Raw genomic sequence first — 57,671 nt, 5'->3', positions numbered from 1 at the left:
TGTGTAAAAAGGGAGGTGAGTGGCACTCGATGGGGCCATTCGAGGTTTACTGACAATTTGTCACAAAAAAATACGCTCAAGTGTGCCTTTTGGCTTGCTTGAGCGTTTTTGTTTCGTTAGTGTGGCAAACTTATCTTCATAAAAGGCGATTGATGATTGTCTTTACCCTTCATTCGGTACAACTACCGAATGTGTTTAACAAAAGATGGATATAACAATGAAAATAGCTCCTCTCCTATTGGCGCTTGGCGCTGCAGGTTTGGCCTGTTCAGCCCACGCGGCCGATCCTAAGCCTTTTACTGTGCAACAGCTGGTTAAACTCAACAAATTGCATTCGGCAACTGTGTCCCACGACGGCACAAAATTGGTCTACGGTCTTAAAACCGTTAATGGCAAGGGAGAGGCGAGCTCGGATTTATTTATATTAGATCTGACGCAAGCAGACGCTAAGCCAATGCAGCTTACATCGGCAACTGGCACTGAGCATGATGTTAGCTTTGCCAGCGACGATAAATCGATTTACTTCCTTGCCAGTCGTAGTGGTTCAAGCCAACTGTTCCAATTGCCATTAACCGGTGGTGAAGCGATTCAAGCTTCTGATTTACCTTTGGATATCGATGGTTACAAACTCTCAAACGATGGTAAGCAAATCGTACTCAGCATGCGCGTCTTCCCAGAGTGTAAAGACTTAGCCTGTTCAAAAGACAAGTTTAAGGCTGAAGAAGAGCGTAAATCTACGGGTCGTGAGTATAAACAGCTGATGGTTCGCCACTGGGATACCTGGGAAGACCATGCCCGTAATCACTTATTCGTAGGCGCCCTCAACGAGGAGAAGCTGACCAAAGTGATGGATATCACCCAAGGTTTAGACACAGAAACCCCGCCAAAACCTTTCTCTGGCATGGAAGAAGTCACCTTCACCCCAGACGGTAAGTTCGTGGTTTATAGCGCAAAGGCGCCAAGCAAAGATCAAGCCTGGACCACCAACTATGATTTGTGGCAAGTGCCAGTAACGGGCGGCTCGGCGACTAATTTAACCGCCGATAACATTGCTTGGGATGCACAGCCAACCTTCTCGAGTGATGGTCGTTACATGGCCTATTTGGCGATGACTAAACCCGGCTTTGAAGCTGACCGTTACCGCATCATGCTGCGCGATACCACTACGGGCCAGTCAAAAGAAGTGGCGCCGCTGTGGGACAGAAGCCCAAGCTCGCTGATGTTTGCGCCGGATAACCGTACCCTATTCGTGACGGCGCAGGACATCGGCCAAGTATCTATTTTCAAAGTGAATACCCAATTTGGCGACGTGCAATCGGTTTACAGCGACGGCAGCAATAGCCTGATTGCCATCGCCGACGAGCAGTTGATCTTCGATAATAAAACCTTAGTTGAGCCGGGCGATCTGTATCGCATTAACACCGACGGTCAAGGCCTGAAGCGTCTGACCGAAGTCAACAAAGACAAGCTGGCCGAGATCAAATTCGGTGAATTCCAACAATTTAGCTTTAAGGGTTGGAACAACGAAGATGTTTACGGTTACTGGATCAAACCTGCTAACTACCAAGAAGGCAAACAGTATCCGATTGCCTACTTAGTCCACGGTGGACCGCAGGGGTCATTTGGTAACGCCTTCAGTGGTCGTTGGAACGCCCAGTTATGGGCAGGCGCGGGTTATGGCGTGGTGATGGTGGACTTCCATGGTTCTACCGGTTACGGCCAAGCCTTTACCGATTCTATCAGCCAAGATTGGGGCGGTAAGCCATTAGAAGATCTGCAAAAAGGTTTGGCGGCGGTAAGCCAACAGCAAAAATGGCTCGATCCACAGAAAGCCTGTGCCTTGGGTGGCTCTTACGGCGGCTACATGATGAACTGGATCCAAGGTAACTGGAACGATGGCTTTAAGTGCCTCGTTAACCACGCGGGTCTGTTCGATATGCGCTCCATGTACTATGTGACCGAAGAAGTCTGGTTCCCAGAGCATGAGTTTGGCGGCACTTACTCAGATAACAAAGCCTTATATGAGAAGTTCAACCCAGTAAACTATGTGGAAAACTGGAAGACGCCAATGCTGGTAATCCATGGCGAGAAGGATTTCCGTGTACCTTATGGCCAAGGTTTAGCTTCATTCAGCTATATGCAGCGCAAGGGGATCCCCTCTGAGCTGCTGATTTTCCCCGATGAAAACCACTGGATCCTAAAGCCAGAAAACCTAGAACAATGGTATGCCAATGTGTTCCGTTGGATGGATAGCTGGACTAAGAAGTAATCGAGAATGATGGACTGAATGGACTCAGGTATTCAGTCTGTTCTCTTATTGCGAAAGCCAGAACTCTGTTCTGGCTTTTTAATAATAGGATTGTTAACTGTACAAGTTGAATGCTTACAGTTAAACACACTCAGTCAAGGAATGAAGATGCATATCAGAGCGGCGAGTACAGCAGATATTGAGGCGATAAGCGCGTTAATCACACACCTTACACAAGTTTATATCGCTCCCACGTGCACAGCCGTTGGCACAGAAACCTTAGTCAAAGCCATGTCGGTTGAGTCGGTGGCTCATTATTTTGCCTTAGGTTATCAATATCATGTCGCATTGAACGAGGCTGGCGAGCTTGCGGGTGTGGTGGGGATAAAGGATAACAGTCATCTTTATCATCTGTTTGTGGCAGATTCTGCTAAGGGGCAAGGCTTATCGCGTCAGCTTTGGGAGCTCGCCAAAGCCGAGTGTCTAGCCAAGGGTAATCCCGGTACTTTTACCGTCAATTCGGCAATCAATGCGTTACCTGTATATCAGCGTTTTGGCTTTATCGCCCTCGGGGACATTCGTGAGCGCGGCGGGATCCGCGATATTCCGATGCAGTTGGTGCTTTAATGTATAACAATCTTTAACCATAGAACGAAAAGAAGAGGAAATATGGCAAATTTAACGTTTTACCCAATCGGTACCACTGGTGAAAAGTGGGGCGATGCCGAAAAGGCCGCATGGCTTGCCAGCACACAAATTAAACGTTCTTACCAAGAGAACGTGGTTACACCACTTAAGGCAATGGAACCCGCATTAGCGGCATTAGGACTTAGTATTGTGCAATATGGAGCATTATCCATTAATACACAGCGTTATCCGTTACTGGCGGTAAAAACTGCCCAGTTTGATCCGAAAAAGTTGACGGTGTTAGTCACTGGTGGTGTACATGGCTATGAGACCAGTGGTGTGCATGGCGCCTTGGCTTTTTTAACCAATAAAGCGGCTCAGTATGTTGAACACGTTAACCTAGTGGTCGCGGTGTGCGTCAGTCCTTGGGGCTATGAGACCATCAATCGTTGGAACCCAAAGGCTATCGACCCAAATCGTTCTTTTTATGCCAATAGCCCGGCGGAAGAATCTGCTTCATTAATGGCATTAGTGGCGAGTGCTCCACAACGCTTTGATGTGCACGTGGATTTGCACGAAACAACCGATTCAGATGAATTAGAATTTCGCCCCGCATTGGCCGCTCGTGATGGCCAGGAGTATATAAAAGGGACGGTTCCCGATGGTTTTTATGCCGTAGGGGATACCGAGGATCCACAGGATGCGTTCCAAAAGGCGATTATCGAGGGGGTAAGCAAAGTGACTCACATTGCTCCTGCCGATGAAAAAGGGGAGATCATTGGCTCGACAGTGGTGCAACACGGGGTGATCAATTATCCGCTTAAGTCATTAGGGCTTTGCAGCAGTGTTACCGGCTGTATCTATAACACCACGACAGAAGTGTACCCTGATAGCCCGTCGACCACGCCAGCGGAATGTAACTTAGCGCAAGTTGCGGCAATCACCAGTGCCATAGATTATGTGCTCGCACTGCATTAGTCGCTGCTTTTATTGATAATAAGTTGAGTGAGGATAAATTGCGTTAACGGTTAGCGGAGTGATTTTACCTTAGATCCATTAACGCATCGACTAATCTACCGCGTACGCTACTAGTCAATTGCAGTTCATTAGCGAATAAAAAGCCCTCGAATGAGGGCTTTTCCATTTAAGTCGTGTGACTCAGTTGCTTAGATGACAGACAGCCTAGTTGTTGTCACTATAAGCTTTGCCATAGTAGCTATCGAGCAGCAGTTGTTTTAGCTCGTTAATCAGTGGGTAACGTGGGTTTGCCCCAGTGCATTGATCATCAAAGGCATCCTCTGCTAATTCATCTAACTTGGCGAGGAAGTCGGCTTCGTTGACACCGGCTTCTTGGATAGAAGCAGGAATGCCAAGCGTCTTCTTGAGCAACTCGATTTTCTCAAGCAATTTTTCGACTTTTTCCTCATCGGATGTCCCGCCTAACTGTAAATGATCTGCGATGGCAGCGTAGCGGCACAGGGCTTTTGGCCTGTCATATTGGCTAAAGGCCGCTTGTTTTGTGGGTAAATCCGTTGCATTAAAACGGATCACGTTACTGATCAGTAGCGCATTCGCTAATCCATGGGCAAGGTGGAACTCGGCACCTAGTTTATGGGCCATAGAATGGCAGATCCCGAGGAAGGCGTTGGCAAAGGCGATACCCGCAATAGTGGCGCCATTGTGGACCTTCTCGCGGGCGATGGGGCAATTCGCACCGAGATTGTAGGCATCGGGTAGGTACTTGCAAAGCAAATCTAGGGCCTGCAGTGCTTGACCATCGCTGTATTCATTCGCCATCACGCTAACATAGGCCTCCAGTGCATGGGTCACTGCATCTATGCCACCAAAGGCGGTGAGGGATTTAGGCATATCCATCACTAAATTAGGATCAACAATCGCCATATTTGGGGTGAGTTGATAATCGGCAATCGGGTATTTTTTACCCGTTTGTTCATCGGTCACCACGGCAAAAGGAGTCACTTCAGAGCCTGTGCCTGAGGTGGTTGGGATGGCCACCATCATGGCTTTAGTGCCCATTTTCGGGAATTTATAGATACGTTTGCGGATATCCATAAAGCGCAGTGCCAAGTCGGCAAAATCGACATCGGGATGTTCGTACATCACCCAAATAATCTTAGCCGCATCCATGGGCGAGCCGCCGCCGAGCGCGATAATCACATCGGGTTTAAAGCTTTGGGCGACCTTAGCTCCTTGGCGAACAATAGCTAAGGTGGGATCGGCTTCAACATCATAGAAAATTTCGGTTTCAAGACCCTGAGCTTTTAAAATACGAATGGTTTCATCACAGTAGCCTTGGTTGAATAAAAATCTATCTGTGACGATAAGTGCTCGTTTTTTATCGCTTAATTCCTCTAGTGCTATGGGGAGACTGCCGCGGCGGAAGTAAATGGATGATGGAAGTTTATGCCACAGCATATTTTCGGCCCTCTTAGCGACGGTTTTTTTGTTGATCAAATGACTCGGCCCCACGTTTTCTGAAATCGAGTTACCGCCCCAAGAACCGCAGCCGAGGGTTAGCGAAGGTGCCAATTTAAAGTTATAGAGATCGCCAATACCACCTTGAGAAGCGGGGGTGTTGATTAAGATCCGCGCAGTTTTCATTCTAAAACCGAAGGTTTTCACCCGCTCGGTTTGGGTATCCTGATCGGTGTAAAGTCCAGAGGTATGGCCAATGCCGCCAAGCGCCACTAGGGCTTCGGCTTTATCGACAGCCTCATTAAAATCTGCGGCTCGGTACATGCCGAGTAACGGCGAGAGTTTCTCGTGGGCAAAGGCTTCAGCTTCGGTAATCTCTGTGACTTCACCAATCAACACTTTGGTCCAATGGGGGACGTCAAAACCCGCCATTTGGGCGATCGTTGCTGCGCTTTGACCGACGATATCGGCATTTAAGCCACCATTTTTAAGGATGACTTGTTGCATTGCTGCGGTTTGCGAAGCACTCAAGATATAACCGCCATGGGTCGCGAAGCGCTCTTTGACTTGTTCATAGATACTTTCGACCACAATCACAGCTTGCTCCGAGGCACACACCACCCCGTTATCAAAGGTCTTAGACATCAGAATGGAGCTAACGGCGCGTTTAATATCGGCGGTCTCATCGATAACGATCGGCGTATTTCCCGCGCCCACACCAATGGCGGGTTTACCCGAAGAATAAGCGGCTTTCACCATCCCAGGGCCACCGGTTGCAAGGATAAGATTCACTTTGGGGTGAGTCATTAACTGATTCGAGAGTGCAACGCTGGGCTCATCAATCCAGCCGATAATATCCTTTGGGGCACCCGCAGCAACGGCGGCGTCGAGCACTAATTTGGCTGCCGTTGTGGTGGCGGTTTTTGCCCTTGGATGGGGAGAGAAAATAATCGCATTGCGGGTTTTAAGGCTGATTAGTGCCTTAAAAATGGCCGTCGATGTGGGATTTGTGGTGGGGACTATGCCACAAATAATGCCCACAGGTTCGGCGATAGTGATAGTGCCGAAGGTGAGATCCTCCGATAAAATACCGCAGGTTTTCTCATCTTTGTATTTGTTATAAATATATTCGGAGGCAAAGTGGTTTTTGATGACCTTGTCTTCGATAATTCCCATACGGGTTTCGCTGGCAGCCATTTTGGCTAGTGAGATCCGGGCATCGGCGGCGGCGAGGGCTGCCGCACGGAATATGGCATCGACTTGTGTCTGGCTGAAGGTGGCATATTCGGCCTGTGCTTTGGCTACACGCTCGACCATCAGGTCCAGTTCTTGTGCATTGGTCACTAACATGATTAACACTCCTAAAAAGATTTAGGGAATGATTCGATTCGCTAAAGCTTCTTTATGGTAGAAAATTACACTTAAAGCGGGGATTAAAGTGTGACAATCCCGTCAAATTTCGGCTTTTATGTAATAAAACTACAGTGAAAAGGATCTATTTTTATCGCCGAGATTCGAGATAGGCACTAGATGTGTGGAAGAAATATTATTTAAACTTGTGATTAAACCTTAAAAATCTCATTTTTCAGTCATCTGTGCTTGAGATACTATACTTGCCCTTAAGTTTACTTTGATGAAATTGGCGTGACACGCACATAAGGATCCCAACTTGGAGTTAACACTTTACGTTAAATTTTTTCTCGGCCTCGTTGCCATTATCAATCCTATAGGATTACTGCCCGTTTTTGTAAGCTTAACGAGTCATCAAACTGAGGCTGAACGGAATCATACCGGGAAAGTGGCTAACTTTGCTGTGGTCATTATCTTGTTGGTGACCATAGTGGCGGGGCAGCATATTTTGAATATGTTTAGCATTTCGCTGTCCGCTTTTAGGATCGCCGGTGGCAGCTTGATTGCGATTATTGCTATGTCGATGTTGCAGGGTAAACTGGGCGAAGTGAAACGCAACCAAGAGGAAGATCGCGAGTCATCGGCGATGGAATCCGTTGCCGTGGTGCCACTCGCACTGCCTTTAATGGCGGGCCCTGGTGCCATCAGTTCGGTGATAGTGTTTGCCGCAGAACATAATACCTTGTCTAACATCATCGCGATGTTTATCACTGTGATCGTGTTTGGTTTAGTGAGTTTTGGCCTCTTTAGAATGGCTTCCATCATCTATAAAATACTCGGTAAAACGGGGATTAACGTCATTACCCGTCTGATGGGATTACTGATGTTATCCATAGGTATTGAAGTGATTGCCGCAGGTGTAAAGGGCCTATTCCCGCAACTGTTTAGCTAACCGAACACAGTTTAAGAAGCGCATTGGATTGACTCTGATGCGTTTTTTTTCATTTTATTTGTAGATAAATTGATGAGAAACAATATCTGTGCTGCTTTTTACCCCCCGATTACCTCCTATGGATAATTAATGGCAGAACTCTCGCCTCAGAAAAAGATTAAAATGCTGTTTTTAAAATAAATTTAAATTTTATATCCCTTAACGTCCTTAGGTGGATCTTATGCTATACATAGAGCATCTTTAATTCTGTTTAGAAGGATATCTCTATGAAATGGCAATGGATTGGCAATCTTAGCTTGAAGCAGAAGTTACTTATGGTTGTGTTGCCTCCGCTATTCGCGTGTTTTTTATATGGGGCACTCTTCCTTATTGAAAAATATGAATATCGTCAGGATTTACAACTGGTGGTTCAGTTAAGTGAACTGGCAGTCACAAACAGTAACTTAGTCCATGAGTTGCAAAAAGAACGCGGTATGAGTGCCGGTTTTATTGGCTCAGCGGGCAAAGCCTTTGCGGGTAAAATACCTAGCCAAAGACAATTGACGGACACTCAGCTAAAACTTTACCTATCCTTCATTGATAACAGCAGCTTACCCGAAACGTTTGCGCCTAAACTGCGGGAAATTAGCACTCAACTTGGGCAACTCCAACAGATCCGTACTAAGGTCGATAGTCTATCCATCAGCGTAGCCGATGAAGTGGCCTACTATACGGTGCTTAACAAGTTGCTATTAGCCGTAGTGGATGAAACCGCCAAAGCGGGTGCCAATCAAGAAATTGCGATTAAAGCCGCGGCCTTTAGTGCCTACTTACAGATGAAGGAACGGGCGGGTATTGAGCGGGCTGTACTCAGTTCAACCTTTGGCCAAGCGGGATTCAAACCAAAAATTTACGCCAAATTTATCACCTTAGTCTCTGAGCAAAACAGCTACTTAGAGCGCTTTCAAGCCTTAGCAACCCCAACATTAGTCGAGGCGACCAAACGCATTCAAAATTCTAACGAAGTGAGGGATGTAGAAGCACTTCGCCAAATAGCCCTCGATCAGGACATTCAAAAAATTCTGCAACAGAACCCCGAGGATTGGTTTGCTAAGTCAACAGCCCGAATTGACCGTTTAAGGGATTTTGAGCAACAGATATCGACGGATTTACTGAACGTGACTCACGAACGGTTAATCTTAGCCAATGAACATATGTTCTTTGTCCTAGTGACATTATGCGTTGTACTCGCCGTGGTATTGATGCTTAGTTTATCGGTGATCCGCTATTTACACGACAGTGTGCATCATCTCTATTCGACTGTGACTCAGGCTCGAAAGCACTATGATCTGAGTGTTCGCTTAAGCCAAACCAGTTCCGACGAATTTGGTGAGCTTGCCATTGCTTTTAATAGCATGATGACTGATTTTGAAAACGTTATCCTACAAGTTCGGGCCAGTGGCGCTAAATTACAACAGGCGGTCGAGCAAATGGACCTCTGTACCCATGCCATGGAGCAGGACGTGATGGAAGGACACAGCGAAGCGGAGCAAGTTGCATCGGCGATGACCGAAATGAGCGCAACAGTCGCTGAAATCGCCGCGAACGCGGTCCAGGCTTCTGAAGCTTCAAATTCTGCAAACAGCGAGGCTAAGGCGGGTAATCTGGAGGTTGGCCGCACCAGCAAAGCGATTAAGGAATTGGCCGATGATATTAACGGCGCATCTCAGGCGATAAATGAACTGGATAAAGAAATTCACGGCATTGTTGTGGTGCTCGAAGTGATCAGCAGTATTGCCGAACAAACCAATCTGCTTGCACTCAATGCCGCCATTGAAGCGGCCCGCGCTGGGGAAATGGGACGGGGATTCGCCGTTGTTGCTGATGAAGTCAGAAGCCTAGCCCAGCGTTCGCAGACCTCAACTGCCGACATTAAAAACATGACCGACAGGTTAAAATTGGGGGCGAGTATAGCCGTAAAGGCAATGGAGCGTGGGCTGGCACAAGCCCAGATTAGTGTGCATGAATCGGAACAGGCAGGAGTGGAGCTGAAGCGCATTGTCGAACAAGTCGACATTATTGACCGTATGAACGAACAAATTGCTACGGCAACCCATGAGCAATCCGCCGTCTCCGAAGATGTTAACCGTAATGCTTTGAAGATCAGTGAAATTTATTTGAATACACAAAGGATTTCCGATGAATTACGCGAGCTAACTAAAGCGTTAACATTCGATGCTGAGCTCATGTCTAAAGAAGTGCATAAATTTACGGTGAATTAAGGGGAAGGTGATACACCTTGTCTATTTAATCCACGGATAAGGCCGATTGATAGGGCGGTTTGATTAGCAATTGCGCAACCGCCTGAAATCAACTCTTTTTTACTTGACCACCCACAGGCTTTTGCGTACAGTACCGCTCCGTTAACGACAAAAGCCTCTCGGCAAGGCGATTAATTGACGTTAATGGTTTAAAGGTAAAATTCCCGTGAAAGATTAACCACGTAAACATAAATCAACAATCTGGTGAGATGTCCGAGTGGCCGAAGGAGCACGCCTGGAAAGTGTGTATACGGAAACGTATCGAGGGTTCGACTCCCTCTCTCACCGCCAAATTCTAAGAACCCGATCACATGGTCGGGTTTTTTCTTTTCTAACAATAACCTATTGAATTATAGTTGCTTCATCCAATGGCTTACCAACCTTTGGCACCTTAAGGTGGTACAAAAGGGTGGTACAAAACGATGGCATTTATGATTCAACCATACAGTGATCCAAAGTCTGGAATCTGGAAAATCCGCAAGGTTATTCCTAAGCATTTACGCCCTTTTCTTGATGGTAAAGTTGAGCTTAAGCGAAGCCTAGAAACTAAAGATGCCCATGTTGCCAAAACAAGGGCTGCTGGTGTGATTGCGGAGTTCGAGTCTGCGATTGCTCGTGCTCAGTCTCGTTTCGACAATCAAGAGAACGAGCAGAAAATATCTTCCGCTCAATTAGATGCTATTGTCAGTTATTGGGTGGCTCATGAACATGGACGGCTAACGCAAGCAGACATTCAAGCAAGATATTTGCTCGAGACTCCCGAAGGACTTTCAGGCATGACTGAGTGGTTCAGCGAGCCGCTAGAAGTGCTCCATGAAGCTAATGGAACAAGCCGCCAACAAACAGAAGAACAACGCTTTGTGCGGCATATGAGTGCATTCGTTGATGAAGCCCTTGAGCTTTCTCAATACTCACTCTATGACCATTCATTAAGACTATATCTCGCAATACAATTAGCAAAAGCTTGTATCAAGCTCTGTAATTCCGCTATCGATCATGAGCAACTCGATAGGCGTAAACAAGAACTCATTCGGCGGGAGCTAAATCGAGGTTTTGAGCCAACCTTACCAGATACGAATATCGAACCTACAGATCCGAGCAGTGATGCGTTACAGCAGCTTAAGGATTTAGGTTTAATAGTTACGGCTATGACCACCAGCAGTACAGCTCCAAGCAAACAAAAGGAAGCTGAATTATCCGTATCTTCTAGCGTTTCGCAGTTGATTGACTGGGTGAATAATCAGAAGAAGGCTCTGAGCTCAGAAGTTGCCTTCAGATCATGGCAAGGTGACCGCAATCGCCCTTGTGAGCGACTGATAGAGTTTTTTGCCGATAAGCCTATTGGTGAAATCCAAAAGCTAGATATGCGTAAATTCTTCAATTGGATTATTCGCTGTCCGAGTAAACCAAGCCAAGAGATACGAGCATTACCCTTCAACAAGCAAATCGATATCGCGGATAAACGAGGCTTGGCTCGTGTGAGCATCAATACTGCTGATAAGGAACTTAAGCTGGTTTCGGGGTATTTCCAACAGGCTGTCAAGTTAGACATTTTGCCGAAGAATCCTTGCCATCAAGTGTCGCCCGGTAAAGAAACGGTGAGGGTGATTAGAGATCCGGGCTACTCAAATGCCGAACTGACAAAGATTTTCTCCCTGCCACTCTTTAGGCGACGTACCAATGCTCAAAAGGCAAGATACGGTGAAGCTCCTTACTGGTTGCCTGTTATTCTGGCCTATACAGGAGCAAGGGCAGAGGAGATTGCTCAGCTTTACGTGAAAGATATCAAGCAAGATAGCGATAATAGTGAGCGATGGTATTTCCATATTCAGGAGCTACGCGATGACCAATCCGTTAAAACGGGGGAGTCTAGAAGAGTGCCAATTTGTCAGGCTCTCATTCAGTTAGGGTTACTGGATTACTTGAATACCTTGCCAGCAGATGGACGATTATTCCCAATACTCAAGGCCAACAAAAAGGCTAAGTATCACCTCGCGGTAGCACGTTATCTGAAAGACGCCTTTATGACACTCAATATTGAGCATTTTGACGCCCTAAAACCGCTACATGCATTCCGCCATCGCTTTATCACTGAAGCCAGAAAGGTCATGCGAGAGGATGTCCAAAATGCGATAACAGGGCACTCAAATGCGGGGAATACGGGGCGTAACTATGGTATCTACTCAGAACTCCATCAGGCGATTGATAGGATGCCTTCGATAGAGATTCCTAAGTGGCATGGCTAAGATTGTGGTTGCCTATATTTAACTGAGAACGGGACTATTCAAAGTTAGATTATTTATCCTAATAATTAGATCTCGAATTAAAATTTCAATTGAGTAACGTCCCGAACAGTAGGAGCAGTTTGGTTGAAATCTGCGGAGTACGAGAGTAGCCAATCAAACATATTGTGAACCGTATTGTAGTGCTCTATTGCAGTGCATTGTTATACGGTACTTTAAACTTCTTCTAACCATAAATATACGGCCAAAAGCAGACGCTCACTAGAGCCTACTTGCAAGCAATACAGCAGACTCTCTAATTTCATTATTGGTATCTTTCGTTGCAACTTCCAGCCACTTTCTTAACATGTCATTTGAAACGTAATTCGTGTGTAAAATATTAAAAGCTGTATACCTTACCTTTGAATTATCATGGTTAATCATTTCACATATAGAGTCGATCTGCTGGGGGCTAAAAAAAGTGCCATTTTTGATAGCTTTAGATAGATAATTTGGATCTATAATTTCCTCACTGGTAGCACTAATAAGTTTTTCGCGCAATATCGTATCATCGCCTATACGAGATACTAAATACTTTTCAGCAACATCCCTTACGTCTCTTCTAGGGTCTGATAAATAAACCATAAGATCATTATCAGAAGGTTTTCTCATCTTAAGAAGATTCGTGAGCAGTTCTTCTCGAGGACTGTCAGGCACTACTCCCCCTTTAGTTGGGTAAGGTTCCTCATTCTCAATCCAAAATGTGTAAGCTTCTTCTAATGTTTTGTACAAGTGATCGTAGTCGGGAGTAGCAAATTTCCTAGCTAACTTTGCTGCTTCTGTTGCAGTTATTGGTTCGGACGTAAAAAGTCCTTTAGATAATGCGACTATTATATCTTGGTCGAGAGTGATAATAGCTTTTGCTAATGGAGCATACAAAAACTCACACCCATGGATCAAATTGCCCTTCAGACGGTTCAAGATAATTGATCTAACTTCATTATTATCTAAATATGAGATCATATAAGAAGTAATTAAGAGAGTGGTTTTTTTTCCATTTGTAAGCAGCCTTTCAATAAGGCGACTTAAACCTTCACTATTATGGAGATTCACAAGCAGACTGCCTGCAAGTAGTACTATCCATTCACTACCGCAGTACATGGATTTTTCTAATTTTTCCTTATCCAAATTTAAGTGTTTTATTAAGTAAAAATCTGGTTCGATATCTATGCGAACAGTTCTATTTAGCATTGCCAGTTGAGAGTCATAACTATCACTTGATGATATTGTTTCTAACAATGAAATAGCGTCAAGGTGTAGCCCTATTTGTGAGATGCCGCTAGCTAACGATACACCTTTAAATACTTCCTGTATGGAGTCATTGAACAATTTCTCTGGCCAGTTCATAACATCAGACAGTGCAGCATCCCAATAATTTGATGCTGATAAAAATGCACTAATATTTAATAATAACTCATTATTATTCGAATTTGATTCATCAGAAAATGATGGAATTATTAACGCATTACATACTCCTTTAGCTGCTTCAATCTCTCTTGCTCTGAATTCTGGACTATTAAATCCATCTAGCAACGCCTTGTGATTAAACCTGTAAAGTTCCTCGGAAATATCGGCATGACCAGCACTCCTAAAAAAGAGGTCAAGATCCATAATAAGGCTCATACTCTGATGGTCATTATTTAATATGGTAGACGAGAAAATTTCTTTCGCCTTTAATAGGTTACAGTTATTAAATATATGCTTAACTGCACTCTTAACAAACTCATTGTTAACCATAGTTGAGTTGCTACTACCTAATACTAATGAACCTGACAGTGATGATGAAAGACTGCTTCCACGAGTTCGGTTGTAGAAGTCGATAAAGAACTCTATCAGGACTTCCGTCTCTGTATAGGTTTCTGCAATAAGGGAGAACGTGATGCATGATAACTTTGTCCAATACTGATTACTGTTAATGTACTGATTAGTATACTTTGTTACTTCCAGAGGGAAGTTATCACAAGCAATAACTAGCTTAGATGCATATTCATAGGCTTCCTTTTTATCTAATGAGACAACTCTATTTGCTGCCTCTTGGAAGACCGCGTCTCTTATGTCCTTATTGGGTGGAGACTCTGCTGACACAGTGATTTCAAGAAGCATATCGAGAGACTTCTTTTTATTCTTGTAGTGCTTACTGAGAAGGATATTGGCTATAGAATCTGTTATCCCTAGTGATCCTGCAAAAATCAAAACTTCCTCGACAGAAGGCTCATACTCCAAACTGGAAATTTCTTCAGTTAATACATCTTCTGAGAGGCTTGCAAGGTATCGACCAGCAGCATACTCCATAAAAGTTTTATGTATGAAGGTATATAAGGAACCTCTTGAATGGTGTATTTTTTCAATCATCCCTCTTTCTTCCCAATAGTTTGCACATGTTTCACATATGGAGAGTGCTCTAAGCTGAGGGCAATCGAGTTCTTTTTTAATCTTGATTGATGCATTATTAATTATCATTGCTAAACTAACTGTCGGATGCTTGACTAGCTGCCAACCAAGATAACTAAGGAAATAGTCTTGTACTGAGGGAGAGATATCTGCATCAATATTTCTGTTAGATGGAGATCCTTCAATGAGCTTAAACAAGTTCTTATAAAGCTCTGTTTTAGTTTTTCCTAAGGACACTTTTTGTGTAGCTAAACTAACCGTTAGCCCCATAAGTAAAGGGCTTCGAATAATTGCCTTGCTATATTTACTCTTCTCTAATTCAGACTTAAGGAATTTTCGCGTACTATCAAGCTTTTCTTGTTTAAATTTATATAGGTTGAATATAAGCAACTCAATATTATTTTGTGCTTCCCTCTCTTGCAACGGAAGCATTTCATAATGACGCCACTGTTTAAGAAGTGTTGTTTGATATCCAACAGGTCTAGTAGTGATTATTACTCTGATTGAAGGAAAATTAGATGTATAATTTACGATATATTGACAAAGAGATTCCTGATGGTGACCACATTCATCTAATCCATCAAACAATAGAACCCAGTCTTTAAAATTTGAATCTATAGCTTCTTTGGCTGTAATTCCAGCAGTGTCCAAGCCAAGACTAAATACACTCTCCTCGAAACCAGCTCCGGTTTGGCTCATTCTTGCTACTATCAGCGGAAGCCGAACAATAATTGAAGGGCGATTTTGACTATTGTAAGTTCGAAATAGTTTTTTAAGTAATGTTGTTTTACCCATGCCGGGACCTGCAACAATTACACAGCGACGGAAATACAAACCTATAGTTGTAGGGTTTACATCAACAGCATCACGTGATGACGATTTTTTCTCCCAGTCATGATAACTATTTAATGCACCTTCTATATCTTCGACTTCTGCGGGGTTATTCTCTTGAACAATTGTTTTAATTGGAATCCATGACTCGTCAATTAACAATGGTTGATCAATGCCAAATATCGAGAATTGGCTGTATGCAGATTTAGACCAAGTCATAACTTTGTTGATAAATGGAATCGGCGAACGATTGGAGATGTTATTCGATAGAGTTATGCTATTACTTGTTAGTATTTGGAGGAGGTCTGAGCAATCTCTCCTTCCTCTAAGTTCAATAATTCTAGTCGCATCTTCGTAAAGGCTGGACCAAGCATTTTCTGTTCCTTCACTACTTGAACATATTGTCGCTAACTTGGCTTTAGCTAGTTCAATAGAGGATCTTTCAGATATCAATGCATTTGACACCACTATCCGTATTTTTTTGCAGACATTTGCATGGGGTAGTTGATATTCATCTAATTTTGATAAAAAGTCGACAGTAATAGCTTTTAGGTTATCAGAGCGACCTTGACCAATCCTGATAATGTCTTTAGAAAGATCTGATTTAATGCTATTACTGCTCTCAGGGCAGACAACTAAAATTCCATAATCTAACTTATTTTCATTTATGGCTGTAGCGAGTTCTATCAGGGGATCCCATAGTCGTTTAGATTTGTTCAAGCCTTTTTTTACTTGAGCCTCGGCCTTCACGCCATCAGCGAATTCCAGAGCAATGTCATCTCCAGCCAGACCTGTCTCAGCTGCTAAGGCTATAGGAATATCATTAATAAGCCCATCAAGCCAATTTAGGGCTGAACCATCAAGTATATGAGAATAAACAATTGCTGATGTTGCAGCCTGAAAATTTATGCCTCCAGCTGTTGCACTTCCACCAGATACGTTTTTCTTTGCTTGTTCTGACAATGATCTTCCTTAAGATTATTTATTTTTACATTAATTACAATATGAATCGCCACCGATTCCGTTGATAGTCTGGATAATACTAAAAATTGTTCGATAAACTAAAGCAATTGTTAACTCTATTTCACTTCTGTAGCACTGGTTGGGTATTTTTGTTTTAAGGTATGAAGTGGTGCAATCAATCATTCAGTTCAGTTCAGATCAAATCTTGAATTGTAAAGTGACAAATAGCGTCCTGAGTCATGCACGATAATAAAGAGAGGCAGTAAGCCTCTCATTTCGTTTGCAATGCTCGGGCACCTAAACAATATAACCTTTAGAAGGGTCTGGCCCTAGCCCTATAGGCTCAGATATATCATCAAATACTGATTTCAAGTTAATCCCCTTAATCATGGCTTTACTATTGTGTCGGCCTTTTTCGAAACCTTTCTCCACCAGCCGTTTGGTCATGATATTGCGAGTCATTTTCCAGTCGCCATCCCGTTCTGCCCACTTCCTAAAGGTATCGTAAAGCTCATCGGTATACACAAAATCACCTTTGCTCGTACATTCCTCCAAGAACATCGCAAGTAAGTCTGACTCATGGCGATATTCCGCAATACCAGACTTAATTGAGTTAGGGATAGATGCCTTAATGCCATCCTTTAGCCACATCTGAACGCCTTCAAGTGCCCAATTGAGGATACCTGATAGCTCCGCATACAGCTTATCCATTAATTGCGGGTCCATTTGCTGCTGGCTGAAACTAGCGTTAAAGGGCAGTAAAATCATCCGTCGCCACATGCCGGTGCTGGTATCGCGAATGACGGGCTTATGGTTGCCGACCATGATGAGCTTAAACATGGGTATATATTCAAGCTCTACCTTGGCATACAACTGACGGGCAACAATCACATCATTACCTGTCATCGACTTTACTAAGTTCTCGTCCATTCGAGAACCCTCTGGCAACTCATTGGCAACCACTAGACGGCTACCATTTAGCTTGGCTAGGGATGGGTTAGGGCCTTTACCACTGTTATTCGATTGCAGTAAGACATCGCTGCTTATCTGATGGTAATAACCTCCCATTAACCGCTGAATGATATTCATAAAGGTACTCTTACCATTACAGCCATGACCGTAGAGGAAGAATAAAACTTGCTCATCAGTCCGTCCGGTTAGGATATAGCCTACCATTCGCTGCAAAAACTTAGCGTATTCGACATCGCCACAGGTGATCTCATCGATAAACTGAAGCCAACGTGGACAAGTTGCATCAGGGTAATAATTAACTCCCCCATAACGGCTGATATATATATCCTTATTTGCAGCATGGAGTGTTCTTGTAGCAAGATCGATTACACCATTGCTTACCCCCATTAGCATTTTGTCAGCATCGAACTTAGCTGCCGAAATTTGGTGACTAGATTTATAAATCTCCATCATATCGACAAGCTTTTTGCGGTTTAGCGACTGTCGACCAAATGCCAGTAACTTATCAGCTTGCTGCCGCTTCGTTTTGTCCTTAAGAGTCGCGGGATCTTCTAGCATACGATTCGCTTGGGCAATAATCATCTCACCAATACATCGAGCATATGCGAGTTCCTGCTCACCTATAGTCCCCCAACGTCGCCCATTAAACGCGAACATACTGCTGTGTTCTGGCACATAAACTAACGCACCATCTGCATATGCTGCCAGCCTATCTGCGTTACCAACGTCATTTAGCGTATCTTCATCAAATACATCATAATAGGATGAATTGAGCTGCTCTGACTCGTCAGTTTGCTGGTGGCTAGCAAGGCTTTCATCTTGCATCGGTTCTGAAGTTGTCTCTATCGACGCTTGTGCGGCTACAACACCGTATTGTTCTACCAATACCTCAATAGAAAGGGCGTTGTCTTGCCGCAAATAATCATCAATATCCTTACCTTGACCTTCTGGTAAGGTGACTTGGACAAGTGCAGGTAAACCCAGTTGAACGAGCTTCTCCCGATACTTATCACCCGCAGGGTCACTGTCGAAGAAGGTCACTACATTTCTGTCATGTAGATTTTCCTTAATCCACGCCAATTGTGCTTGGCTAATTTGTCCGTTTGTTGCGATTACCGGACCTTGCCATCCATGATCCATAAGAGCAAGTAAGTCAAATTCACCCTCAACAACAGCAACTGTACCTTGGCGGTTCATCGTATGTTGTCCATAAAACTGGATATTGTTCAGCCAAAATAGCTTCGAGAGCTGGTATGCTAATTTTTCTCAGGGTCTTTAAAGGTGAAGCGGCAAATCGCTCCCGTTTCATCATAATGAGGGAAGATATAGACGTCTTTAGGAAAGAAATCACGCGGAGTTTGTGGACTTTCCTTAACGAGCCCTGATGCGTACATTTCCTCAAGCGTGAATTCATGCTCAATTAAATAACGCCAAAGAGCCCCGCGAGAGTAACCTACATCATATTCAATCAGTATGTTTTGGCTTAGTTTCCGCTTATCCATAAGTGACTGGAGTGGTGTACTCCTATCTTCAAACATTGGCTCAACGTAATACTCCCAAGCGGCAAGGTACAGTGCTTGACGACGAGCAAATTGCTCAGACGTTAACTCTAGTGTTTCTGGCATTATCATTTTGGGTTTTGGTGAGGTGATAACAGTTACTCCTTCAAGTTCTCCCCGAAGTAACTTGTTTGCTGCATCATAAGGATTTTTTGCTAATTTCATTTTCACAATGAAATCAAATATATCTCCCCGCTGATCACAAGAAAAGCAGCAATATGTCTGTCTATCTGGATCACCATGATAAATTTTGAAGCAACCTTTATGCCCACAGAGTGGACATATATCATCCTCAAGCTGGCAATAATTGCTTTGAGTTGGCTTAATTGAATTTTCAAGCAGTAATGCGACAATTTCGGGCAAATCATACATTGATCTAACGCCCTCAAGGCCGATTTCGTCTAAGGTCGAATGATCAAAAGTGCTGTTAGTAGAAACATAAGAGGTTGTCATGTGACATTTCCTTATTAGAATGGCCACAGACTAAAATAGATATGTAATTGATTTAGTCTATTGCTTGGCCGTCGAGCCTACATTTTTGCTCTTCCCCGATAGCTCAATGTTTCCAGCAATGAGCTATCGGAGCATTTATCTCTTAGTCGAATAATCGACGATAGAGTTTAGTACCCTTCATCCCATCTAGGTTTAGTCGTGGGGTGCTGATAATCAGCCCAGATTGTTCCAAGCGGCGAATATGTCTTCTTGCTGTTCTCAATGAGTAACCGCAACGTCTTACCAAAGCACTCGCAAGACTCACTTCTCCCCCTAACAAGTAGCCATCGATAATCGGCATTCTGCTGATCTCATAAACGGTCTGCCTAAACTGATCATTGAACAGCTCAAAGGGCAGTCGATATTGAACCTGATGACTGCTAGTGGAATGGATAATGTTGTCTTCGCTGATGTCTTGGTTTCGCACTTGGCTCTCCTCTGGATGACATAATGTGTCACACCCGTATCTATAATTTAGTGTTTCTTTTGGTGAGCTAATCACCTAGATTTCCTAAGAAAATGACAAATTCGAGATAGTGGCGAATTATTGCGGATTACATTAGATATGGTATTTATTCATGAGTGGTCTGCATGTTATTCCTTTTGGGAATATCTTTGGTATCTGCATGAAACTCAGATATTTTTTCTCGTTACCACCATCGGCTTCACCATCAATTCCACTAAGCTCTATCCACTGCCAATAAATCAGCAGACTGACTAAAGTATTTCTACTTACTTTTCCTTTAGTATTTTTTATGAAATCAAATAGAAATCAGCATAATAATTCTATAAATCAATCATATGGGGCAAGATTGCTTTGTTTCGTGGGAATGGGTGTTGAGGAAAATCGGCAGAGAAATCAGTAGGGAGATTATTGAACATGGACAAAAGGTTAGGGGAGAGATGTTACTACATCTGACCTGTTCACTCCGACTCAGGATTGGTACACTTACAACAGGACTATCTAGCAGCCAACCTCATGACGATCGAACAGAGCCAGCATTTGCATCAACTAAAAGCTTTAGCAGCAAGCCATCCTGAGGTGGCGGTATTGTGGCTGTATGGTTCGCAGGCTAAAGGTAATGCTAGCGAGCATAGTGATTGGGATTTGGCTGTCGCATTTGATCCCGTAAAGGCTGAGAGTGTGCTTGATACACGTATTAGAGCTGAGCTACTTGCTATGGATTGGCAAAGGGCATTGGGGTTACCCGAAGGAAAATTGTCCGTTGTCGATATCAATCTTGCACCTATCCCTCTGGCCTTTGGTATCATTAACGCCAACAAACTTATCTTTAGTCGAGATGAAGGTCGAAGAATGCAAGAAGAGTCTCGCATTATGTCGCAAATGGAACTCGATTACTTTGCTCAGAGCCTATAAGGGAACTGCTGTCCTATGTCTGATAATGCTTATATCACATCATTGCGTGTAAGCCTTAGCCGGTATCAAGCCGAGCTTGGTGAATTGCGTCAATTAATCAGTCTGCGTCCTTTATCGAATCTTGAATATCGTGCAGCAGAGCGGACGCTACAAGTATCTATTGAAGCCTGTATTGGCATTGCGAAACATTGGGCTAAGGCTCTTGCAGGGCATAGTCCGCAGGATGCTTACCAAGCATTTGAGATCCTGTGTCAACGAGGAACACAACCAGCAGATGAGTTGGGTGGCTGGCGTAAAGTGATCGGTCTTCGTAATGCATTAGTACATGATTACCTGAATATTGACCCTGAAATAATCCGCAGTGTGATCTCTCAAGGTTATAGTGACAGATTATTTGTCTTTGCGGAGCAGGGACTTGAATGGTTATCTTTGAAAAATAGCTAATGGTCTGATTGAGTTTGACAGACTCACCTAAAGGTTAAATAGGTGAGTCTACTGGGTGATGTCTGCTTATTTGTCAGGGTAATCGCCATACCAGTACTTAACCGCAAGCCACTCCCCAAAAGTCTGAAAATGGACTAACAGCCTGACAATCCAGTGCATGAAAGGTAAATGCTCTCGCGGGTGTGTAGCGTATAGAGTACCATCCTTATTTACGAAAATGGATTCAGGGATAAAGCCTTTATCGATAAGAAATGCTTTAATCACTTCTGGATCTCTAAAGACACCGTTCCCCATTGCCACTTCCCCTTGAAGCTTCATCTCCTTTTGATTAGTGCCGCGTTTGTCAGGGACAATCTCGACCGTAAAGAAAAGGCCTTGGCACTCTTTGGCTTCTTGAACCTGATGATTTCTGGTTTCGGGGGTAAAACGGCCTTCTACAAGTAATACTGGATAAGATAGAGCTTGTTCGTTTTGCATGATTTTCTCCTGCGGTAGTTGAGTGGGGCATAATATGTCACCCCCATATTTCTATTTTAATCGGTGGGGAACCGTTTCAACTGACTTATACCGTCATTTTTCACCATGAACTAAGGCATAAGAAACCTGATGTAAATCAAATACACAGGAGAGAATATGTCTATTTATACATTCAAGAATCAACAGCACGATAACGCTCAAGACTCAGTTATTCGGGAGGCAATAGCTATCTTGGAAACTCGCTATATCCCCGGTGTTAATCATGAGGTATTTACTTCGCCACAAATTGTTAAGGACTACCTTAGGCTAAGGATGGCTGCCTATGAACGGGAGGTCTTTGCAGTACTATTGCTTGATAGTCAGCACCGTTTGATAGCCTATGAAGAACTGTTCTTTGGCACAATTGATGCCGCCTCAGTTTATCCACGAGAGGTGGTAAAATTGGTCCTTCATAGAAACGCCGCTGCCGCGATATTTGCCCATAACCATCCCTCTGGCATACCTGAACCATCACAGGCCGATAAACGCATTACAGAGCGTTTAAAAACAGCATTAGCAACTATTGATGTAGCAGCCTTAGATCATTTTGTGATTGGTCACCATGAAGTTGTGTCTTTTGCTGAGAGGGGCTGGATATGACCCCAACAATTCAGATTGACCTCAAAGCCGCGAGAAGCTTATTGCCGATGACGCTAAGCCTAACGCAAATCATTCGGCGGTTGCTGCTCAAGAATCTGCCGCCCATTGTGAGCAATGGTGTGACGATTAACTTTCGTGACCCAAGCTACTCTGCCGATGCTGGTGGCTTTCACCCAGTCGAAATCCGCTTGGAATACTCACTGGCCACCAGCATGTGGCAAGTTTGCTATATCACCGACTTTGCTTACCAAGGACGCTACTTCCCTGAACTCGAAAAGGATATCGACTTCAACTTTTCAGAGGGTTCAGGGTATCAGGCTTATGTTGGATTTCACCCGCTAAGCCATTTCAGTGGTCTTTATCGGTTATGGGAAGCCAACTTCAGAAGTTATGTGGTTGATGATCTCTATCAGATAACCATCAGTTGGGACTAATCCACCAACACCATTCCATTCAGCACTAACCAGAAAATCACTACATGGGTTCATGTGGTGGGCTTTCGGCTGCCTGAATGCCAGCCATACAGGAGAAACATCATTAGCGAGTTACTCAAGAAGGTCGCTAAAGCTGCACTACTGACCATAGTGCCGATCCTCATCCAAGCCTTTGTCGAGCGGTATTTAGCAGACGAAGAACGATGGGAAAACGAGGGAAGTGACTCAGATCAAGAAGCTGAGTAACTCCTTGTATTAATAACCAATAAACCAAGCCCATGTGACACGTTGAGGATTGACTCATAAACCATGTCACATGGGTTGTTTTCGACCTTTTGAAGGGCTTGGTCAGTATACCTTGCTCTATTGAACAGGAGTCATACATGGCAGAAATCGGATATGCCCGAGTCTCGACCACGGGACAAAGCCTTGATGCCCAGCTAAAGGCATTGATGAGCTGCGACAAAGTGTTCCAAGAAAAGGTAAGTGGTGCAAAGGATGACCGTCCACAACTGCAACTCATGCTCGAGTTTGTCAGAGAGGGTGACATTGTGATTGTCACTAAGCTAGACAGGCTTGCTCGTAACACTCGTCACTTGTTGGAGATAGCTGAGTTCTTGGCCAAGAAACAGGTTTCACTACAAATCCAGAATCTAGGCATAGATACAGCAACCCCAACAGGCAAGCTCATGCTGACGATGGTTGGTGCCATCGCGACATTTGAGCGAGAGCTGATGCTAGAGCGGCAAGCGGAAGGGATAGCTCTCGCAAAACAGCGGGGAAAATATAAAGGACGTAAACCCACGGCAATCACTAAGGCGAAAGAAGCTGCCCCATTGCTTGCGGAAGGTTTGCCTAAGCCAGAAGTGGCTAAGAGGTTGAATATCAGCTTGTCCAGCGTTCAACGAATAGCAAAACAATTAACATCTAAGGATTAGTTATGAATAAGAAACAGAAAAACCGCTTAGAGATGTACTTTGTAATATTGATAGCCCTAACAATCTTGAGTGCCTTATCACTGGTTGCTCTTGAGGATTCGATTGGCGGCTCTTTGGACTATTTCATCCTCAAGATGTCACTAACACTCCAAGGGACTATCTCCGTTGTGGTGATGGGTGTGGGCTATATCGGGATGTGGTATCTCTCGGAGAGATTGGATTGGTTGAAGGAGGATGCCCAACAAGCACCATCAGATACAGAGACTAACTATCGAGAGAAAAAACTGTTCATCAAAACGGGGATTGGTGGTGCCGCATATCTGTTGATTTATGGTGTCATTTTAATGTTGTCGATTCTGAGTTATCACGATGGAAATATCTTCAAAATTGCTACTTCAGGAGCGGGGTTGGCGGGGTTCTTACTCTGCCTTCTTTCAGGAATAGCAATTTGGCAGCTTCAGCTAAGGTTAGAGTGGATGGCAGAAGAGCAGGGGAAAACCGAACAATCAGATAGCAACACTCTAAGTAACTAATCGACAAGGCCATCAGATTCTATTGATGGCTTTTTTTTGGGAGAAAATATGCGTAACCCAAGGGATGTTGTTATCTTTATACTCCTTATTGGAACAGCGTTTTCATTTCCTGTAAGGGCAGGAATTGAAGATATGGCAAGCAATCTGCAAACACTCTATATGTGGGAAAAAATTGCTTCTGTATGTAAAACCAAGGCACCAACGGAACTCAAGCAAGAATGGGCTTTAATTGAAATGACTGTCTATGTTGAGACTTCATTATGGGAGAGTAATATAGGTGCAGTATTACGCTCAGTTGGTCGAACTGAACCACAGATTAGTCCTGTTTTTGACTCTCTAAAGTCAAACGGTGAGGTACTGGCAAGAGGTGCATTGGGCAGCATGTCTTGTAATGCCGTTGATAAAGACCGAGCGGTTAGGGTAATGGTATCAGACCCTGCATTTAATGATGCGAGGGAATTCGTCTTGAGCAAACATCAATCACGTTGAGATGAAAATGTTAGAGTGCCACAAGCTCATTCTAGTTAAGTGATCAAGAGCAAATAACTATAAGAATAGATTGTGTTTTATTTACTCACATCACAAAATGTGAACAAATTTCATTTATAGGAATATTGGATGGATAGAGCTTATAACAAAGTAACTAATGAAATCTTGTATGCACATCAGGTGAAGAATCAGGGAGATGAATACGTTGCTAAGCATAAAAACAATTTTGAATGCCCTAATCTACGTTGTAATGGTACAGCGGAACCGATAGCTTGTTTCTCAAAGCGTCAAATTAGTCCATCCCAATTCCAGCCCTATAAACAGCTTGCACATTTTAGAATCAAGAACCATATCCCTAATTGTATTTTTAGTGAAGAATATGGAGGAAAAGGGGGAACAGATGCAAATGGTAACTATTCGTGGGTTTTACCATATGTTACAGAAATTAATTTGCCTAGTAGCAATGAACAAAAGCTTGATAAGTTAGTTGAAAAAACACCTAACTTAGCTACAGCGGCTAAAGCGAGTAAGGTAACTCGTCATACTAATGGTGCAGCTAATGAACGGAAGGTACAAAGATCCTCTAGTATCTCCGCCGCGGTTTTTTATTATATCCAATCTCCTGAGCAAGCCAAGAATAAAAACTTAAAAATTCTCGGATATACAAGAACATACCAGCACTATTTTCAAGAGATTGGAGGATTCAAAAATTCTAGGTATATAGATAATCATATTTTCTATAAACCGCTTAAATTTACCCATAAACCAGTAGTTATTGATGACATAATTGTTGTGACACTTTACCAAATAGATCCTCGTTCAGGAAAACTGTTTGAATTACACTTGAATACTGCTAATTGGACTTCAAGGGATAAAGAAGCATGTTTATTTGAGCTGGAAATGGCTATTAATGCAGCAAAAAATAAGTCAGAGTTTACTACTGTATTTTTTGTTGGCCACCAGGACCGAACTCAAAATCACGTTTTTCACTGTAATTATTCTGAGTTTTTCTGCGTCTATGTTGGTGAAAAATTTTCACTTCCAAACAATCACAGAGGAATGATGAAAATTCAACAACAAGTGGATTTTAAGAGTGAATTTATTGTCGAACAAACAGTGGAAGAGCCTTCACTTCAGTCTAAAAATTTTCAGACGACATTTATCAATTCAGCGGTTTCCGACCCTAAACTGTATGTTGAAACTACTGTGCGAGCAACAAATACTCATTCTACAGCTGATACAGATAAAAACTTAAATACTTCCGCTGCTGATAAACCAACATCAAAAATACTCAAGGAAAATCAAGAGAAACCTGCTTTTACCAGTAGAGTGGGAGACCAAACAATGCAGAGAAAGGTGTATAGAGTGGATCAACAAACTCAGAGCCAAAAACCAATCAAACATGGTGTTCTATCAACGATCAAAACTAAGCTGAAATATATTTTGGGCTTATGATTTATAGGGTATGTTAGAAGGTGATGTGATTCGAGGGTTCACTTTTTTCCGTCTCCAATCAATTCAAGCCACACACAGTTCTTTGATTCTTTAAGATGGCGTGAAATAATCAATTACTATTTTATGCTTCTAGAATTAACTATCTGTAATGAATGAAGTTGTTACTCTTGAACCGAGTCTAGAAAATCAGTGGCGATTCAGTATGTTGTGATGATTAAAATTTTATGTACGATACGGTTTGTTGCAGTTTTTAGAAGGGATGCTTAATGGAAGGTAGAGAATATAGAAATCTGAACTTAAATCGTTCATCAATTGAACAGTTATCTCGTGACTTTATCGAGGCCAACAATTTTGGGCTTGCCAATATTAGTCCAATGCCCGGCGCTCAGAATGGAATTAGAGTGGTTTTCACACAAGCAGGGCAACAACCTGCGACTGTGGATATTTATTATAATCAAGATGGTACTTCATCCATTAGATGGCAAACTGGGAAAAATCATCCCCTTAGTGAGCTTCTAGCTGATCATCTATTTGATACACTTAATCCCTCTGAGTTTGAAAACGTTAACATGGTTATACAGGGTATAGTGAAAGATCAACTTGATGCCGTCTTGGAGCTAACTAGTGAACAAGCTAATCTGGAGATAAAGGTTCATTCTAAAACTCCTAGTACAATTGTATGGAAAATCGTCTCTACGGAGTTTCAAGATGAACTCACAATAAGTTTTCATGTCAATACATTCAATTTACAAATTCAAGGAAGACCACTTTCATGCTATCGAGTATTTATCTTTAATCTTACTTCATTACTTGACCTAAATGGATTGGAGAAAGTGTTGCTTCGACAAGATGACAGCAGAGCTGAAATTGTTCAGCAAGATGTCGCTAGGGAGTGGTTAAAAGGAACTTTTGGCGAATCTTACAATCAATTACCTATGCTTGTTGAAAAATTGCTCACATCCGGGCTATGTGTTAAACTCGCGGCCCCAAAATTACCTGACTACAGCATGCTAATTTATCCTGAGCTGAGGGCTCTTGAGGGCATCCTCAAAGAGCAACTCAGTACATTAGGGATTGTTGTAGATAGAGATTTCGGTGGTATTTTCACCAAAAATAAAGGCCGCTATGGGTTTGATCTAGTGCATGCTGGAAAGTATCCACCAGAAGTAGAAGATATTGTTTGCGAAGCCTATGATTTTTATAGGAAGGAACGTCATGGCTTATTCCATATGGAAACTGCTGTTAACACCAGCAGAGCTCTCGGTACACTCCCTATTTTGATGGAAAAATCGAAAATTGCATGGGAACACATGAAAAAGTTATATAGTTTTAAAAAATGATAGATATTAGAAAGTTAGATAAAAATTCAAATTCGATGGCTATCGTAACTGCGATAAGCCACGAGAGCCCTTTATCCTCTATTTCTAGCATAGAGCATGAGTTGGTGTCTGCTTTCGGTGATTATTTTTCAGGAGAGGTTTTGTTTGATTTGGCTTGCTCAAATGGTCTGGAGTGGAATCGATTTGTAGCTGTCAAAATCATGGATGGGTCTTTAAAACTTAATTCTGCTCGAGTTGTTGAGACAAACGAGTTATCTAAAGAGCTGCTGAGTCAGCAAGCTGTATTCTTCAAGGCAAATGCAGAATCGATGAATGATTCGGTACTTACCGAGGAACAAATTCTAAGTGTTCAGCAAGACTGAGTCATTCTCCTAAGGAATTCATGAGGAGTATCATCGTATTGGAACACGATGTTTTTCTAAGTTATTTAAGTGAACCTGTCGAAAACCCCAAGTTGATTTTTCATATCCGAGACATAGAGATTAGTAAATAACTTATAGTCTTTATTGTATGGCAATAGACAAATTGCCAGTTAGGTAATACCTTTAAATTTGTAAACAAAATTGAAGGAGCCGATATGATAGGTGGTCTCCTCAGTTATTTTAAATGGTACAAAAAGCTGGTACAATCTAAAAAAATCAAGGTGCATAACACTATGATTTTATAGGGTTTGTTATAAAATGGTGTGATTCGAGGGTTCGACTCCCTCTCTCACCGCCACATTTTAAGAAGCCGCAATTACTTATATATCAAGTAATTGCGGCTTTTTGCTTTTGCTGAGTAACGCTGATGTACCAATGAGGTGTACTGTAGTGGCCAACAAGTGTTAGCCACAATTGTCGACTCTTGAAATGAGTTTAAAGATAAGGTCTGTTTTCCAGAATTAAGGTGTTGTTAAAAAGCGACATCGCAGATGTTTATAATTTTAAGCCCTTATTTGAATAGGCATTTGGTCTCAGCATTTTCTCTGCGATAATTAATAAACGCCTGCGTGTTACAAATCTTTGCAGCTGTCCTAATAGCCAGTTATTGCAGCCGGTGATGATGTAATTGCGATTTTTATCTAGGGCATTGAGTGCAATAATGGCCACGGCATCAGCCGACATTCTTTTACCAACAGACGCCTCTTTAGCATTAACCACGTCGAAAAATGCCGTTTCCGTTGATCCGGGACAGAGTGCCAATACACGCACTCCGCGCTGTCTATTTTCAGCCCATAGTGCTTCGGAGAAGGCGAGGAGAAAGGCTTTAGTCGCACCATATATTGCCATATATGGATCTGGTTGCATCCCAGCTGTTGAAGCTACATTTATCACTGCACCGTTGCCGCGCTTGAGCATCGCAGGGAGTAGCGCATGCGTGAGTTCTATCGGCGCTAGACAGTTTATGTAAACCTCTTCTTTTTGTCGCATGAGTGGAATCTCATCGAAGACACCATAGGTGGCAAACCCAGCGTTGTTAATTAATAAATCAGGTGAAAGTGTCGCTTCATTAAGCTTTGCTACAATCTTTTTGCACGCGTCAGGTTCTCCTAAATCCTGAATGATGATCATTGTCATGATACTGTGTTTTTTTGTTAGCCTGTCAGCTAATGCTTCAAGTTTGGCCTGCGAGCGTGCGACTAAAATAAGTGATACGCCGCGAGCAGCAAGGTGCTCGGCAAAGGTGAGTCCTATTCCCGATGAAGCTCCCGTGATCAGGGCTATTTTTCCAGTATAGTCAAAAGGTTTCATGCTTGTTTATCCTCTTTGGTATTATGCTTACAACAGGATAAACTGATGACTTAGGTCCACAGTCAAGAGGTTTTGATTCTACTTTTGAGAGGTTGAGATGCAAATTGGTGAATTATGTGCAAAAGCCGGATTACCTAAGGACACTGTGCGTTACTACGAACGTCAAGGTTTGCTTGATAAGATTCCGCAGCCTAATCTTAGCAATAACTATAAAGTTTATTCCGCAGTCGATTTGCAGCGATTGAAGATGATCAAGCATGCCAAAATGCTTGGTTTTACGCTTAGTGAAATCGCAGATGTCTTAACTGTGTGGATTGAGGACGAATTCAGTGTTGAACAAAAACGTGCATGTCTTGAGCGAAAATTAATACAAATTGAAGAAAAAGAGTTGGCGTTGAAGGAGCTGCGGGCTGGCATTAACAATGCACTCTTTAAAGTTGGTCTCCCGTGTGACGATGCTTTTTAAATGTGTGGCACATTACTCGCTGGTCCTCTACACGTTTGGATTAATGAATATCTTTGGCGATGCAGTTTGTGTAACCAAATTGCACCAGATAAAACCTGAATCAGCAACAACTGCGAAAGAATGTGGCTTCAAAGCCTTCGAAATGATCATAAGCCAATCAATTGTTTATGTAAGATCGTTAATTGAGCCTATATGTATTGCAAGGACTATTGCAGGGAAATATAGGCTTAGATAATAATCAGGCAAAATTAGTGTGAAGTGTTGATTAACCTCCTGGTTTTAAATTAAATTTAATATTGGTGGATTTTATTTTACAAGTTATAGAGGTAGATTATTAGTGCTTACTCATCGCTAACTCTTTTTTATTGAAGTTCAGTGGGAAACTTGTTTTTAATCCAAATAACCAACGCAGTAATGAAAATTGTCGCAAAGCTTCATAGCAAATTAGGCAGCCGATAGTTGTTAGGGTTATTAATAATAGCGCTTCAATCACGGGATGGATATGTAAAGTTTGTAATTGCATGGCAATGATGATAATCAGTGTTTGATGTAAAATATACCAAGGTAAGATAGCTTTATTCGCATATTTTAGAAAGTCGTTAGAAAAGTTAAGGTAACGGCCTGCATAGCCAACTAATGCAAAAATCCATGCCCAATGATTAGTGTTCAATAAAATGCCATGAGTCAATTTAATCACAAATAGACTATTAAGTTCATCACCAATATTCAGAAAATCATGGCGGTCGAATAACAACCAGACATATCCTATTGCGGCTAAAAATAATAAACTGCGGCGGCGCGCAATGAGTTGTTGCCAGATATTGGTTAAAAAGGGAAAGAGTACGCCTACACTGAATACAAAAAATACTTAGCATGATTGTACCAGTCATCAACCAATGCATTGGTAATCGGAAATGACTCACGCAGATGCGCCCAGATGAATGCCATCGACAGGATTATTAACCCCATGAACCACCATAATGAGAGACCGCGAGTTTGAAGACCTTTACCGACGAAAGAGTACAGTGGGAATAATATTAACACTAGCAAGCTGTAAATAAATAAGTAAGGCAGAAACCATAAGTGGTTCCATGTAAGTAAACCGATAGCTGATTGTTTAAAGGGAGCAAGGGTCGTATTAACATTCCAGTATTCCTGTAAAAATGCCCAATAGTTCATTGTTAGGCCATGTTGCTGCAGTTCATAAAATAGCTGTGGCGGCACAATGAAGCACATTGAAAAAATAAGTGGTACTATCAAGCGATTTAAGCGTAATCCAGCTAAATGTTTGCGACTTAACCTACTCTGCAACACTACAAGCGATAATGCTATCCCCGAGATAAAAAATAACAATGACATTCGCCATTGGTTGGTAAGTATCATAAAATCCTGTAGTAATATACTCTGATTGTTGCTCTTTACGTGCCAACCCCAGTCCGCAACATAGTACATGCCAACATGATATAGAATTAATAAACCAAAAGCTAAGGTACGAAGCCAGTCAATATCATGGCGGCGAATATGATTTACTGGGGTAATTACTTGAGTCATAGCCATCTCTGTTGTTAAATACTTGGATTTAATGATGGGTGTAGTTTGATGCTTTGTTTTCCTTTACTACAGTTGTAAATGCCTAGAGGACTGGCTTCTGGGATAAGAGGCGGATTAACGGGATGGCTAATAGTGACTTTATTTGAAAAATTCGAGAAACATAAGACGACATACATCTATCTGTTGATTGCTGGTTACCTTCTTATCAATAACAGCATAAACGCGACATCTAACTGGATGGAGACAACTCGGGATGGTAGCCCCAGTTTTTCCATGTGGGAGCCATTCTCATGGGAGTATTCCAGCGCGATTAGCACCTTCCTATTGCTACCTGTCTTATTCTTTGTGTGGCCAAAAATACCTTTACGACTTACGTCTGTTACTCAACAATTAGTTAAACACTTTGCTATTTCGCTGGTTTTTTCTGCTGCCCATGTATTTTTAATGGTTTGGTTACGTAAAGGTATATATTGGCTGGCAGGGGACTCTTATCATTTTGGCCCAGTGATGCGAGAATTTTTTTACGAGTATCGTAAAGATTTATGGGGGTATGTATTTTTTTTCGCTCTTTATCACTTGTGTATATTTGTCTATCGAAGACTAAAAGGTGAAGCTAATCTAATTGAAAATGAGCCTGCGGAGCATAAAGCAACACCCATACCTGACTATTTGTTGGTGAAAAAACTGGATCGAGAGTTTCTAGTTAAAGTAGCAGATATTGAATGGATGGAATCATCGGGTAATTATGTTAATTTGTACAGCGGTGGTAGGATATATCCTTTACGTTCGACACTTGTAGATCTTATTGGACGTCTTCGTAGTAAAGGCTTTAGTCGTATTCATCGCAGTTTTGCCGTAAATCACAATGCCATCGAACATATAGCTTATTTACCTAGTGGTGATGGTGAAATTCAATTAAAAAGTGGGCGAAAACTAAATTTATCTAGACGTTATAAAGAAGAGTTTAAATCAAATTTAGTTTAGTAAGATTAAATATAATTAAGGCGGTTCAGTATTACGAAGTCTGTAATGCAAGTAAGCATATTCTTAGGTTTTTAGTTCGGAGGTATGATTTTGCGTTAATGAAAGCTGATCACGAAATGATCGGATTTTTATTGGGGGCTGGTGATATTCTGAAATGGGATATACAGGTGTAGCTCCATTCATTATTGAGCTACACCGATAAAGTCAGTCTATTTTCGAAGGAGTTTATAACACCTTAGCGATTGATTGGGCTAAGTAGTCAACATTGTCTTCACTGATCCCGGCAATGCTAATGCGGCTTGAGCCCACCATGTAGATACTGAATTCCTTTTGCAGACGTGCGACTTGCTCTGGATTAACCCCGAGGAAGGAGAACATGCCTTTTTGGCGGGCGATAAAGCTAAAGTCGCGGTCTACACCATTGGCTTTTAGCTTATTCACTAAAATGGCGCGGTTACCATTGATGCGATCGCGCATGACTTTTAATTCATCAAGCCATTCTTGTTTTAACTCTGCAGAGGCCAAAATAGTCTCAACAATGGCGGCTCCGTGGGCAGGCGGCATAGAGTAGAGGCAGCGAACCACATAAAGCAATACCGATTGGGCGATATTGGCGGTATTGGCATCTTTGGCAATGACGGAGCAGGAACCGATACGCTCACGGTACAAACCGAAATTTTTCGAGCAAGAGCTACAGAGGATCATATTGTCGACTGCAGCCGCCATTTGGCGCACGCCATAGGCATCGATATCAACACCATCACCAAAGCCTTGGTATGCCATGTCAATCAGAGGCGTAAAACCTTGCTCTTTTGTTAAGGCAACGACTTTATCCCATTGTTCTGTGGTGAAATCCATCCCGCTGGGGTTATGGCAACAGGCGTGGAATAACACAACATCATCGGGACTGACTTGCGCTAATGCGGCAAGCATTTCATCAAATTTCAATGACTTACTATCGTAGTCATAATAGGGGTAGGTTTTAACGGTAATACCAGCCGCTTCAAATAATCCAGTGTGATTTGCCCAAGTGGGGTCGCTCACCCATAACACAGCATTCGGATTACAGCGTTTGATAAAGTCACCCGCGACACGCAAAGCTCCCGTACCACCTGGGGTAGAAACCGTACGGATACGATTAGCGATAATGGCACTGTGGCCAGCGCCAAAGGCTAATTCCGTCATTAAGGTATTGAATTGTGGTGAGCCCGTTGGACCGATATACACTTTGGTGGTTTCGGTATCGAGACGGAATTGCTCGGCTTTCTTGACGCACTTAAGGATGGGAGTATGGCCTGCGGGATCTTTATAAACCCCCACACCTAAATCCACTTTTTGTGGATGAGTGTCCTCGCGGTACTGAGTCAGCAAGCCAAGGATAGGATCTGCAGGCATTGCGGTAAGTTTATTAAACATGCTCCATCTACCTTTCTGGTTGTATAGCAATCGTGATTTTCGTTTCAGATCTGCATTATTTATCATTTGAAGCTTAGGATAGCGTGGAAAGGTAAAGCTTTTAAAGTGAAAACTGTGATTAAACGCCAGTTAGCTTGGCAAAAAAGCCTGCCAAAAGTGTGATTAAATCATAAATTAACCCATTAAATTTTGCATTTTTGTTATTTTGGCATCGACTAAAGTAAATAAACCCACCCAAAAGGCATTTTTCTCGAAAAAACGGTTGAATCCTTAGCGACAATCGGTAATTTTATAACAACGAAGCACCAACAAGGCCCCAATCTCCTTTTATTTGTAATTTTAACTTGACGCGCTGTAGCGTGAAGTTGCCATTTTGCCTATTCAGTCTGCGTGATCGTGATGATAACGCCCTTATTGAGAAAGAAGATTTATTCATGAAGCAATTACGTCTTGAACCTGTTGTGCAAGTTCGTGGTGAAATCAACATCCCGGGCTCAAAAAGTATTTCCAATCGTGCCCTTTTACTGGCGACCTTAGCCCAAGGCACGACCACGCTCACCAATCTGCTTGACTCCGATGATATCCGCCACATGCTCGCATCCCTAAAGCAACTCGGTGTGAACTACCGTTTATCTGCGAATAATACTGTGTGTGAGTTAGAAGGTTTAGGCGGCGCGATTTCTGCTGAATCTGCGCAGGAATTATTTTTAGGTAATGCGGGTACGGCAATGCGTCCACTTTGCGCTGCCTTAACCTTAGGTCGAGGCGAGTTTACCCTGACGGGCGAACCGCGTATGGAAGAGCGCCCGATTGGTGATTTGGTTGATGCCCTAAGACAACTCGGTGCCAGTATTGTTTATCTTAAAAATGATGGTTTTCCACCACTGACCATTAATGCCACCGGGCTTAATGGCGGCGATGTTGAGATCGCAGGGGATTTATCGAGTCAGTTTTTAACGGCATTGCTGATGGTAGCGCCCCTAGCGAAGGGCAGTGTAAATATCCATGTAAGGGGGGAACTGGTTTCTAAGCCTTATATCGATATTACGCTGGCCTTGATGGCGCAATTTGGCGTGACTGTTATCAACCATGACTATGCTCGTTTTGAAATCCTTGCCGGCCAGCATTATGTGTCACCGGGTAAAGTGTTAGTAGAAGGTGATGCGTCATCGGCATCGTATTTCCTCGCTGCAGGGGCAATTAAAGGCGGTGAAGTGAAAGTCACGGGAGTGGGCCGTTTGAGTATTCAAGGTGATGTGAAATTTGCCGATGTGCTCGAAAAAATGGGCGCCGATATTGAATGGGGTGATGACTATATTATCGCGCGCGGCTCTCAATTAACCGCCGTTGATTTAGACATGAACCATATTCCCGACGCAGCCATGACCATTGCCACCGCAGCGTTATTTGCTAAAGGCACGACTGTTATTCGCAATATCTACAACTGGCGCATTAAAGAAACCGACCGCTTAGCGGCTATGGCGACCGAACTGCGTAAGGTGGGTGCAGAGGTCGAAGAGGGTAAGGATTACATTCAAATCACACCACCTGCCGTTATACGTACGGCTGAAATTGATACCTATAACGATCACCGCATGGCCATGTGTTTTTCGATGCTAGCCTTCGCCGATTGCGGTATTACCATCAATGATCCTGATTGCACATCTAAGACGTTTCCTGATTATTTTGTGCAATTTGCGAGTCTTCAATCCTAAAGTTGCCAAGTCTTACCAAAGACAAATTTGTCGCCCAAAAGTAGATGAAGCCGTATTCGTGCGGCTTCTAATCTTCATAAAAAATCCACGGATTTTGTTTATCTTTTGTTGTACAATGCGGCGCGCTCATTTTCGGGGCTCACTTGATGAACTCACGGATGATGATTATTTTTTGCGGAGGAATGTATGTCTGAACGGGCTCCTGTAGTCACAATCGATGGCCCAAGCGGTGCTGGTAAAGGTACAATAAGTCAATTATTGGCGCAGCATCTAGGTTGGCAACTACTTGATAGTGGCGCTATTTACCGAGTTCTTGCGCTTGCCGCAATTCATCACAATGTTGAATTGGAAAATGAAGAATCCATCACATTGCTCGCGGCACATCTTGATGTGAAATTTCTAACGGGCAATGAGAAAGATCCAGTTCAAGTGATATTAGAAGGTGAAGATGTCACTAGTGCTATTCGCACCCAAGAGTGCTCTAATGCTGCCTCTATCGTCGCGGCATTCCCTCGGGTCAGGGAAGCATTATTACGCCGCCAACGGGCCTTTAGAACGGCGCCTGGATTAATTGCCGATGGTCGCGATATGGGAACTGTGGTTTTCCCTACCGCACCGGCAAAATTATATTTAACTGCATCGGCAGAGGAGCGTGCTCAAAGACGCTATAATCAGTTGCAGGACAAGGGCTTCGATGTTAATATCGAGCGCCTTTTAAGCGAAATTATCGAACGTGACGAACGTGACATGAATCGTCCGGTGGCACCTTTAGTCCCCGCCGAGGATGCGCTCGTTATCGATACTAGCGGAAAAGGCATCAATGAAGTGCTTGAGCTCGCGCTCAATCACATCAACCAAAAGTTATCCAGTGTTAACTAAGGTTATTCACTGGGTAGGTATTCGTATTAAGGATGATACGGATAATTAGACTGACTCCACGTCCAGGACGGGCTGTGGTTTATTAAAGAAAGTAACCTAAACATGACTGAATCTTTTGCTGATCTATTTGAACAATCCCTTCAAACTCTGGAATTCCGTCCAGGTTCTATCGTTCGTGGTACTGTTGTTGCCATCGAAAACGGTATGGTACTGGTTGACGCAGGTCTGAAGTCTGAAAGCCCAATCCCAGCTGAACAATTCAAGAACGCACAAGGCGTTTTAGAAATCGCCGTTGGTGATGAAGTTGACGTAGCTCTTGACTCTGTTGAAGACGGCTTCGGTGAGACTCAACTGTCTCGCGAAAAAGCGAAACGTCATGAAGCTTGGATCGTTCTGGAAAAAGCTTACGAAGATGCTGAAACTGTAATCGGTATCATCAATGGTAAAGTGAAAGGCGGTTTCACTGTTGAATTAAACGGTATCCGTGCCTTCTTACCAGGTTCTCTAGTTGATGTGCGCCCAGTTCGCGACACCGCTCACTTAGAGTACAAAGAATTAGAATTCAAAGTTATCAAACTTGACCAGAAGCGTAACAACGTTGTTGTTTCTCGTCGTGCAGTTATCGAATCAGAAAGCAGCGCTGAGCGTGATGCACTGTTAGAAAACCTGCAAGAAGGTCAAGCAGTTAAAGGTATCGTTAAGAACCTGACTGACTACGGTGCATTCGTAGATTTAGGTGGCGTTGACGGTCTGCTGCATATCACTGATATGGCGTGGAAACGTGTTAAACACCCATCTGAAATCGTCAATGTTGGCGACGAAATCAACGTTAAAGTTCTGAAGTACGATCGTGAGCGCACTCGTGTGTCTTTAGGTCTGAAACAACTTGGCGAAGATCCATGGTTAGAAATCAGCAAGCGCTACCCAGAAAACACTAAGTTAACTGGTCGCGTAACTAACTTGACTGACTACGGCTGTTTCGTTGAAATCGAAGAAGGCGTTGAAGGTTTAGTTCACGTTTCTGAAATGGATTGGACTAACAAGAACATTCACCCATCTAAAGTAGTTAACTTAGGTGACGAAGTTGAAGTTCTGGTTCTGGACATCGATGAAGAGCGTCGTCGTATTTCTCTAGGTCTGAAACAATGTAAGACCAACCCATGGGATGACTTCGCAACTCGTTACAACAAAGGCGACAAGGTTTCTGGTAAGATCAAGTCAATCACTGACTTCGGTATCTTCATCGGTCTTGACGGCGGTATCGATGGTTTAGTTCACCTGTCTGACATTTCTTGGAACGGTACTGGCGAAGACGCAGTTTCTGAATACAAGAAAGGCGATGAAATCCACGCAGTGGTTCTGTCTGTAGATCCAGAGCGTGAGCGCATCAGCTTAGGTGTTAAGCAAACTGAAGATGATCCATTCAACGCTTATTTAGCTGACAAGAAGAAAGGTACTATCGTAAACGGTACTGTTTCTGCTGTTGATGCTAAAGGTGTGACTGTTGAACTGGCTGACACTGTTGAAGGTTACATTCGTGTAGCTGACATCAGCCGTGAGCGCATCGAAGATGCATCTACTGTTTACAATGTAGGTGACGCTATCGAAGCTAAGTTCATGGGTGTTGACCGTAAAAACCGTTCTATCAGCCTGTCAATCAAAGCGAAAGACGAAGCTGAAGAAAAAGAAGTAATGGCGACCTTGAATAAACAAGAAGACGCTGTTATTAGTAATGCAATGGCTGAAGCGTTTAAAGCAGCTCGCAAATAATCGCCTGTTGTTAAGGGGTGGTTCGCCACCCTTTATAGGTGACTGTGTTTGGCTTGATAATAGGGGATAGCTAGGATGACAAAATCCGAACTGATCGAAAAACTCGCCACCAGGCAGTCGCAGCTGTCGGCGAAGGAAGTTGAAAGTGCAATCAAAGAGATGTTGGAGCAAATGGCAACAACATTAGAAAGCGGTGATCGTATTGAGATCCGTGGCTTTGGTAGTTTCTCGCTTCATTATCGTGCGCCGCGTACTGGCCGCAATCCAAAGACAGGTTCATCTGTCGAATTGGAAGGCAAATACGTCCCGCACTTTAAGCCAGGCAAAGAACTGCGCGAGCGCGTTGACGCCGTTAATGTGTGATTGACCGCATAGTGAAAAGCCTCCGTTAGGGGGCTTTTTTGTATCTATTGCAAGGCAAAGCTGGTCAGCCCAGTAAATTTCTTGGATAATCAGAAAATTGAAACGCGTTTAGGGAGTGCAGCGTGAAATCTTTTGTGGTGACTGTCCTTGTGGCACTGTTATTTATTCTGGCGTTAATCTTTGGTGCGCGTAATGAGCAAATGGTGACGATCAGCTATTTTGTTGCCCAAGGAGAATATCGTCTACCCGTAGTATTAGCGATTGTTTTCTTTGCAGGCTTTATGCTGAGTTGGTTATTTGCTTGCTATTATATTGTGAGATTAAAACTGACTTTGGCGGCGACCCAAAAGAAATTAAATGTGCAACTTGCTAAAATGCCCCCGGACGTAGACGCCTGATATGCTTGAGATCCTCTTTCTGCTGCTTCCTATTGCTGCCGGTTACGGTTGGTATATGGGGCGGCGGAGCATAAGGCAAAATCAAAGTAATCAGCGCAAGCAATTAAGCCGAGACTATTTCACTGGTCTCAATTTCCTGTTGTCCAACGAATCGGACAAAGCGGTTGATCTATTTATTAGCATGCTCGATGTGGACGATGAAACTATCGATACCCATCTTTCCCTCGGTTCCTTATTCCGTAAACGGGGCGAAGTTGATCGCTCCATCCGTATTCACCAAAATCTGATCGCTAGGCCAACGCTCACTAATGAGCAGCGCGATATTGCGATGATGGAGCTTGGAAAGGATTATCTGGCGGCGGGTTTTTACGACCGCGCTGAAGAAATTTTCCTAAATTTGGTGAGCCAGGATGACCACAGTGAAGAGTCTGAAACTCAGTTAATCACTATCTATCAAGTGATTAAGGAATGGCAAAAGGCCATCGATATCACAAAGCGTTTAAGCCGTAAACGTCAGCAGATGTTAAAACCCATCATAGCCCACTTTTATTGTCAGCTTGCAGATGAGGCCAATGATGATGCAGATAAGATTAAGCTTCTGCAACATGCACTCAAACAAGATCCTAAGTGTGGCCGCGCCTTACTCACACTTGCCAAAAAATTCCTCGATGCAAAGGACTACACTCAGTGTAAATCCATGCTAATGGCGCTTAAGAAGGCCGATATAGATCTGTTTGCCGATGCGCTGCCGACGGCTAAGCAAGTGTATCGCGATACTGAAGATAAAGAGGGGTATCAAGAATTATTGGCTGGCGCCATGGCGGACGGCGCTGGTGCCTCCGTTGTCGTTGCCTTAGCGCAGCATATGATCAGTCTCAACGAGATAAAAACTGCCGAAAACATGGTACTCGATGCACTGTATCGCCACCCAACAATGAAAGGCTTTCAACATTTGATGCAGATGCATTTGCGTCAGGCCGAAGAAGGGCAAGCTAAGCAAAGTTTAACTATGCTTGAGCATCTCGTTGAGCAACAAATTAAATTCCGTCCAAGCTACCGTTGTAAGGAGTGTGGTTTCCCTTCCCATGCGCTTTATTGGCATTGTCCTTCCTGTAAAAACTGGGGCAGTATTAAACGGATCCGAGGCTTAGACGGTGAATAACCTTTTGAAATACCTTGTTAGTGTAACCTCGTTGGAGAGATGATGACGACTAAACCTATCCTCGTAGCGCTTGATTACGATAATAAAAACCACGCTTTACAGCTGATAGAAAAACTCGACCCCAACATGTGCCGCCTTAAAGTTGGCAAAGAAATGTTTACCCTGTTTGGTCCGCAACTGGTGAAAGATATCCATGATCGCGGTTTTGATTTGTTCCTCGATTTGAAATTTCATGATATTCCCAATACTGTCGCTAAAGCGGTAGCGGCCGCGGCAGAACTTGGCGTTTGGATGACAAACGTGCATGCCAGTGGTGGTTTAGCCATGATGGAAGCGGCAAAAAAGGCTTTGCAGCCCTTCGGCAAAGATGCACCAATGCTGATTGCTGTGACGGTATTAACCTCTATGAGCGATGATGATCTCAAATTAATCGGCATAGATGTGCCCGCGTTTGAGCATGTTCAGCGTTTAGCTAAATTGACCAAACAAGCAGGCCTTGATGGTGTAGTTTGTTCAGCTCAAGAAGCAAAGGTACTTAAAACCTTATTAGGTCAAGATTTTAAACTTGTCACACCGGGCATTCGACCCGTGGGTAGTGAGGTTGGTGATCAACACCGCGTGATGACGCCGCCAGAGGCGATAACAGCTGGTTCAGATTACCTAGTGATTGGTCGTCCAATCACCAAAGCCGCCGATCCGTTAGCGGCATTGCAGGCGATTCACCAATCATTGGCATAGTCGTCTGAATAACGGCTTGAAATAGTTGTTGGTATGCTTGATAAAAAACAAAATACTATGTTGAATAACAGCATAGAATGATAAATACACCCTGAATATCTCACTGTTCACGGAGAATGCCTATGTTTAATGCTACGATGTTTAACTATCAAGGTAAGAATGTTGTCGTTGTCGGTGGTACCAGTGGGATTAATCTCGCGATTGCAATAGCGTTCGCACAGGTTGGCGCGAATGTGGCTGTTGCCAGTCGCAGCCAAGATAAAATTGATGCCGCAGTATTGCAGCTACAACAGGCCAATCCTGATGGTATTCATTTGGGGGTGAGTTTTGATGTGCGCGATCTTAGCGCCCTCGAAGTCGGTTTTGATACAATTGCTTCTGAGTTTGGTTTTATCGATGTGCTGGTGAGTGGTGCGGCGGGTAATTTCCCCGCCAGCGCCGCTAAGCTTTCGGCCAATGGTTTTAAGTCGGTGATGGACATTGATTTGCTGGGCAGTTTTCAAGTGTTAAAGCAGGCTTATCCTATACTGCGTCGCCCCAATGGCAATATTATCCAGATTTCGGCGCCGCAGGCTTCGATCGCTATGCCCATGCAAGTACATGTGTGTGCGGCGAAAGCGGGTGTGGATATGCTGACGCGAACCTTAGCCTTAGAGTGGGGTTGTGAGGGGCTGAGGATTAATTCGATTATGCCTGGTCCCATCGCTAACACTGAAGGCTTTAATCGTCTTGCGCCGAGCAGCGCATTACAGCAGAAGGTTGCCCAGTCCGTTCCACTAAAGCGCAACGGTACAGGCCAAGATATCGCTAATGCCGCATTATTCTTAGGCTCTGAATTAGCTTCTTATATTACAGGTGTTGTTTTGCCGGTTGATGGTGGTTGGTCACTTGGCGGTGCCAGCATTGCGATGACAGAGCTTGGGGAATTGGCTGCAAAAATGTAGTTTTTTTAAGATATTTCAGATTGATAAAAATTTAAATATTTGATTTTATAAATAAATTTAGTAGGTAATGATCCATGGCTAATGCATTACAAGAACAGCTACTTAAAGCTGGGCTTGCCAGTAAACAAAAAGTTCGAGATGTTAAAACCCAAAAACGTCGCGATAAAAAAGCTCGAGTAGATGACGGCTCAATGGCATTAAAGCAAGAAGTGGCCGAGCAAAAACGGCTACAGGCGGAGAAAGATAAGGCGCTGAATGAACAAAGGTTTGCCGAGGCATCTGAGCGTGGACAAGTTCGTGGCTTAATCACTGAGTTCACTAAGTCTGCCATTAAAATCCCAACCTACGCCGAGATCAAATTTAATTATACCCTTGATAATAAAATCTATTCTTTATACATAGATGAAAAACTGCAGGCAGAACTGCTCAAAGGGCAGTTAGGCATAGTACGTTACGAAGATAAGAGTTACTTAGTGCCACATAAGCTAGCCGAACGAGTCAAGCTGCTGGTCCCACAATGGTGTGGTTATCTGTGGCAACAGGATGAATTTAAAGCTGTGGTGGTTGAAGATGATCCCTATGCAGATTATGCAATTCCCGATGATTTAATGTGGTAATAAGCACCAGCCTGTGAGCTAACGCTGCGACAGTCCTGTCGTAAAGCTTATAAAATAGAAACCCTTAAGTTCAAGCTTAAGGGTTTTTTTATGGGTTGAATTTATACTTTGCTCACATACCTTCATATTATTCGCGGTTGTATTTGTAATGAGATTGTTTTCTACAGTGAACTGGTATAAATTAAAACAACTGTTTTAATCCTACGTTTAAGAGTCTACCAATGAACCCTTATCAAGCCCCGTTAACGGATATGCGTTTCCTACTGGAACAGGTATTTGATGCCCCAAACACTTGGGCACAATTGCCTGAGATTGCTGAAATGGTCGATATCGACACGGCCAATGCCATTCTTGAAGAAGCCGCTAAGATCAGCAGTGAGTTGATCCATCCGCTGAACCGGACGGGCGATGAGCAGGGTGTGCTGCATCAAGACAATCAAGTGATTACCCCCGATGGCTATAAAGCCGTTTATGAGCAGTATTCCCAGGGCGGTTGGATTGGGTTGTGTGGCGATCCTGAATTTGGTGGCATGGGCATGCCAAAGATGCTGGGGATTTTAGTCGACGAGATGGCTTACAGTGCCTGTAATGCGTTTACGCTTTATGGTTCGTTAACCGCAGGGGCGGCTTTATGTCTCAATGCCCACGGCAGCGAAGCATTAAAACAAGCTTATTTGCCTAAGTTATATTCCGGCGAGTGGGCGGGCGCTATGGATATGACGGAGCCACAAGCAGGTTCTGATCTGCGTAATATTCGTACTCGAGCCTTGCCGCAGGAGGATGGCAGTTATGCTATTACTGGCAGCAAGATTTTTATCACGGGTGGCGATCATGATTTAACTGAAAACGTCATTCACTTAGTGCTTGCCAAGTTACCGGATAGCAAAGGGATCTCACTCTTCCTTGTGCCTAAGATATCGGTTAATGCCGATGGCAGCTTAGCTAACACTAATGGCGTGTCAGTCGGTTCTATCGAGCATAAGATGGGTCTTAAAGGTTCTGCGACTTGTGTGATGAACTTTGATAATGCCCAAGGTTTCTTGATTGGTGAACCCAATCGCGGCCTAGTGTGTATGTTTACTATGATGAACTACGAGCGTTTAGCCATCGGTATTCAAGGGCTGGGCAGTGCTCAGGCAGCGTATCAGATGGCAGCCGATTATGCTAAAGAGCGTAATCAAGGCGTTGCAGCGGGCGGCTCGCCGACGGGCAGCGATTCTGATCCTATTATCGTCCACGGTGATGTGCGCCGTATGTTGTTGACCATTCGAGCGATGACAGAAGCGGGCCGTGCTTTGTCTGTGTTTACTGGTCAACAGCTGGATTTAGCCAAATATGCCCAAGATGAAGTTAAAGCCAAGGCAGCGCGTTATGTGGGTTTATTAACGCCAGTCGCTAAAGCCTTTTTAACCGACCGAGGTCTAGATGCGACGATCATGGCGCAACAAGTCTTTGGTGGCCACGGTTATATTCGTGAAACAGGCATTGAGCAACTAGTCCGTGATACGCGTATTGCACAGATTTATGAAGGCACCAATGGCATTCAAGCCATCGATTTCCTTGGCCGTAAAGTCACGGGGGATAATCTCGCCACCCTCAACGAATTTGTCGCAGATTTGAAGGCACAAATGCGGGCATTCACCCACGTTGATGCGGTGAAAGTGGCCGCAGTATGTGCGCGTTTAGATGCATTGGTCATCGTCGCCGAGTCGATCAATGGGCACAAAGGCGCCCAGCCTGCGCTTATCAATGCCTGCGCGGTCGACTTTTTAGATGCCTTTGGTTATACCCTGTATGGTTTCTACTGGTTGGCTATGGTTGATAAAGTTGCTGATCATGAAGATAAAACCTTCGCCGAGCAGAAAACCTATTTGGCGAAATTCTACTTCGATAAGCTGCTGCCTAAAGCCGATTATCATTTAGCACAGGTGAGAGCGGGGGATACAAACACTATGGCAATGCCCGCAGATTTGTTCTAATTTCTCATCTATTCATAAAAAGCACTGATCATTCAGTGCTTTTTATTGCGACATTGGCGATATTCACGATACAGGGTTGCGGTTACTAATGGCTCAGCTTCATGGTATTGGCATCGGTTTGGCTTGAGGTGCTTACTTGTGCTGCTGGGGGGATTTCTCTTAACAGTTCGGTTAGGAAATGGGCGCTAAAGGAGGGCTTAGATGGTTTGTTAAGCTCTGGAGCTATGCCATTTTCGAGCACAACAAATAAAATATCCTGTTGCTGAGGTAAACGAATAAACCCCGCTAAATTTGCCACCCCCTGCATAGATCCTGTTTTAGCGAAGATTAGGTTCTTAAGGGGCGGTTTTGTATAGCCCTGGCGATATTTCAGGGTGCCACTGACACCCGCCTGCGGCAGACTCGCAATGAGCCCTCTGAAACGTGCATCCCTGTGAATTAGGCTAAGTACATCGGCCAATTGCCTAGCATTCAATAGGTTATACCGTGATAAACCAGAACCATCGACGATATTGGCACTCGATAAATCGACGCCTAAGTCCGTTAGAATGTGCTTCATCGCCGCTGCGCCATGGGTAAAACTGCCTTGGGTGCGATAATAGGTTTTGCCCACTTGCTTAAACAAACTATCGGCGATCAAATTATCCGATTTAAGCAGCATAGTCGTGAGTAGTTCAGGCAAGGGGACTGAGCTATGGCTCGCAATCAGTTTCGCTTTTTGTGGAATAAGGTCCCCAATTTGCACTTTGCCAGCAACAGACACTTCGCCCTTAAGCATTGCGCTGAGCGTATCCTTTGCAAATTTCTCTGGGTCGCTCACGGCGATGGCGAGGGGAATGGCTTCATTGCCAGGATAGCAGCCACGCAAATGATACTGGTTCTGTCCGAGGCGAACGAGATCGAGCTGGCAAAAATCACTGCTTGCCTGTCGATCGAAGACAGCATCGCTGCTCACTTTTACCCCATAGCTAGCCGCGCGGAGTTTGACCATAGAAGCTTGTGTTGCACCGCTTGGTATGAACTGACCGTAAACGCAATTTTGATTGATAATGAAGCTAGAGACGGGTGCCGCAAAGCAAATGCCCAAATCGTCCCATACCCAACCAGGTGCTTGAAGTTGTTCCTGTTTATCGCCAATCAAGTATAAGTGGCCCTCGATACGACTGATCCCCTGTTTGGCTAAACTCGCAAAAATGCCCTTAAGGTCAGCCTGCGTCAATGTGGGGTCGCCATTAAAACGTAAATAAACACTACCCGCGATATGGCCATGGCGAATGGGAGCATCGCTCCAAAGTTCTGTGACATAACGGAACTCAGGGCCAAGTGCTGTCATGGCCGTTACCGCTGTCAGTACTTTCTGTGTGCTGGCGGGAATTAATAAGGTATCTGGCTGATGGCTATATATGAGTTTATTGCTGGCTAAATCGAGCGCTATCACTGCGGTTTGAGAATGACGTGGGCTAATGTCGGCGATTTGTTTTGCAAAGTGGGTAACATTTTCAGGGGGCAGTGGTTCCGCCCGTAGGCCTAGGGCCACCAGTAACAAGCTAGTGTAAAGTGTCGTTTGGGGTAACTTATCCATGTTAGGATTTAGCCTGAGTGTCGAAGTTAATGTTCATTATTTTCGTCATCTTTCTCCATAAGACGATAGAGCCTTAAGGTGACAAATAATACTAAACCAATAAACAACGGTAGGATCAATAACCCGAGTTGGGTTTTGAAATGGAAAATGCCCCAAGCTAAGATAAGCGTCAGTGCGAGTGTGAGCAGAATTTTTTTATTCATAGTATCCATCTGAGTGACCATAGAAGCTTTAGTTTACGCTAAAACAAGGGGGCGGTGATGACCCAAAATCCAAGAAGCTAAATTTTGTGATTGATGTGTCATTTATGGTTATCCATATGCGCAAGCAGCCTAATGTACTGTGCAAGGATAGAGCGTAAACAGTCTTTTATTGTCGAATTGAACAGCTTGTAAGCTAAGGTTATTTTAGCCGCAATTACCTCATTTTTGTCCGTTAGCTTCGGCATTAAATCGTTTCAGGTCAAATTACCAGCAAAACAGGAGGGTTTCAGTGGACTTTTAGTCGAAAAGTCTTGCCGAGACGGAGTGAAGTCGGTAATTTCTACCCCTTACGATTTTAGGATCTCAGGTAACAACTTAACCATGCCTCATATTAGTATGCGCGGCTTACCACAGGCAGTCGTTGCAGAGTTTAGCCAAGTATTACTGCAGTCTTTGGCGGCGATATGTAAAGGTAATGCAGAGAGTTTCACATTAGATTGGATCCCGAGCATCAGTTACCGTAATGGGAAAATTGATCAACGTTTCGTCCAAGTCGAATTGCTCTGGTTTCCGGTTGACCCTGATATCCATCTCAAAGTAGAACAAACGATCAGGCTGGCAGTGACAGAGGCCTATCCAGAATTAACTCATATTGCTGTGATGTTTTTGTCACTGACCCCAAGCGCTTCCTATCGGGGTAGTCAGCATGTATAAAGGAGGATTGCCTTGCTAGATAAGCTTGGTGGAATAGCCGTTCAACCCGAGGCTTTAACGTGGTTGCTCACCCCATGCCGATTTAAGGCAGAGTTACTCGCTCGCATCGAAAGTGCTAAAAATAGTATTTATATTGCCGCACTCTATTTGGAAGATGACGAAGCGGGCCGTGAGATTTTACAGGCCTTGATGGCCGCCAAAGCGCAGAATCCCGCATTAGATGTCAAGATCCTTGTTGATTTTCACCGGGCAAGACGTGGCCTGATTGGCCATAAAGGCGATAGCGGTAATTATCTTATGTATCGTCGTGTTATGGCTGAGGCTGAATATCCTATCGATATTATGGGGGTGCCAGTTAAATCCCGTGAATTTATGGGCGTATTGCACCTTAAGGGCTTTATTATTGATGATGCGGTGATTTACAGCGGCGCTAGTCTTAACAATATTTACTTACAACAGAATGAGAAATATCGTTTCGACCGTTACCATGTGATTGAGTCGACCGAATTGGCGCGCAGTATGCGGGCGATGATCCAGCGTTATATCATAGCCGATCCCGCGGTTGCTTCACTCACCCAAGATGCACAGCAGGAAGTGCTGCCGCCCAAAAACGATGTGCGTAGCTTTAAATTGCGTTTATCGGAAGCGGAATACGAATTTGCATCCACCCGTAGTGGCAATCGGATCACGCCTTTGCTGGGGTTAGGCCGCAAGAAAAACCTACTGAATAAAGTGGTAGTTGCATTAGTAGAAGAGTCTAAGGACTCACTCTTTATCTGTACGCCTTACTTTAATCCCCCTTACATTTTAGTGCGCGCCTTAGCTAAGCACTTACGTAATGGCAAACGCATCGATATCGTGGTTGGCGATAAGACGGCGAACGACTTTTATATTCCGCCAGAGCAAGATTTCTCGACCATTGGGGCGTTGCCCTATATGTATGAGCAATCATTGCGTAAGTTTGCCAAGCGCCAACAATGGGCAATTGATAATGGCCAGTTGAATATTCATTTGTGGAAACACGGTATTAACAGTTATCACCTTAAAGGGATCAGTGCTGACGGAAGGAAACACTTGATCACAGGTTCCAACCTCAATCCAAGGGCGTGGGCATTGGATCTGGAAAATGGTCTGTTGATCCACGATGAAACCGCTTGTTGGAAAGGGCAATTTGAAGCGGAACAAGCTCACATTCTGGCCCATACACAACGTTTATATCATTACAGCCAGGTGGATACGTTGCAAAGCTATCCTGCGCCAGTGAAAAAGATCATGAATCGTATCAGAAGATTAAAAGCGGATTTTTTACTGAGGCGCATTCTTTAGTCATATCTTTGAATAAAAAGCCCACAGAATTGTGGGCTTTGTTGTTTTTAAGCCGTATGGGTTATTCCTGTCTCAGCTTGGCGATCCCCGTTAGGATTTGATAGCCCACTTCAACCCGTGGCGGTACGGGATAGTTTTTATTGCTTAGCAATACGATCCCAAGCTTTTGCGCGGGGATAAAGGCGACATAGGCGGCAAAACCGCCAGTTGAGCCAGTTTTATTGATCCACACATTTTGCTGTGGTGCGAGGGGCGGCACTATAGGTTTAACTGGCATACTGCCAAACACCACTTTCTGAGTGTGGCCCGCAAGTATTTTATCAAGCTCAATGGGGTATGAGTAATGTTCCCAGATCATATCCTGGGTCATCATACCGACATCAAAGTATCCTGTGTGGGTCTCATCGAGAGCCGTTTGTAGTGGTTTGGCAAGCGGGTGCATTTTCATATTGGCCTCCACAAACTGCAGCAGATCCGTGGCTGTGGTTTTAACGCCATAGGCTTCATCGGCTAATACGCCGGGATTGACCCGAACGGGCATGTCTTGCTTATTGTAGCCTTGGGCATAATCGGCCATTTTGTTGCTCGGAACCTTGATATAACTGCTGGTCATACCCAATTGCGGGAATATTGTTTGTTCAAGCGCTTGCTGAAATGTTTGATCCAAACTCTGCGCGGCAATCATGCCGAGCAGGCCAATGCTTGGATTGGCGTAATTCCGGTGAGTCCCTGCGGCAAATGACGGTTGCCAATGTGTAAGGTAATCCATTAATTCTGCGTTATTAGTCACCTTATCTGGGACTTGCATCGGCAGATCCCCCGCAGTGTGGGTCGCTAAATTGATCAAACTAATCTCATCAAAATGGCTGCCTTTTAATGCTGGTACATAATCACTGGCCATATTCGTGAGGGATAACTTGCCTTCGATCTGTGCATAGTTTGCCAGTGTTGCGGTAAAGGTCTTACTGATAGAGCCGATCTCGAACAGAGTATGTTCAGTCACACTTTGCCCTGTGGTTTTAGAACTGACGCCATATTGATAAAAATACTGCTTACCCTCAATGCTAATGCCAATCACCGCACCGGGGATACGGAACTCAGCCATCAGAGGTTTAATGGCAGAGTCCACCAGCGACTGCATTTCTTTTACATTCAGATCTTGGGCTACACTGACATTGGAGAATAGACTCGCGGAGAGTAGCGTGCTTAATAACGGCATTGAAGCGAGTAGGGTATGTCGTTGCATGATTTACCTGTTATCGAAATTGGATTTATGGCGTCGAGATCGAACACGATATTACTGTAATTTCCCATTAAGTTAAGTCATTACTGATATTTAGCTTCAATATTTCCTCAGGAGGTAAGTGAAGTGTTGGTCTCGATAATATAGTGTTAAATATTGCGTGATGGCATGGGCTTCTACATTACAGTTGTTGCACTGTTTCAGGAGATTTCTTAAATCATCGGCACTACCAGCTGGACTCATCAAATACGGTCCCTCATGCCTTTTATCGCGATAATCTATCACGTTGATTGCGTCATTTAAGGCCAAGGGATAAACTGCGCCGCTGCGGTAGGAAAGTGCAAAACAACCTACCGCTACCCCCTAATAAGTTTGCAAGAGAATGGGTTTTTATGGCTTTAGCTCCACATGCAGTTCACCGCTTATACCAGTACCGTAAGTCTATTTCGACTAAACCCTTTGGTGCCCGTGGTAAAAAATTGATCCGCTGCCCATTATGTCTATTGGGTGAGCAATTTTGCACTTGCACACTGCGCCGCCAGTTAGCGACTCAAGCCAGTTTTCTGCTGATCATGTATAACGATGAAGTGTTAAAACCCACTAATAGCGGGCGGTTAATCGCAGATCTTATCCCGGATACCCATGCCTATATTTGGTCACGCACTGAACCCGAAGCCGAGCTACTCGCGTTAATCGACTCGGAGCAATATCAACCCTTTTTAGTGTTTCCGGCCCAATATGCAGAGCAGGGACAAACCGTACTGAATCAAGTGCCGATGTCGACGTTAGCCGAAGGTAAACGACCGCTATTAATTATGCTCGATGGTAGTTGGCGTGAGGCGATTAAGATCTTCCGTAAGAGCCCTTATTTACATTCATTGCCTATGCTTTCGTTCGATCCCGATACCCTAGCAACCTATGCACTGCGTAAGGGCAGCCATGATTTTCAGTTAGGCACAGCCGAAGTGGCCTCCTTAGCATTAACGGCCATCGGCGAAGCTGCCAATGCTAAAGCGTTAAGCGCGTGGTTTGACTTGTTTGTCGAATCATCCTTACTGGGGCGTAATCGTCGTTGTCGTGAAGATCTTTTGCCTATTACAAATTTTACCGATGCCTTTGAACTTGCCTATCAAGAAGCCTGTTGCCAAGTTTGAGGCTTCACAGGTCACAAATCATTGAACTAATTGATTTTAAAATGTCAATTTCCGCGAGATTACCGTAGACTTAAACTGCATTGGCTCAAAGGATGTTTAACTGGGCCGACTAAACCGTTAAAACCATTCTTATTTTTGGCTTGGGAGTGGTTTCATTACCTTTAGAATGCTGGATGCGCATATGCCTCAACCCCATATTAGAACGGACTTTCCATCTTTCCGACACTTATCCTTTCCCCTGAGTGTATTGTTGCTTAGTTTGTCGATAAGTGCATGCAATCAGCCCGAAGTAACCATAGCGCCTAAAATGGTGGTGGTTGAAAAAGTCACCACAGCGACAGTGCCGCTCTATGGCAATTATATTGGAGTGACGCAGGCTTCCTTAGATGTGGAAGTGCGCGCTAGGGTCGATGGTTTTGTGGAGGAAAAACGTTTTATCGAAGGCAGTGCAGTTAAAGCGGGTGAGTTATTATATCAGATCGATAATAAACCCTATGTGGCGGTCGTTAATCGTTTAAAGGCGAAGTTAGCCTCCCAGCAGGCAATAGTGGAAAAAGCCGAACGGGATGTGATACGCCTAAAACCCCTCTATGAGCAAGACGCCGCCAGCCAGCTCGATTACGATAATGCCCTGTCAACCTTAGCACAGGCGAGATCGAATCTTATCGCCAGTCACGCCGAGGTTGAAGAGGCGCAACTTGAGCTAAGTTATACCGAAATTAAAGCCCCTATTGATGGCTTGGTCAGCCGTTCCGAGGTAGATATTGGTGCGCTTGTGGGCAGTAAAGGTCAATCCTTGCTGACCCGGGTAAAGCAAGTCGACCCGATATATGTGAGTTTTAATATGTCGGCCCTCGATTATCTTAATGCCCAGCGACGCTTAACCAGTTATTCCGCTAAGAAAGAAGCGGAGACGGAGGGTAAAGCACTGGCTGGATTTGTCCGTATTACCTTGCCAGATAACAGTGAATACTGTTATTTAGGGGATGTCAGTTTTACCGATCCCCAGGTGAATCCCAATACAGGTACCTTCGAAGTTAGAGCCATTTTACCCAACCCCGAAAAAGAGCTGCTACCGGGTCAATACACCAATGTGCGCATTAAACTTTCGGAAACGCCCAATGCTGTGGTGATCCCCCAGAAAGCCACCCAAGTAGACCAAGGTGGCGTCTATGTGATGGTGGTGCTGCCCAGTAACATAGTCGAGCGGCGCTTTATTGTGATCGATCATCAAGGAATCGAAGGTGTCATGGTTAAGAGTGGCTTAAAAGCGGGTGAGATGGTGATAACAGAAGGCATGCACCGAGTTCGCCACGGCCAGCTTGCTGAGCCATTAAGTGCCAAGGAATATGCGGCAAAGGAAGATGAGATGGCAAAGGCTGGTGCACTAAAACATCAGGCGCTCGAACCGCAAAAATAGGAGCAACAATAATGGCGCAGTTTTTTATCAATAGGCCCATTTTTGCGAGTGTAATTTCGATTGTTATTGTGCTGCTTGGCACCATTGCGATGTTCAAGTTACCCGTCGATCAATATCCCTATATCACGCCTCCCCAAGTCACAATTTCGGCATCCTACCCTGGGGCAAGTTCGACCACGGCCGCCGAGTCAGTGGCGACGCCACTTGAGCAAGAAGTCAATGGCGTACCCAATATGATCTACATGAGTTCAAAGAGTACTAACTCTGGTAGCACGAGCGTAACGATCACCTTTGATGTGGGGACAAATGCGGATTTAGCGGCAGTCGATGTGCAAAACTCGGCCCAACAGGCTGCCGGCGGTTTACCCATAGATGTGCAAACCGAAGGTGTGACAGTCTCTAAAGATGCCTCAGTTGAATTATTAAAGCTCGCCCTGACCTCAGATGATGAGCGTTTCGATGAAATTTACCTAAGTAACTATGCCACTATCAATATCGAATCGGCACTTAGGCGTATTCCGGGGGTGGGGCGCACTCGAAATACTGGCTCACGTAGTTACGCGATGCGTATCTGGCTTAAACCCGATGCCATGGCTGGGTACAGCTTAACCACCACAGATGTGATCAATGCGATTAAAGCCCAAAATAAGGAATCTCCCGCGGGCACCATTGGGGCTCAACCTAACAGCGATGATATTAGTCTGACACTGCCTATCAGTGTTGCGGGACGATTGAGCTCAGTTCAGGCGTTTAATGAAATCATTGTGCGCGCGAACCCCGATGGTTCGCTTATTCGCCTGCGGGATATTGCTGGCGTTGAATTAGGTTCCTCTGCCTACACCTTACAATCCCAGCTTAATGGGCAAAATGCCACTATCTTGCAGGTATATTTGCTACCGGGGGCCAATGCCCTAGAGGTGACTCAAAAGGTCAAACAGACCATGGCAGAGCTGGCCCAAAAGTTTCCTCAGGGGATTAAATGGCAAGTGTTTTACGATGCCTCTATTTTTATTCAAGAGTCCATCGATGAAGTGATCCACACCTTGATCGAGGCCTTAGTGCTGGTGGTTTTTGTCGTGTATTTATTTTTACAAAATGCCCGCGCGACTTTGATCCCCGCGATCGCCGTGCCCGTGTCATTAATTGGCACGCTGGCCGCCATGCTTGCCTTTGGTTTTACGATTAATACGGTGAGTTTGTTGGCGTTAGTACTCGCCATTGGGATTGTGGTTGACGACGCCATTGTGGTGGTGGAGAACGTTGAACGGCTGATCCACGAGAAGGGAATGTCGGCAGTGGATGCAACACGTGGCGCGATGAAAGAGCTTTCAGGTGCCCTAGTCGCAACCAGTTTAGTGCTCTGCGCCGTATTTGTGCCCGTGTCATTTTTAGCGGGGATCACAGGGATTATGTACCGTGAATTTGCGGTAGCGATTACGGTCGCCGTATTAATTTCAACCTTGGTCGCCTTGACTCTGAGTCCTGCATTGTGCGCCTTACTGCTCGCGCCGGGTAAATCGCCGCAGAAGGGCTTTTTCTACTGGCTTAATACAAAACTCGATTTAGGTACCAGCCAATATGTTGCCCTTGTCGCCCTAACCAATAAATACGCCAAACGCAGCTATTTAGCCTTTGGGATCATGTTGGGCGGGGTGTATTTGATCATGTCGCATATCCCGAGCAGTTTTATGCCCGATGAAGATCAAGGAAGGTTCTTTATCGACATGACCTTACCCGATGGTTCAACGGTCAATCGTACTGAGACGGTATTGAAGAAGGCCGAGCTATATGTTCGTGCCCATCCCGCCGTAGCTTATTCCTTTACCCTTGCGGGTGAAAATCGCCGTTCGGGTGCCAATCAGGCCAATGGGCAGTTTGAAGTGGTACTTAAGCCTTGGGCTGAGCGCGAAGCCACCAATGCCACCGTTGAAACCGTAATGGAAGCCATTGATAAGGAGTTAGAACAGGTATTAGAAGCTGAGTTTAACCTATATTTACCCTCAGCGGTGCCGGGATTGGGGAGCGGTTCTGGCGTTGAAATGCAATTGCAAGATACCTCTGGGACTCACTTTCAAGGCTTGGTTGAAACCGCTAATGAGTTGGTCGAAATCTTAAAACTTCAACCCGAGGTCGCCAGTGCCAGTGTGTCATTGCAAAGTGCGATTCCGCAATTGCATTTGTCAGTGGACGAAGCAAAAGCCATGGCTATCGGGGTAAATGTTGGTGATATTTACAGTACAATCAAAACATTAACTGATTCGTCGACGGTCAATGATTTCAATCTGTTTGGCCGAGTCTATAGAGTTAAGATTCAAGCGGAAGAACGCTATCGACAATTTCCACACCAAGTCAAAGACTATTATGTGCGTTCAGCGAGCGGCGCTATGGTACCGATTGGGGTGTTAGCTAAATACGAGTACACTGTGGGTCCCTCATCGGTGACCCACTACAACCTATTTTCCAGTGCTTCCATCAATGTGACGCCTGCCGCGGGCTATGCAACCGGGGATGTTATCGAGGCGATAGCGCGAGTTGCAAAACCGATATTGCCCGATGAATTTAAATATGAGTGGACTGGAATTACCTACCAAGAGGTGCAATCGGCTAATCAAACGGGCGTTGCTATTGGCTTAGCGCTGCTATTTGTGTTTCTATTTTTAGCGGCTCTGTACGAAAGCTGGAGCATACCTGTGGCCGTGTTACTTATTGCGCCGATTGCGCTACTCGGTGCGGCAATCACGACCTTTATCAGCGGCATGGAGAGTAATTTGTTTTTCCAAGTAGCTTTTATCGCACTCATTGGTATGGCGGCGAAGAATGCCATTCTGATTGTGGAATTTGCTAACCAACTTCACCAACAGGGAAAATCCTGTTTGGAGGCGGCCTTGGAGGCGGCAACGATGCGCTTTAGACCGATACTCATGACCTCTATGGCTTTCATCCTTGGCGTATTACCTTTGGTTTTATCCGCGGGTCCTGGGGCTGTAAGCCGCCAATCCATTTCACTGCCTATTTTAGGCGGAATGGTATTGGCGACCACCATAGGGATCGTTTTTGTTCCGTTATTTTTTGTCACCACCGCGGGTTGGGTGAAAAAGACACAAGCAAAGCAATCCATTGAGACCAAAGAGGTGCCGCTCCTAGATCAAGACGTGACAGAGGAGGTGAGCCGTGGCTAATCACCCGTATTCTTCCCCTGTGACGGGTCAGCACCGGGCTTCAATGGGGCGATTGCAATTCAACCCCATTTTCTTAGGGTTTTTGGTCGCGCTCAGTGTTGGCGCCTGTTCCGTTGGGCCTGATTATCAACGGCCAGAGCTGAACTTACCCGAACAGTATCAAATACAAGACACCACTAGCGAAGATTTCCTCCGCCAAAGCAGTAGCGCGGCATTATCGTGGCGCCATTTTTATCAAGATCCCGCACTTTTACAGTTGATTGAACATGCATTAGCAAACAATCTCAATCTGCAAATTGCCCAGTCCCGTCTAATCGCCGCCCGTTCGAAGATGACTGTATCCAACAGTGCACTCTGGCCGGATGTTGTCTTATCGGCGGGGTTTGAGCGCACGCTCGATAGCGCTGCAACCAATGATTCACCCAGCCCGGAATCGACCTTAGATCTTCAAGGTACAGTCTCTTGGGAGTTAGATCTATGGGGGGCGAATCGACATACGAGTGAAGCAACCGAGGCGATGTACCTATCCGAGGTTGAGTCGCTTCGTTTAACCTATGTGAGTCTTATCAGTGATATCGCTAATCGCTACTATGAATGGCTGGATGTGGAGCAGCGTTATCGAGTATCGAGTGAGACTGTCGCACTAAGGCAGAAAGAGTTGAAGATAGCCCAATTACGCCATGTAAATGGGATGATTTCAGGGCTAGATGTGCGCCAGGCTGAAGTCGAATTGCAGAGCACAAAAGTGACTTTGCCAAAGTTGAATTATGAACGAAAATATAAAATAAATCAGCTATATATTTTGCTTGGTGAGTATGACTACCCATTGCCAGAACGCCAAAATCTGCCTGATATAAGAGGATTACCCAACGAGCTAAATGCGGGCGTCCCATCGCAGTTATTAAGTATGCGACCCGATGTCAAAATAGCCGAGCAAGCGATGATCGCCGCGAATGCCGATGTGGGGGTTGCTAGGGCAGCATTTTTCCCCAAGTTTATTATTTCGGGTATGTACGGCCGTGAAAATGACCATCTAGCGGACATTTTCGACGCCAATGGGGTGACTTGGTCATTACTAGGTGGCATTACTGCGCCAATTTTTAACAGCGGTAAAATCTCCGCACAGTTTGATATCGCCTCTGAAGCGTCTAAACAAGCCATGCTGAATTATCGTCAGGTCGTATTGAATGCGTATTTCGATGTTAACGATGCCTTAAATAATCTGAAACGTGCCGAGCTTGCGAGCGGTGCGCAGCAGGAGTTAGTTGCGTCTTCAAAGGAATATGCACGTCTTGCTAGATTGAGGTATCAAAATGGTGTTGCGACATCCTTAGACTTAATGGATGCACAGCGACAGTTGTTTAGTGCGCAATTAGCCTATAGTGAAATTTTGCGGGATAAACAATTAGCGAAAGTGGCTTTATATCGAGCACTCGGAGGCGGGCAGATTTAAGTCGTTTAGCCGCACAAAAGACAATAAAAATCCCCTTAAACAGGGGATTTTTAATTCATTCCGTCGGTTCACGGGACAGCACTTGGACCCAAAATACCCTTGTTCCTTAAGTCCGTTATATGGCGACTTCCTTGCCATCTAACTTACGGATAACGACAGTGGCAGCGCGAGGGCGTAATGTCGTACCCGCTGGCGTTACTTGCGCCGCATTGGACGAGTAGGGCCAGTTACCTGGATGCTGGATATTGGCAAACACTGAGGTATAGTCAGGGCTAATGGCAAAACCTGTGACTTCACAATCATTTGGACCGACGAAGAAACGCTTTAATTCCATTTGGTTATCGGCCGTCACACTTGCCTGTTTGTTGGCGCTGTCGAGCAGTGTAGAAGGGACAATCGCCAGCATTTGATCGTTGGTCTCTTCAGTGACTTCCTTGGCACCATTATCGGTTTGAACCCATAAAATACCTCGTTTATCAAAGGCTAGGCCATCAGGGCTCGCAAATTGGTTCAGATCTGTTAAGCCCGAAAGGTTCGTCTCAGCATTACCATCGCTGGGCGATCCGAATACAAAAATATCCCATGCAAATTCAGTGTCTTTATCGCCTTCATCCCAACGAATAATATGTCCAAAGGTGTTTTTAAGTCTTGGATTTGCGGGGTTGGCTTCGGTACGTTTAGAGTTGTTGGTCAGCGTCAAATAGGCAGAACCTGTGAATGGATCGACCGCGCACCACTCTGGGCGATCCATAGGCGTCGCGCCGACTAAATCCGCCGCGCCCGCGGTATTTAAGATAATATCGGCCAGACTCGCAAAGCTATTGCCTAAGGTTTTGCCGTCCGTGGTTTGACTATCTAAGGTGAGAGGTAACCATACACCGCCGCCATTCTCGTTAAATTTAGCAGCATATAATGTGCCTTCATTCATGTACTTATCACCCATTTGCAGGCGATTAGAGCTGGTTGCGTCCTGTGGATCCCACACGGCATTCGACACAAATTTATATAAGTATTCGAACTGAGAGTCGTGGCCAGAGTAAAACACTACGGGTTTTCCTTCAGTCAGTTTACCAAAGGTACAGCCTTCATGGCGGAAGCGACCGAGTGCGGTACGTTTAATGGCACGCGAGTTTGGATTATAGGGGTCAATCT

At 44.3% G+C, this 57,671-nt stretch carries 49 protein-coding genes and 1 tRNA gene (1 of these 50 only partly in view); 36 read left to right on the top strand and 14 right to left on the bottom strand.

What is annotated here, in order from left to right; all coding sequences use genetic code 11:
- Window positions 1-217: 217 nt before the first annotated feature.
- The 3 genes from SOHN41_RS08600 (at window position 218) to SOHN41_RS08590 (ending at window position 3,853) form a co-directional block, all read left to right on the top strand.
- A complete protein-coding gene (locus tag SOHN41_RS08600; protein WP_007647821.1) occupies window positions 218-2,269 on the top strand; it encodes an alpha/beta hydrolase family protein in 2,052 nt (683 codons plus the stop codon).
- Between the two features lie 147 nt (window positions 2,270-2,416).
- Entirely contained in the window at window positions 2,417-2,875 is a 459-nt protein-coding gene (locus tag SOHN41_RS08595) for a GNAT family N-acetyltransferase (protein WP_007647818.1), read from the top strand.
- A gap of 42 nt (window positions 2,876-2,917) precedes the next feature.
- A complete protein-coding gene (locus tag SOHN41_RS08590; RefSeq protein WP_007647817.1) occupies window positions 2,918-3,853 on the top strand; it encodes a M14 family metallopeptidase in 936 nt (311 codons plus the stop codon).
- 204 nt (window positions 3,854-4,057) lie between these two features.
- Here the strand turns inward: SOHN41_RS08590 and adhE are convergent, their stop codons facing one another.
- On the bottom strand, window positions 4,058-6,661 hold the full coding sequence (gene adhE, locus SOHN41_RS08585; RefSeq protein ID WP_007647816.1) for a bifunctional acetaldehyde-CoA/alcohol dehydrogenase: 2,604 nt from the start codon (window positions 6,659-6,661) through the stop codon (window positions 4,058-4,060).
- Between the two features lie 319 nt (window positions 6,662-6,980).
- On the opposite strand from adhE, the gene SOHN41_RS08580 reads away from it, so the two are divergent.
- From SOHN41_RS08580 to SOHN41_RS08565, 4 genes are all read left to right on the top strand, one after another.
- The gene (locus tag SOHN41_RS08580; RefSeq protein WP_037458514.1) at window positions 6,981-7,613 is read left to right on the top strand and encodes a YchE family NAAT transporter; all 633 of its coding nucleotides are present in this window, start codon (window positions 6,981-6,983) and stop codon (window positions 7,611-7,613) included.
- A gap of 266 nt (window positions 7,614-7,879) precedes the next feature.
- A complete protein-coding gene (locus tag SOHN41_RS08575) occupies window positions 7,880-9,874 on the top strand; it encodes a methyl-accepting chemotaxis protein (RefSeq protein ID WP_007647814.1) in 1,995 nt (664 codons plus the stop codon).
- A 242-nt stretch (window positions 9,875-10,116) separates the two neighbouring features.
- Window positions 10,117-10,204: transfer RNA gene (locus SOHN41_RS08570), tRNA-Ser, on the top strand.
- 140 nt (window positions 10,205-10,344) lie between these two features.
- Window positions 10,345-12,159: a DUF6538 domain-containing protein gene (locus SOHN41_RS08565; protein ID WP_007647813.1), complete on the top strand. Its 1,815-nt coding sequence runs from the start codon at window positions 10,345-10,347 to the stop codon at window positions 12,157-12,159.
- Between the two features lie 258 nt (window positions 12,160-12,417).
- On the opposite strand, the gene SOHN41_RS08560 is transcribed toward SOHN41_RS08565, so the two are convergent.
- The 4 genes from SOHN41_RS08560 to SOHN41_RS19840 all read right to left on the bottom strand — a co-directional run bounded on the left by SOHN41_RS08560 (window position 12,418) and on the right by SOHN41_RS19840 (window position 19,830).
- Window positions 12,418-16,380, bottom strand: a complete 3,963-nt coding sequence (locus tag SOHN41_RS08560) for an NACHT domain-containing protein (protein WP_007647812.1) — start codon at window positions 16,378-16,380, stop codon at window positions 12,418-12,420.
- Window positions 16,381-16,677: 297 nt separating this feature from the next.
- The gene (locus tag SOHN41_RS08555) at window positions 16,678-18,549 is read right to left on the bottom strand and encodes a phage/plasmid primase, P4 family (RefSeq protein WP_007647811.1); all 1,872 of its coding nucleotides are present in this window, start codon (window positions 18,547-18,549) and stop codon (window positions 16,678-16,680) included.
- Window positions 18,550-18,608: 59 nt separating this feature from the next.
- Window positions 18,609-19,364 carry a phage / plasmid primase, P4 family gene (locus tag SOHN41_RS20385; protein ID WP_007647809.1) on the bottom strand — a complete coding sequence of 252 codons (756 nt, stop codon included), beginning with the start codon at window positions 19,362-19,364 and terminating at the stop codon, window positions 18,609-18,611.
- A gap of 142 nt (window positions 19,365-19,506) precedes the next feature.
- The gene (locus SOHN41_RS19840) at window positions 19,507-19,830 is read right to left on the bottom strand and encodes a winged helix-turn-helix domain-containing protein (RefSeq protein ID WP_007647808.1); all 324 of its coding nucleotides are present in this window, start codon (window positions 19,828-19,830) and stop codon (window positions 19,507-19,509) included.
- 552 nt (window positions 19,831-20,382) lie between these two features.
- On the opposite strand from SOHN41_RS19840, the gene mntA reads away from it, so the two are divergent.
- Entirely contained in the window at window positions 20,383-20,781 is a 399-nt protein-coding gene (gene mntA, locus SOHN41_RS20380; RefSeq protein WP_007647804.1) for a type VII toxin-antitoxin system MntA family adenylyltransferase antitoxin, read from the top strand.
- A gap of 15 nt (window positions 20,782-20,796) precedes the next feature.
- Entirely contained in the window at window positions 20,797-21,225 is a 429-nt protein-coding gene (gene hepT / locus SOHN41_RS20375; RefSeq protein WP_007647803.1) for a type VII toxin-antitoxin system HepT family RNase toxin, read from the top strand.
- A gap of 66 nt (window positions 21,226-21,291) precedes the next feature.
- Here hepT and SOHN41_RS08540 read toward each other — a convergent pair whose 3' ends face one another.
- Window positions 21,292-21,702, bottom strand: coding sequence for a hypothetical protein (locus SOHN41_RS08540; RefSeq protein ID WP_007647801.1), 411 nt, complete (start codon window positions 21,700-21,702; stop codon window positions 21,292-21,294).
- 156 nt (window positions 21,703-21,858) lie between these two features.
- On the opposite strand from SOHN41_RS08540, the gene radC reads away from it, so the two are divergent.
- From radC to SOHN41_RS08495, 9 genes are all read left to right on the top strand, one after another.
- A complete protein-coding gene (gene radC, locus SOHN41_RS08535; RefSeq protein WP_037458512.1) occupies window positions 21,859-22,341 on the top strand; it encodes a RadC family protein in 483 nt (160 codons plus the stop codon).
- Window positions 22,338-22,775, top strand: coding sequence for a DUF2787 family protein (locus SOHN41_RS08530; RefSeq protein ID WP_007647798.1), 438 nt, complete (start codon window positions 22,338-22,340; stop codon window positions 22,773-22,775). Before radC ends, SOHN41_RS08530 begins: the two co-directional genes overlap by 4 nt.
- A gap of 57 nt (window positions 22,776-22,832) precedes the next feature.
- A complete protein-coding gene (locus tag SOHN41_RS08525; protein ID WP_007647790.1) occupies window positions 22,833-23,021 on the top strand; it encodes a hypothetical protein in 189 nt (62 codons plus the stop codon).
- 137 nt (window positions 23,022-23,158) lie between these two features.
- Complete coding sequence (locus SOHN41_RS08520) at window positions 23,159-23,713, top strand: recombinase family protein (protein ID WP_007647788.1); 555 nt, start codon at window positions 23,159-23,161, stop codon at window positions 23,711-23,713.
- Between the two features lie 2 nt (window positions 23,714-23,715).
- A complete protein-coding gene (locus tag SOHN41_RS08515) occupies window positions 23,716-24,246 on the top strand; it encodes a hypothetical protein (protein ID WP_007647784.1) in 531 nt (176 codons plus the stop codon).
- A gap of 48 nt (window positions 24,247-24,294) precedes the next feature.
- Window positions 24,295-24,735, top strand: a complete 441-nt coding sequence (locus SOHN41_RS08510; protein ID WP_037458510.1) for a hypothetical protein — start codon at window positions 24,295-24,297, stop codon at window positions 24,733-24,735.
- Window positions 24,736-24,864: 129 nt separating this feature from the next.
- Window positions 24,865-26,190, top strand: a complete 1,326-nt coding sequence (locus tag SOHN41_RS08505) for a hypothetical protein (RefSeq protein WP_007647781.1) — start codon at window positions 24,865-24,867, stop codon at window positions 26,188-26,190.
- Window positions 26,191-26,456: 266 nt separating this feature from the next.
- Window positions 26,457-27,530, top strand: coding sequence for a type II toxin-antitoxin system RnlA family toxin (locus tag SOHN41_RS08500; RefSeq protein ID WP_007647779.1), 1,074 nt, complete (start codon window positions 26,457-26,459; stop codon window positions 27,528-27,530).
- Window positions 27,527-27,892, top strand: coding sequence for a type II toxin-antitoxin system RnlB family antitoxin (locus SOHN41_RS08495; protein WP_037458507.1), 366 nt, complete (start codon window positions 27,527-27,529; stop codon window positions 27,890-27,892). The genes SOHN41_RS08500 and SOHN41_RS08495 overlap by 4 nt, the downstream gene beginning before the upstream one ends.
- Before the next feature lie 555 nt (window positions 27,893-28,447).
- Here SOHN41_RS08495 and SOHN41_RS08490 read toward each other — a convergent pair.
- A complete protein-coding gene (locus tag SOHN41_RS08490) occupies window positions 28,448-29,263 on the bottom strand; it encodes an SDR family NAD(P)-dependent oxidoreductase (protein WP_007647775.1) in 816 nt (271 codons plus the stop codon).
- 97 nt (window positions 29,264-29,360) lie between these two features.
- Between SOHN41_RS08490 and SOHN41_RS08485 the strand changes: the two genes are divergently transcribed.
- The gene (locus tag SOHN41_RS08485; protein WP_007647773.1) at window positions 29,361-29,729 is read left to right on the top strand and encodes a MerR family transcriptional regulator; all 369 of its coding nucleotides are present in this window, start codon (window positions 29,361-29,363) and stop codon (window positions 29,727-29,729) included.
- A gap of 334 nt (window positions 29,730-30,063) precedes the next feature.
- Here SOHN41_RS08485 and SOHN41_RS20225 read toward each other — a convergent pair whose 3' ends face one another.
- Together SOHN41_RS20225 and SOHN41_RS20220 are read right to left on the bottom strand one after the other, a co-directional pair.
- The gene (locus SOHN41_RS20225) at window positions 30,064-30,483 is read right to left on the bottom strand and encodes a hypothetical protein (RefSeq protein WP_007647770.1); all 420 of its coding nucleotides are present in this window, start codon (window positions 30,481-30,483) and stop codon (window positions 30,064-30,066) included.
- Window positions 30,484-30,575: 92 nt separating this feature from the next.
- On the bottom strand, window positions 30,576-31,280 hold the full coding sequence (locus SOHN41_RS20220; protein WP_050801827.1) for an acyltransferase family protein: 705 nt from the start codon (window positions 31,278-31,280) through the stop codon (window positions 30,576-30,578).
- Window positions 31,281-31,412: 132 nt separating this feature from the next.
- Between SOHN41_RS20220 and SOHN41_RS08475 the strand changes: the two genes are divergently transcribed.
- On the top strand, window positions 31,413-32,264 hold the full coding sequence (locus tag SOHN41_RS08475; RefSeq protein ID WP_037458505.1) for a LytR/AlgR family response regulator transcription factor: 852 nt from the start codon (window positions 31,413-31,415) through the stop codon (window positions 32,262-32,264).
- Window positions 32,265-32,489: 225 nt separating this feature from the next.
- On the opposite strand, the gene SOHN41_RS08470 is transcribed toward SOHN41_RS08475, so the two are convergent.
- On the bottom strand, window positions 32,490-33,680 hold the full coding sequence (locus SOHN41_RS08470; RefSeq protein WP_007647764.1) for an amino acid aminotransferase: 1,191 nt from the start codon (window positions 33,678-33,680) through the stop codon (window positions 32,490-32,492).
- Between the two features lie 434 nt (window positions 33,681-34,114).
- Between SOHN41_RS08470 and aroA the strand changes: the two genes are divergently transcribed.
- The 10 genes from aroA to SOHN41_RS08420 all read left to right on the top strand — a co-directional run bounded on the left by aroA (window position 34,115) and on the right by SOHN41_RS08420 (window position 44,245).
- Window positions 34,115-35,395, top strand: a complete 1,281-nt coding sequence (gene aroA, locus SOHN41_RS08465; protein ID WP_037458542.1) for a 3-phosphoshikimate 1-carboxyvinyltransferase — start codon at window positions 34,115-34,117, stop codon at window positions 35,393-35,395.
- Between the two features lie 186 nt (window positions 35,396-35,581).
- A complete protein-coding gene (gene cmk, locus SOHN41_RS08460) occupies window positions 35,582-36,274 on the top strand; it encodes a (d)CMP kinase (RefSeq protein WP_007647760.1) in 693 nt (230 codons plus the stop codon).
- A gap of 102 nt (window positions 36,275-36,376) precedes the next feature.
- The gene (gene rpsA, locus SOHN41_RS08455) at window positions 36,377-38,044 is read left to right on the top strand and encodes a 30S ribosomal protein S1 (RefSeq protein ID WP_007647759.1); all 1,668 of its coding nucleotides are present in this window, start codon (window positions 36,377-36,379) and stop codon (window positions 38,042-38,044) included.
- Window positions 38,045-38,119: 75 nt separating this feature from the next.
- The gene (gene ihfB, locus SOHN41_RS08450; RefSeq protein ID WP_007647758.1) at window positions 38,120-38,407 is read left to right on the top strand and encodes an integration host factor subunit beta; all 288 of its coding nucleotides are present in this window, start codon (window positions 38,120-38,122) and stop codon (window positions 38,405-38,407) included.
- 122 nt (window positions 38,408-38,529) lie between these two features.
- Complete coding sequence (locus SOHN41_RS08445) at window positions 38,530-38,805, top strand: LapA family protein (RefSeq protein ID WP_007647757.1); 276 nt, start codon at window positions 38,530-38,532, stop codon at window positions 38,803-38,805.
- A 1-nt stretch (window position 38,806) separates the two neighbouring features.
- Window positions 38,807-39,967: a lipopolysaccharide assembly protein LapB gene (gene lapB, locus SOHN41_RS08440; protein WP_007647756.1), complete on the top strand. Its 1,161-nt coding sequence runs from the start codon at window positions 38,807-38,809 to the stop codon at window positions 39,965-39,967.
- A 42-nt stretch (window positions 39,968-40,009) separates the two neighbouring features.
- Window positions 40,010-40,705, top strand: coding sequence for an orotidine-5'-phosphate decarboxylase (pyrF, locus tag SOHN41_RS08435; RefSeq protein ID WP_007647754.1), 696 nt, complete (start codon window positions 40,010-40,012; stop codon window positions 40,703-40,705).
- 122 nt (window positions 40,706-40,827) lie between these two features.
- Window positions 40,828-41,649: an SDR family oxidoreductase gene (locus tag SOHN41_RS08430; protein ID WP_007647752.1), complete on the top strand. Its 822-nt coding sequence runs from the start codon at window positions 40,828-40,830 to the stop codon at window positions 41,647-41,649.
- Window positions 41,650-41,723: 74 nt separating this feature from the next.
- Window positions 41,724-42,266 (top strand): DUF2058 domain-containing protein, encoded by a 543-nt coding sequence (locus tag SOHN41_RS08425; RefSeq protein WP_007647750.1) that lies wholly within the window; start codon window positions 41,724-41,726, stop codon window positions 42,264-42,266.
- A 221-nt stretch (window positions 42,267-42,487) separates the two neighbouring features.
- Window positions 42,488-44,245 carry an acyl-CoA dehydrogenase family protein gene (locus SOHN41_RS08420; protein ID WP_007647748.1) on the top strand — a complete coding sequence of 586 codons (1,758 nt, stop codon included), beginning with the start codon at window positions 42,488-42,490 and terminating at the stop codon, window positions 44,243-44,245.
- An 85-nt stretch (window positions 44,246-44,330) separates the two neighbouring features.
- On the opposite strand, the gene dacB is transcribed toward SOHN41_RS08420, so the two are convergent.
- The gene (gene dacB, locus SOHN41_RS08415; RefSeq protein ID WP_007647747.1) at window positions 44,331-45,827 is read right to left on the bottom strand and encodes a D-alanyl-D-alanine carboxypeptidase/D-alanyl-D-alanine endopeptidase; all 1,497 of its coding nucleotides are present in this window, start codon (window positions 45,825-45,827) and stop codon (window positions 44,331-44,333) included.
- 26 nt (window positions 45,828-45,853) lie between these two features.
- The gene (locus SOHN41_RS08410) at window positions 45,854-46,030 is read right to left on the bottom strand and encodes a hypothetical protein (RefSeq protein WP_007647745.1); all 177 of its coding nucleotides are present in this window, start codon (window positions 46,028-46,030) and stop codon (window positions 45,854-45,856) included.
- A 381-nt stretch (window positions 46,031-46,411) separates the two neighbouring features.
- On the opposite strand from SOHN41_RS08410, the gene SOHN41_RS08405 reads away from it, so the two are divergent.
- Window positions 46,412-46,744 carry a DUF1904 domain-containing protein gene (locus SOHN41_RS08405; protein ID WP_007647742.1) on the top strand — a complete coding sequence of 111 codons (333 nt, stop codon included), beginning with the start codon at window positions 46,412-46,414 and terminating at the stop codon, window positions 46,742-46,744.
- A 12-nt stretch (window positions 46,745-46,756) separates the two neighbouring features.
- A complete protein-coding gene (gene pssA / locus SOHN41_RS08400; RefSeq protein ID WP_007647740.1) occupies window positions 46,757-48,070 on the top strand; it encodes a CDP-diacylglycerol--serine O-phosphatidyltransferase in 1,314 nt (437 codons plus the stop codon).
- 61 nt (window positions 48,071-48,131) lie between these two features.
- Here the strand turns inward: pssA and ampC are convergent, their stop codons facing one another.
- On the bottom strand, window positions 48,132-49,316 hold the full coding sequence (gene ampC / locus SOHN41_RS08395; protein ID WP_007647738.1) for a class C beta-lactamase: 1,185 nt from the start codon (window positions 49,314-49,316) through the stop codon (window positions 48,132-48,134).
- A gap of 389 nt (window positions 49,317-49,705) precedes the next feature.
- Between ampC and SOHN41_RS08390 the strand changes: the two genes are divergently transcribed.
- From SOHN41_RS08390 to SOHN41_RS08375, 4 genes are all read left to right on the top strand, one after another.
- The gene (locus SOHN41_RS08390; RefSeq protein ID WP_007647736.1) at window positions 49,706-50,467 is read left to right on the top strand and encodes a tRNA-uridine aminocarboxypropyltransferase; all 762 of its coding nucleotides are present in this window, start codon (window positions 49,706-49,708) and stop codon (window positions 50,465-50,467) included.
- 181 nt (window positions 50,468-50,648) lie between these two features.
- Complete coding sequence (locus SOHN41_RS08385) at window positions 50,649-51,887, top strand: efflux RND transporter periplasmic adaptor subunit (RefSeq protein ID WP_037458502.1); 1,239 nt, start codon at window positions 50,649-50,651, stop codon at window positions 51,885-51,887.
- An 11-nt stretch (window positions 51,888-51,898) separates the two neighbouring features.
- Window positions 51,899-55,066, top strand: a complete 3,168-nt coding sequence (locus SOHN41_RS08380) for an efflux RND transporter permease subunit (RefSeq protein WP_007647732.1) — start codon at window positions 51,899-51,901, stop codon at window positions 55,064-55,066.
- Window positions 55,059-56,519, top strand: coding sequence for an efflux transporter outer membrane subunit (locus tag SOHN41_RS08375; RefSeq protein ID WP_324291938.1), 1,461 nt, complete (start codon window positions 55,059-55,061; stop codon window positions 56,517-56,519). The genes SOHN41_RS08380 and SOHN41_RS08375 overlap by 8 nt, the downstream gene beginning before the upstream one ends.
- 115 nt (window positions 56,520-56,634) lie before the next feature.
- Here SOHN41_RS08375 and SOHN41_RS08370 read toward each other — a convergent pair whose 3' ends face one another.
- Window positions 56,635-57,671: the 3' portion of a PhoX family protein gene (locus SOHN41_RS08370; RefSeq protein ID WP_007647728.1), read on the bottom strand. 1,021 nt of this gene lie beyond the right edge of the window; the window shows 1,037 of its 2,058 coding nt (coding positions 1,022-2,058); the start codon falls outside the window, past its right edge; it ends in the stop codon at window positions 56,635-56,637.

It is taken from the genome of Shewanella sp. HN-41, assembly GCF_000217915.1.
In the GTDB taxonomy this organism is placed as follows: domain Bacteria; phylum Pseudomonadota; class Gammaproteobacteria; order Enterobacterales; family Shewanellaceae; genus Shewanella.
Note: the sequence above shows the minus strand (reverse complement) of the source record. Positions and strands in the feature narration are given on the sequence as shown.

Excerpts from the sequence above, each read along its gene's own strand:
- SOHN41_RS08500 (WP_007647779.1), top strand. The coding sequence starts at position 26,457 with ATGGAAGGTAGAGAATATAGAAATCTGAACTTAAATCGTTCATCAATT.
- aroA (WP_037458542.1), top strand. The coding sequence starts at position 34,115 with ATGAAGCAATTACGTCTTGAACCTGTTGTGCAAGTTCGTGGTGAAATC.
- SOHN41_RS08420 (WP_007647748.1), top strand. The coding sequence starts at position 42,488 with ATGAACCCTTATCAAGCCCCGTTAACGGATATGCGTTTCCTACTGGAA.
- lapB (WP_007647756.1), top strand. The coding sequence starts at position 38,807 with ATGCTTGAGATCCTCTTTCTGCTGCTTCCTATTGCTGCCGGTTACGGT.
- SOHN41_RS08410 (WP_007647745.1), bottom strand. The coding sequence starts at position 46,030 with ATGAATAAAAAAATTCTGCTCACACTCGCACTGACGCTTATCTTAGCT.
- SOHN41_RS08530 (WP_007647798.1), top strand. The coding sequence starts at position 22,338 with ATGACCCCAACAATTCAGATTGACCTCAAAGCCGCGAGAAGCTTATTG.
- SOHN41_RS08405 (WP_007647742.1), top strand. The coding sequence starts at position 46,412 with ATGCCTCATATTAGTATGCGCGGCTTACCACAGGCAGTCGTTGCAGAG.
- adhE (WP_007647816.1), bottom strand. The coding sequence starts at position 6,661 with ATGTTAGTGACCAATGCACAAGAACTGGACCTGATGGTCGAGCGTGTA.
- mntA (WP_007647804.1), top strand. The coding sequence starts at position 20,383 with ATGACGATCGAACAGAGCCAGCATTTGCATCAACTAAAAGCTTTAGCA.
- cmk (WP_007647760.1), top strand. The coding sequence starts at position 35,582 with ATGTCTGAACGGGCTCCTGTAGTCACAATCGATGGCCCAAGCGGTGCT.
- SOHN41_RS08515 (WP_007647784.1), top strand. The coding sequence starts at position 23,716 with ATGAATAAGAAACAGAAAAACCGCTTAGAGATGTACTTTGTAATATTG.
- SOHN41_RS08380 (WP_007647732.1), top strand. The coding sequence starts at position 51,899 with ATGGCGCAGTTTTTTATCAATAGGCCCATTTTTGCGAGTGTAATTTCG.
- SOHN41_RS08495 (WP_037458507.1), top strand. The coding sequence starts at position 27,527 with ATGATAGATATTAGAAAGTTAGATAAAAATTCAAATTCGATGGCTATC.
- SOHN41_RS08575 (WP_007647814.1), top strand. The coding sequence starts at position 7,880 with ATGAAATGGCAATGGATTGGCAATCTTAGCTTGAAGCAGAAGTTACTT.
- SOHN41_RS20385 (WP_007647809.1), bottom strand. The coding sequence starts at position 19,364 with ATGACAACCTCTTATGTTTCTACTAACAGCACTTTTGATCATTCGACC.
- SOHN41_RS08520 (WP_007647788.1), top strand. The coding sequence starts at position 23,159 with ATGGCAGAAATCGGATATGCCCGAGTCTCGACCACGGGACAAAGCCTT.
- SOHN41_RS08390 (WP_007647736.1), top strand. The coding sequence starts at position 49,706 with ATGGCTTTAGCTCCACATGCAGTTCACCGCTTATACCAGTACCGTAAG.
- hepT (WP_007647803.1), top strand. The coding sequence starts at position 20,797 with ATGTCTGATAATGCTTATATCACATCATTGCGTGTAAGCCTTAGCCGG.
- ihfB (WP_007647758.1), top strand. The coding sequence starts at position 38,120 with ATGACAAAATCCGAACTGATCGAAAAACTCGCCACCAGGCAGTCGCAG.
- SOHN41_RS08430 (WP_007647752.1), top strand. The coding sequence starts at position 40,828 with ATGTTTAATGCTACGATGTTTAACTATCAAGGTAAGAATGTTGTCGTT.
- rpsA (WP_007647759.1), top strand. The coding sequence starts at position 36,377 with ATGACTGAATCTTTTGCTGATCTATTTGAACAATCCCTTCAAACTCTG.
- SOHN41_RS08425 (WP_007647750.1), top strand. The coding sequence starts at position 41,724 with ATGGCTAATGCATTACAAGAACAGCTACTTAAAGCTGGGCTTGCCAGT.
- SOHN41_RS08470 (WP_007647764.1), bottom strand. The coding sequence starts at position 33,680 with ATGTTTAATAAACTTACCGCAATGCCTGCAGATCCTATCCTTGGCTTG.
- SOHN41_RS08565 (WP_007647813.1), top strand. The coding sequence starts at position 10,345 with ATGATTCAACCATACAGTGATCCAAAGTCTGGAATCTGGAAAATCCGC.
- SOHN41_RS08505 (WP_007647781.1), top strand. The coding sequence starts at position 24,865 with ATGGATAGAGCTTATAACAAAGTAACTAATGAAATCTTGTATGCACAT.
- radC (WP_037458512.1), top strand. The coding sequence starts at position 21,859 with ATGTCTATTTATACATTCAAGAATCAACAGCACGATAACGCTCAAGAC.
- SOHN41_RS08590 (WP_007647817.1), top strand. The coding sequence starts at position 2,918 with ATGGCAAATTTAACGTTTTACCCAATCGGTACCACTGGTGAAAAGTGG.
- SOHN41_RS08485 (WP_007647773.1), top strand. The coding sequence starts at position 29,361 with ATGCAAATTGGTGAATTATGTGCAAAAGCCGGATTACCTAAGGACACT.
- SOHN41_RS08595 (WP_007647818.1), top strand. The coding sequence starts at position 2,417 with ATGCATATCAGAGCGGCGAGTACAGCAGATATTGAGGCGATAAGCGCG.
- SOHN41_RS08385 (WP_037458502.1), top strand. The coding sequence starts at position 50,649 with ATGCCTCAACCCCATATTAGAACGGACTTTCCATCTTTCCGACACTTA.
- SOHN41_RS08540 (WP_007647801.1), bottom strand. The coding sequence starts at position 21,702 with ATGCAAAACGAACAAGCTCTATCTTATCCAGTATTACTTGTAGAAGGC.
- SOHN41_RS20220 (WP_050801827.1), bottom strand. The coding sequence starts at position 31,280 with ATGACTCAAGTAATTACCCCAGTAAATCATATTCGCCGCCATGATATT.
- dacB (WP_007647747.1), bottom strand. The coding sequence starts at position 45,827 with ATGGATAAGTTACCCCAAACGACACTTTACACTAGCTTGTTACTGGTG.
- ampC (WP_007647738.1), bottom strand. The coding sequence starts at position 49,316 with ATGCAACGACATACCCTACTCGCTTCAATGCCGTTATTAAGCACGCTA.
- SOHN41_RS08600 (WP_007647821.1), top strand. The coding sequence starts at position 218 with ATGAAAATAGCTCCTCTCCTATTGGCGCTTGGCGCTGCAGGTTTGGCC.
- pyrF (WP_007647754.1), top strand. The coding sequence starts at position 40,010 with ATGACGACTAAACCTATCCTCGTAGCGCTTGATTACGATAATAAAAAC.
- SOHN41_RS08510 (WP_037458510.1), top strand. The coding sequence starts at position 24,295 with ATGCGTAACCCAAGGGATGTTGTTATCTTTATACTCCTTATTGGAACA.
- SOHN41_RS08555 (WP_007647811.1), bottom strand. The coding sequence starts at position 18,549 with ATGAACCGCCAAGGTACAGTTGCTGTTGTTGAGGGTGAATTTGACTTA.
- SOHN41_RS08490 (WP_007647775.1), bottom strand. The coding sequence starts at position 29,263 with ATGAAACCTTTTGACTATACTGGAAAAATAGCCCTGATCACGGGAGCT.